This is a genomic window from Streptomyces sp. NPDC023573 (assembly GCF_055559735.1).
Genome location: NZ_JBVHKB010000009.1, coordinates 338536 through 380875 on the forward strand (window position 1 = coordinate 338536; position 42340 = coordinate 380875).

The following is a 42340-nucleotide window of genomic DNA, read 5'->3' on the forward strand; positions in this document are numbered from 1 at the left end:
TCCCGCCCGTATGCCTCCGCGCGACAGCGCCACTAAAATCGTGTTACTTAACGGTAGTTAGCATCCTTGGGGAGTGAACGTCTTGGCGGGTTCGACCGATTTCGACCTGTACCGTCCGGCCGAGGAGCACGAGATGCTCCGTGAGACGATCCGCTCGCTCGCCGAGGCGAAGATCGCCCCGCACGCGGCCGCGGTGGACGAGGAGGCGCGCTTCCCGCACGAGGCGCTGAAGGCTCTGGTCGCCTCGGACCTGCACGCGGTCCACGTGCCGGAGGAGTACGGCGGCGCGGGCGCGGACGCGCTCGCCACGGTCATCGTGATCGAGGAGGTGGCGCGGGTCTGCGCCTCGTCCTCCCTCATCCCGGCCGTGAACAAGCTGGGCTCGCTCCCGGTGATCCTCTCCGGCTCCGAGGCCCTGAAGAAAAAGTACCTGGGCCCGCTCGCCAAGGGCGAGGCGATGTTCTCGTACGCCCTCTCCGAGCCGGACGCCGGCTCGGACGCGGCCGGCATGAAGACCAAGGCCGTGCGCGACGGTGACTTCTGGGTCCTGAACGGTGTGAAGCGCTGGATCACCAACGCGGGCGAGTCCGAGTACTACACGGTCATGGCCGTCACCGACCCGGACAAGCGCTCCAAGGGCATCTCGGCGTTCGTCGTCGAGAAGTCCGACGAGGGCGTCTCCTTCGGCGCCCCGGAGAAGAAGCTCGGTATCAAGGGCTCCCCGACGCGCGAGGTCTACCTCGACAACGTCCGCATCCCCGCCGACCGCATGATCGGCGAGGAGGGCACCGGCTTCGCCACCGCGATGAAGACCCTGGACCACACCCGCATCACGATCGCGGCCCAGGCCCTCGGCATCGCCCAGGGCGCCCTGGACTACGCCAAGGGCTACGTCCAGGAGCGCAAGCAGTTCGGCAAGCCGATCGGCGACTTCCAGGGCATCCAGTTCATGCTCGCCGACATGGCCATGAAGCTGGAGGCCGCCCGCCAGCTCACCTACAGCGCCGCCGCCAAGTCCGAGCGCCTCGACAACGACCTCACCTTCTTCGGCGCCGCGGCCAAGTGCTTCGCCTCCGACGTCGCCATGGAGGTCACCACCGACGCCGTCCAGCTCCTCGGCGGCTACGGCTACACCCGCGACTACCCGGTGGAGCGCATGATGCGCGACGCGAAGATCACCCAGATCTACGAGGGCACGAACCAGGTCCAGCGCATCGTCATGGCGCGCAACCTGCCGTAACGGTCTCCGCCGCAGGACGCGCGGGCCCGGGCAGCACACGCACGCTGCCCGGGCCCGCGCCGTCCGGACCGTCGGCGCCGTGTACGCGGTGACGGGCCCTGTCCGGGGAGCGAGTCGCAAGCGGCTCCCGAAGGCTTCCTGCCCGTACGATTCCGATGCCTGCAGAAAAGGGATCGAAACCGGACAGATGGGAACCCTCGTGCCGAACCAGTTCGCCCTCGACATCTCCAAGATCCGTGAAGAGGCCCGCAGGAACATCACCAAGGGCCCCGTCACCCCGGCGAACACCGCCGATCTGGAACGTCTCATCGACGTCCTCAACCAGGTGGTCGCCACCGAGATGGTCTGTTACCTGCGTTACACGCAGAACGCGATCGTGGCCCAGGGAATCCACCGGCAGCAGGTCGCGGACCTGTTCCGTGAACACGCCGGCGAGGAGCTCGACCACTTCCAGCGCGCGTCGGACCGGATCAACCAGCTGGGCGGCAGCCCCGACATGGACCCGGCCACACTCGTCGCCCGCTCGCACACCGAGTACGAGACGCCCGCGGAGACCGACCTCCAGGAGATGATCCGGGAGAACTTCGTCGCCGAGCGGATCGTCATCGAGACGTACACGGAGATCGTGCGCTGGATCGGTGAGAGCGACCCCACGACGCGACGGCTCATCGAGGACATCCTCAAGGAAGAGGAAGACCACGCCGACGAACTGAACGACCTCTACCAGCCGGCGGCGTCCGGGGGCGCGTGACAATGGCCCCTCACCCCGCGGAGCGCGTGGTGAGGGGCCGTCCGCGTCCGGCGGCGGGGCGTCAGCTGCCCTTGACCGTGACCTTCTCGTCGTTCTTCAGCTGCTCCACGAGCTGCTTGACCTTCTCCTTGTCCCAGACCAGGTTGCCGTTCACGCTCCCGCCCGTGAGCGGGATGTTCATCGACGTACCCTCGCCGCCCGTGACGCCCTTCATCGCGAAGAACATGTTGCCGAGCGACCAGAGCGACATGTCCTTGTCGACGATCAGCGTGTCCAGGCCCGCTCCCATCGTCGGGTAGAGCTTGAACGGGTTGAGGACCGTCGACGGGGTCGCCGTCTGCGAGGCCAGGGCCGCGAGGAACTTCTGCTGGTTCTTCGTGCGGTCCAGGTCGCTGCCCGCGAAGGCGTACCGGGTACGGACGAAGGCGAGGGACTGCTCGCCGTTCAGGGTCTGCTTGCCGGCCTGGAAGTCGGCGCCGGAGTTCTTGTCCTTGAATGCCTTGGGGATGTCCATCTCGACGCCGCCGATGGCGTCCACGATGTTGGCGAAGCCGCCGAAGCCGATCTCGACGTAGTGGTCGATGCGCAGCCCGGTGTTGAACTCGACCGTGCGGACCAGGAGCTCCGGGCCGTCCTCGGCGTAAGCGGCGTTCAGCTTGGTCGTGCGGCCCGTCCCCTCGAACTTCTTGCCGGACTCGGACCCGACGAAGGAGGGGATCTCGACGTTGGAGTCACGAGGCAGGGAGATCAGCGTCGGGCCGTTGGAGCCGTCGTGCAGGATCATCATCGAGTCGGTCCGCTTGCCCTCGGCGGAGCCGGTGTGCAGCTTCTTCTTGTCCTCGGCGGTCATGCCCTCGCGGCTGTCGGAGCCGACGATCAGGTAGTTCGTGCCGTCGCCCTCGCCCGGACGGTCGATGACCTTGGAGAGGTCGACCTCGCGCTTGAGCTTGCCGTCGGCCCAGAAGTACGTGCCGACGGAGACGGCGAGCACCACGACGACGAGGGTCAGGACGCCGACCTTGACCCGCCGGCCCCAGTCCGGCGCCGCACGGGGCTGGACGTAACCGCTGTCACCCCCGCGGCCGCCGTGACCGCCACCGCCGGGGCCGCCACCGCGCCGGCCGCCGCCGCCGTACACCTGCCCCGTGTTGTAGCCGCTGTCGTAACCGGGTCCGTCCTCGTAGCCCTGTCCCTGCTGCGGCGGGATGTGGGGCGGGGACTGCGGCGGCGCGGGGCGCCGCCGGACGTGCGGCATGGCGCGAGCGCTCTCGGGCCGGGGGGCTGCGCTGCCCCGCCCGTAGCGTTCGCCTTGTCCGCCGTTCCGTCCTTCGGGCCAATCGCTCATGCGGACCAGTGTGCCGTCTCGGCCTGGGGCTCTTACAGGGTGTACGGGGGATCGGGGCAGGGCTGTTGCGAAGCTGATGCAATGCAACCGGGTGCAAGCCCCCGCATAAGGTGGACGGCATGACAGATCAGCCGCAGCCACCGGAGGGCGATATTCCGGGCAAGCCGACCTCGGCCTCCCGGACCACCCTCAGCCACATCATGACCGGCAACGACACCAATCTCCTGGGCACGGTGCACGGCGGCGTGATCATGAAGCTGGTCGACGACGCGGCGGGGGCCGTGGCGGGCCGGCATTCAGGCGGTCCGGCCGTGACGGCCTCGATGGACGAGATGGTCTTCCTGGAGCCCGTCCGCGTGGGTGACCTTGTTCACGTCCGCGCCCAGGTGAACTGGACGGGCCGCTCCTCGATGGAGGTCGGCGTCCGTGTCATGGCCGAGCGGTGGAACGAGTCGACCCCGGCCCAGCAGGTCGGCAGCGCCTACCTGGTGTTCGCGGCGGTCGACGAGGACGGCAGGCCGCGCCGCGTACCGCCCGTGTCCCCGGAGACGGAACGCGACAAGCGGCGCTACCAGGAGGCCCAGATCCGCCGCACCCACCGCCTGGCCCGCCGCCGCGCGATCAAGGAACTCCGCGAACGACGAGCCGCCGAGGGCATCGACGACTAGCCCTCCAGCGGAGGGTCAGCGGGGGGTGCGCAGGCGGGTCAGGAGCGCGTCCTCGGCCTGTTGTGCTTCGGGCTCCTCCCAGAACGTCACCGGGACGCCCCGGATGTGGCGGCCCAGCGGGTCCAGCACATGGCCGGCGATCTTCAGCTGCCACAGCGCGACCGCCCGGTCCGCGACGGCGAGCTCGGGGAAGCGATCCGCCAGCCTCGCTTCGAACGCGCCGATGTCCTCGGCGGAGCGCAGCCACACCGTGAGCATCAGATTGTGCGGGCCGGTCAGCGACGCGCAGAGACGGGTCTCCCGCATGCGGATGAGCTGGGCGGCGATGCGCGAGGTCTCGCCCGCCGGGGCGATGCCCCAGAGCGTGACCGATATCGGCCAGCCGGACAGATGGCGGGCCACCTCGCAGCGGTAGATCAGCGCGTCCTGCCGGTGCATGCGGTCCAGCCTGCGGCGCACGGTGGTGGGGCTGACCCCGAGGCGTTCGGCGAGGCGGGCCGCCGGCTGACGGAAGTCCTCGCTGAGCAGCAGGTAGAGCTGGGTGTCCAGGGCATCCGGCGCGGGCAGCCCCCGCCGTGGCAGGGCCGGCATCCGGTCCTTCGCCAGCAGGTCCTGACTGCCCGGGTCCAGCCGGTCCAGCCGCCAGCGGCTGCCCTCGGTATGGACGGCGGTGGCCGTCTGGGACCGGGTGGCCGAGACCCCGGGCAGCCGGCCGAGGCGGAAGCCGACGTAACGGGCCAGCATCGCCAGGTCGGGGAAGGCGGCGGTGAGTATCAGGTCCCGGGCGCCGGTGACGTGCTCGATGGTGATCAGGTGCGGATCGTCCGCGATCTCCGCCGCCACCTCGTGCAGCGCGCCGGCGGCGCAGTCCACCTCGACGAACGCGATGACCGGCACCGTCGGCCCCACCGCCACCGTGTAGCAGCTGAGCCAGGCGTGCCCGGCCTCGGTGAGCCGGTTCCAGCGGCGGGCCGCCGTCGAGGCGTCTATGCCGAGGACCTTCCCGATCTGGGCCCACTCCGCCCTGGGGGAGGTCTGGAGCGCCGTGATGAGGAGATAGTCCAGCTCGTCCAGCGGCTCAGGCTGCTCCGTGCGCAGCAGGCGTTCGGGGAGCCCGGCGGATTCGTGCGTCGATCGGCTCATGGGGAGCGCTTTCCTGCGGACGATCATGGTTGGAGGGTCTCGCTCCGCACGATACGCCCATGTCTCTGCTCCACGAGGCCCGTGACCTCGCCCCCGCCCTGACCGAACTGCGCCACGCCCTGCACCGCGAGCCGGAGCTGGGCCTCTGCCTCCCGCTGACCCAGGCGAAGATACTCGCCGCGCTGGAAGGTCTGGATCTGGAGATCCGGACCGGCAAGGCGCTGAGCTCCGTGACCGCCGTGCTGCGCGGCGGCCGTCCCGGCCCCGCCGTCCTCCTGCGCGGCGACATGGACGCGCTCCCCGTCCAGGAGGACACGGGACTGCCGTACGCCTCCGTCGTCGACGGCCGAATGCACGCGTGCGGACATGATCTGCACGTCACCGGCCTCGTCGGCGCGGCCCGGCTGCTGGCCGCCAGGCGGGAGGAGCTGGCCGGTGACGTCGTGTTCATGTTCCAGCCCGGCGAGGAGGGGCAGGGCGGGGCGCAGGTCATGATCGACGAGGGGGTTCTTGACGCCGCCGGGGAGCGGGTCGTCGCCGCGTACGCCCTGCACGTGATCTCCACCGGCGCGCCCACCGGGTTCGCCGCGACCCGGCCAGGACCCATGCTCGCCGCCTCGGACGCGGTGGAGGTCACCGTGCGCGGGCGGGGCGGGCACGGCTCCGCACCGCACTCGGCCGCCGATCCGGTGCCCGCGCTGTGCGCCATGGTCACCGCGCTCCAGACGGCCGTCACCCGCGAGATCGACGTCTTCGATCCGGCCGTCGTCACCGTGGGGAGGATCGAGGCGGGCACCGCGGCCAACGTCATCCCGGAGACCGCCTCGTTCTCCGCCACCGTACGGACCTTCTCCGACGCCTCCCGCGCACGGGTACGCGCCGCCTTCGAGCGGACCGTGCACGGTGTGGCCGCCGCCCACGGGGTGAGCGCCGAGGTCGACTACGTCGAGCAGTACCCGCCGACCGTCAACGACGCGGACGAGGCGGCGTTCGCCCTGGAGACCGCGCGGCGGGTGCTGGGCGAAGGACACGTCTTCGAGGCGCCCAAGCCGATGGCGGGGGCCGAGGACTTCTCGTTCGTGCTCCGGGAGGTGCCCGGCGCCTTCGTCGGCCTCGGCGCCTGCCCGCCCGGCACCGACCCGGCGACCGCGCCGATGAACCACTCCGCGCAGGCCGTCTACGACGACGACGCGCTGCCGCACGCCGCCGCGCTCCTCGCCGGGCTGGCGCTGCGCCGGCTCGGCACCCCGCTCGTAGCGGAGCCCGACGTCACGTACGCCCGCTTCCCGCAGGAGTAGCACCATGACCGCCACCGCCACCCCGCCGCCGGCCGCCCCCACCGAGCAGCCGCTGCCCGCGTCCGTCACCGCCGTCGTCGGGCTGCTCATCCTCTTCGAGGTGACCAGCGGCTTCCTGCAGGCCGGGCTCGCCCCGCTGCTGCCCGACCTGGCCGATCACCTGGGTGTCGGCTCCGCCGCCCTGAACTGGGTCGTCTCCGTACAGCTGCTGGCCGCCGCCGTCTGTGTCCCCCTGTTCGGACGACTCGGTGATCTCTACGGTCACCGGCGGATGCTCCGTATCGCCCTGGCGGCGATCGCGGTGGGCACGGTCGTCGTCGCGCTGGCCCCGGACTACGCGACGCTTCTCACCGGCCGGGTGCTCCAGGGGCCGGTCGCCGCCCTGCTGCCCCTGGAGATCGCCCTCGTACGCGACCGGCTCCCGGTCGCCGACGCGCGGCGTGCGATCGCCCGCCTGGTGGGTGCGCTGACGCTGGGCGCGATGGCCGGCGGGGTCGTGATGGGGCTCGTCGACTCCGCGTTCGGCAATCTGCGGCTGACCCTGCTGGTGCCCGCCGCTCTCGCCGTGGTCTGTGTGCCCGTCTCCTTCGTCGCGGTCCCGGAGTCGCGGAGCAGGGCCGGCGGCCGGGTGGACTGGGCCGGGGTCCTGCTGCTGGGCGGCGCCATGGTCGCCCTGCTCGGCGGGGTCTCCGGGGCGGAGGGTGGTTCGTGGAGTTCCGTACGGGTCCTGGGGCCGGTGGGACTGGGGGTCGTACTGCTGGCGGTGTGGGTGCTGGTGGAACTGCGCAGCCCCGAGCCCCTGGTCGACGTCCGGGCTCTGGCAGCGCGGACCACCGCCCCGTTCTACTGCGCGGCGTTCCTGTTCGGCGTCTTCTACTTCGGGAGCCAGGCGCCCAACTCGACCTTCTACGCGGCGGACCCGGAGGTCACGGGGTACGGCTTCGGGCTGAGCGCGCTGTCCATCTCGCTGGTCCTGCTGCCCGGGGCCGTCGGCAGCGTCATCGGTTCGCTGGGTACGGCAGCCGTCGCCCGGCGGATCGGCTACCGGCCCACGCTGATGGTGGCCTTCGGGCTGGTCGCCGTGACCTTCCTGCAGTTCGCGTTCCTGCACTCGGAGATCTGGCAGATGGCGGCCGGGTCCGCGTTCACCGGCCTGGGGACAGGGCTGGCCCTCGGCGCCATGCCGACGGTGATCGTCGAGGCTTCCGATCCGTCGGCGACGGGCATCGCGGCCGCGCTCTACAACAACGTGAAGACGCTGGGCGGGGCCGTGGCGGGCGGAGTCTTCGCCACCCTGCTCGGCGCGTTCCTGCCGGACCCCACCGGCGAGCCGGGCGAGGGCGGCTACACGGCTCTCTGGCTGGCCGCCTCCGCCGCCGCGGTCGTCGCCCTCGTGGCGACGGCGTTCTCCCGGCGCCGCGAGGGGTGACCTCGGGGCGCGTTTCCCGGCGCCGCGAGAAGACCTCCGGACGGCGTGATCAGGGGCAGACCACCTGGTCGCCCGTCATCGTGCCGAACTCACCACGCTGCGGGTCCTCGGCCTTCACGCGCTGCACCTTGGTGAAGTCCGAGCCCGCCGTGACCTTCATGGTCCCGCCCTGCCCCTTCACCGCCCTGAGCTCGCAGCCGGGCAGCGCGGTGGCCAGGGACTTCGCGGAACGGTCCCAGCGGGGGTCGTAGGTGACCAGCGTCCGCCGCAGGTCGTGCGGCCCGCCGTTGATCGGGGAGCGGGTGGTGTTGAACCCGGTGGAGCGCAGCGCCGCGTCGACGTCCTGGCCGAGCCCGTCCTTCGGTGTCCCGTTGTAGACCTGGACCCGGATCTGTTCGGGGGCCACCTCGACGGGTGTCGCCTTGGGCTGCTTCGGCAGGTGCGGGGCGAGCGGCTTGTCCTCGCGCAGGGCCTGGAACATCTGCTTCGACTTCTCGGCGTCCCACTTCACGGTGGAGCCGATGCCCTTGACCGGGTAGCCCTTCTCCTCCAGGGGCACGGAGGCGAATTCCGAGGAGGCCGGGGTGAAGCCGCGCATGGCCTTGCCGAGCTCCAGCATCTGCTCCGTGCCGAAGCCCTTGTCGGCCCGGACCGACTCGAGCATCGACGAGGCGACCTGCTGGAACTTCATGGGGTTCATCAGCACACCGCTGCTGGTCGTCTGCTTGATCAGCGCGGCCATGAACTTCTGCTGGCGCTGCATCCGGCCCAGGTCGGCAGCCCCGTCGAGGTGCCGGGAGCGCACGTACTGGAGCGCCTGCCCACCGTCCAGCTCGTGGGTGCCGGCGGCCAGGTCCAGGCCGGTGTAGGGGTCCTTGAGCGGCTTGGCGGTGCAGATCTCCACCCCGCCCAGGGTGTCGACCGTCTTCATGAAGCTGGTGAAGTCGACCTCCAGATAGTGGTCGATCTTGACGCCCGTCATCTGCTCGACGGTCCGCACCGTGAGGTGAGGTCCGCCCTCGGCATAGGCGGCGTTCAGCTTCACCGGATGGGCGGCGTGCTCCTTGCCGGTGGTGGCGTCGGTGTGGGCCGGAAGCTCGGCGTAGCTGTCGCGTGGCAGGCTGATGACGCTGGCCCGCTGCTTGTCGGCCGAGACGTGGACGAGCATGAGGGTGTCGGTGCAGTGGCAGGGGGCGCCGCCCAGCCGGTACTTCTTCTTCTCCGCCGCGCTGATCCTGTCGCGGCCGTCGGTGCCGACGAGCAGGAAGTTCATGCCGTGGCCGCCCTGGGGGCGGTTCTTCATGTCCTTGAACGGGTCGACCCGGTCGATCCCCGTCTCCAGACCGCTCACCACGGCATGGCCGATGCCGCCGGCGCCGAGTACCAGCACGGACAGCCCGGTGACGACCCGCATGCCCCACCGGGGTGGCGGTTTCCGCGCGCCGCGCCGGTTCCGCGTCGCGGCGCCACCGGCTCCGGGTTTCCGTGCGGGCCTGCGTTGCGGGCCGGCTGTGCGGGGGTGCGGGGGACGGGGCGGTCGGGGCGGCGTGGGCACGGGGGACACCTCCGCGGTGCGAGTAGGACTTTCGCACGGTAGGCCCATACGATCTGCGGATCGGGACGAGACCCGGCGGCGCGCGCCGCTGTCCCCCGTTCGCGGTAACGTGGCGGCCGAATCACGCCGCCTCCTGGGGTGCGAAAACCCCCGGAACCCCGGCACCCCCGAGGACCCCCCGAGGACCACATGTCTGCCGCGCAGTACCCCGCCGTCTCCGTGATCATGCCGGTGCTCAACGAGGAACGCCATCTCAGGAACTCGGTCCGGCACATCCTCGAGCAGGAGTACGCCGGCGAGATGGAGGTGGTGATCGCCCTCGGCCCCTCGAACGACCGTACGGACGAGATCGCTGCCGAGCTGGTCCGGGAGGACTCCCGGGTCCACACCGTCCCCAACCCGACCGGCCGCACCCCTGCCGCGCTCAACGCCGCGATCAAGGCGTCACGTCACCCGATCGTGGTACGGGTCGACGGCCACGGCATGCTCTCGCCGAACTACATCGCGACCGCTGTCCGCCTCCTTGAGGAGACCGGCGCGCAGAACGTCGGCGGCATCATGCACGCCGAGGGTGAGAACGCCTGGGAGGACGCCGTCGCCGCCGCGATGACGTCGAAGATCGGCGTCGGCAACGCCGCCTTCCACACCGGCGGGAAGGCGGGCCCGGCCGAGACCGTGTATCTGGGGGTCTTCCGCCGCGAGGCGCTGGAGCGCGCCGACGGCTACAACGTGGAGTTCATCCGCGCGCAGGACTGGGAGCTGAACTTCCGGATCCGCGAGGCGGGCGGCCTGATCTGGTTCTCGCCGGAGCTGAAGGTGCAGTACCGCCCGCGGCCCAGCATCCGCGCCCTCTCCAAGCAGTACAAGGAGTACGGCCGCTGGCGCCACGTCGTGGCCCGCTACCACTCCGGCTCGATCAACCTGCGCTACCTGGCCCCGCCGACCGCCGTCTGCGCGATCGCGGCCGGCATCGTCGTGGGCGCCGCCGTCACCCCGTGGGCGTTCGTCGTTCCGGCCGGGTACGCCGCGGCGATAGTCGCCGGGTCGCTGCCCGCCGGCAAGGGCCTGCCGCTGAAGGCGCGGGCGCAGATCCCGGTGGCGCTGGCCACCATGCACATGTCCTGGGGGTACGGCTTCCTGACCAGCCCCCGCTCGCTGGCGAAGCGGGTCATCGCCAGCCGCCGCCCGGCCGTGCGCGAGCAGACGGCCTGACCGGCGCGTACGGGAGGAGGCCCCTCGGCGGGGCCCCTCCCCGTACGTACGACGTCACCAGGTGAAGCCCGGGTTCACCTTCATGCAGGCTTCCTCGTCCGCGCCGTTGAGCGGGTTCGCCGAGTCCGGCGTCTTCTCCTCGGCGGCCTCGGCGGGGTACGCCTCGTCCTCGCGCCAGTCGGCTCCCACGGCCAGGACGATGCCCGAGACGCCGGTCGACTTCTTCACCTGGGACACCGGGATCCCGAGCGCCTTGGCGACCGCCTGCGCGTCACCCTCCAGATCCGCGCTGGGATAGAGGACGCCGGTCCTGGCCGCGGCCTCGACGTTCTGCGAGTCGACGCTCGCCTTGGCGAAGCCGGCCTCCGTGAGCAGTTCCTGGACCGTGGTCGCACGGCCCTGGGCCGGACCGAGGGTGTCGGTCGAGGTCGCGTTGCGCACGCTGACCGCGATCTCGTCGTCCGGGGCGGCCTGGTCCTTGACCGCGGGCTTCTTACGCTTGGACGCCTTGCCGTCGAGCGGGACGTCCTCACGGATCATCCGGAACACCTGCTCGGCCTCGTCGGGCTTCGGGTAGACCCGGCCGGCGAACTGCCCCGTGCCGTAGACGTTCGGCATGGTCGTCATGGTGATGCGGTCGGTCGGGGCCTTCTTCAGCTCCTCGGCCAGGTCGTACAGCTTCTTGACGGTGTCGAGGCCCTTGTCGACGGTCAGCGCGCTGGTGGCCGCCTCGGCGAGGTTCATCAGCTTGCCGGGGTCGGTGAGCTTGGTGCCCTTGCGCAGCTGTCGGACCATCGAGTTCAGGTACTGGTGCTGGGCCTTCGTCCGGCCGAGGTCGGTGTTGTCCTCGAAGCCGTAGCGCGTACGCAGCCACTGGAGGGCCTGCTTGCCCTTGACGGAGGTGGTGCCCTTCTCCAGCTTCAGCCCGGAGCCCTTGCCGTCGCTGGTGTGTGAGTAGACGTTGGCGTCGACGCAGACGGGGACGCCGCCGATCGCGTCGGCCATGGAGACCACACCGGCGAAGTCGATCATCATGAAGTGGTCGATGGTGATGCCGGTGAGCTCGTACCAGGCGGCCACCGTGCACCCGGGCCCGCCGCGGCCCAGGCTCTCGTTGGTCTGGACGTCGACCGTGCTGGCCGGGTACACCTCGTCGGTGTCGGGGTCGGTGCACTTGGGCATCTTCAGCATGGTGTCGCGCGGCATGCTGATGACCGAGATGTTGCTGCGGTCCGCGGAGAGGTGGAGCAGCATCTGCACGTCGGCGAGCGGCGTGCCTCCGAAGGTCTCCTTCGCGCCGCCCAGCTTCTGGTTGGCCTTGGAGTCCCGGGCGTCGGATCCGATGAGCAGGATGTTCAGAGGCGTCTGCCCGGCGGAGTTGGCCTTGTGGTCGGCCATCTCCTTGTCGCCGAGCGTCAGGTCCTCTTTCCTGATGTTGCCGTTGAGGTGCTTGTAGTAGACGTAACCGGCGCCGCCGGTGCCGAGTATCAGCAGCGCGAGAACGCACGCCACCCAGCGCATGACGCGTCGCTTACCGCCTTTGGGGGCCCGCCGCGCACGGCGGTTCGGCCTCCCCGGACCACCCCCGGCGCGGGGAGGCGCCGTCCGGGCCCGTCGGCCGTGGCCTTTGCCGCCGGCTCCGCCCGGTGCGTCACCGCCGCCTTCACCCGGCGGCCCTTCGTGCCGGCTGCGTGGCCGTGTCCCCTCCCCGCGCGTGCTGCTACGTCCCACCAGGATCCCCCTGCTCCTCAGAATTCCGCTGTGGCGCGACGACCGGTCGTCACTTCGCGCATTCCGCCTTGTCGGCGCTTGCCCTCTGCATGTCTTCCGGCGCCTTTGCCGGACCGGCGACGGGTACGCCCGCGCCCTTGAAGTCGGCTCCCAGGCTCAGCACCATCGCCTGGTCGGTGTCGGCCCCCGCCGCCCCCTGCTCGAGCGCCGTGGCGGGCAGGCCCGTGATGTCCGCGAGCGCACGGGCCTGGTCCGCCCGGCCCGGTGCGTACGCCGGCGTCGTCCTGGCGGTCTTCGCCGGGGCGTTCGCCTTGTTCGTGGAGCCGGTCACGCCCTGCTCGTCCCGCAGCCAGGTGAGGGTCGCGGCCGCCTGCTCCTTCTTCTTCACCTCGGTGAGGGAGGTGTCGGAGCGCATCACCGAGAACAGCTGCTGGGACTTCTGCGGGTCCACGGCCACGGTGACCGGCGTCGGTTCAGCCGGGTTGTCCCTCACCGGCATCGTGGCCGGAAGAGTCCGGTCGCGGCCGTCGCCGGCCGGGCGGCGGCTCCGCCGAGCGGGAACCGCGGCGGATTCCTCCCGGCCGGGCCTCCGATTCGGCGTGGACGAAGGGGCGGGCGACTCTCTTCCGGAGTGGTTCAGTCGCAATTCGTAATTGCCGGTCCGCGGGTTCGGCACCCACTGGTCGGCGGGATCTATTTCGTCCGCCCGCCCACGGCTATGCGCGTCCACGGTTTCCTGAATCCTCCGTCGGTGCCACGCGAGGCGCCTCCCCCGGCCGGGCGCTCGGTTGTCCGCTCCGGCCGTGTGCGGCCTGATGGCCGCGAACACCGGATCGCGTCACACTATCCGGCGTTATCAGCCACAGGGGGCGGGCGTGACACATTCCACGCTCTTTATAACCGGGCATTCTGCCTGTTCCGCTCCGTTTTGCCGTTCATGTCTGTTGATGCCTTGGGCATTGTTTTACGAGCCGCACGGGTCATCTGCGGCATTCGACCCCGAATAGGTGGGCGCCGGAGTGGGGCTCGTGCCCGAATCGCCTGGCTTTTGGCCCGACGGGTCCTTCCCGGAGCTGTGATCTGCCTGTGAATCCCCGGATTTGATTTCCTCGGCGGGGACCACGGTGACGGGATCGTCCTCGCGCAGCTGTGTGAAGAGCCGGTCCGCGTCCGGCTGGACGAGCTCGTCGCGGTTCGGGTCGGCGCGGTACTCCCGCCGGGGCACGGTCAGGAACTGCACCTTCTCGGTGGGGACGTTCCGCATCCCGCGCACCAGGTCGTACAGGTCCCTCAGGGAGTCGAGTCCCTGGTCGGTGGTGAGCGACTTGGTCGCCGCGTCCAGCACCGGATAGAGCCGGGCCGGATTGAGCAGCACGCCGTTGCTCTGCATCTTGTTGACGAGGGCGCCCAGGAACTTCTGCTGACGGTCCATGCGCTCGGTGTCGCTGCCGTCGCCGATCGACTTACGGGCCCGTACGTATCCCAGGGCCTCCTCGCCGTCGAGCTTCTGCCGGCCCGCGGGGAGCTTGAGGCGGGCGTCCACGTCGTCGACCGGCTCCTTGAGGCAGACCTCCACACCGTCCACGGCGTCGACCATGTCCTTGAAGCCGTTGAAGTCGATGACCATGTGGTGGTCGACGCGGATGCCCGTCATCTTCTCGACCGTACGAATCGTGCAGGCCGTGCCGCCGAGCTCGAAGGCCCAGTTGAACTGGGCGAACTGCTTCTTCGTGGCCTTGCCGTCGTCCTTGTGGCAGCTGGGGATCTCGGCCATCAGGTCGCGCGGCACGGACACCGCCGTCGCGCTCTCACGGTCGGCCGCGAGATGCAGCAGGATCGTGGTGTCCGAGCGCTGGCTGCCGCCGTCGTCACGGCCGTACCGGCTGTTGTCGCCGGAGCGGGTGTCGGAGCCGATGAGCAGGATGTTCCGGGCGCCCCTCGCGACCGGCCTCGGACGCTCCTTCTCGTACGCCTTGAGCTCGGCGGCCGCGCTCGTGTCGGTGCTGATGTTGCCGTCGAGCTTCTTGTAGAGCCACCAGCCGGCCCCCGCGGCGACCAGCACGAGGAAGGAGGCGGCGAGAGCGGTCCAGCGGAGCCAGGGCCGCCGGCCGGCCCCGGGGGCGGGCCGGCGGCGCTCGGCCCAGGTGCCGGCCGCGGACCCGCCGTCGCTCCCGTCCGCGGGCCCGCTCCCGGCCGAGTCGTCCGGGCGGTCCGGTTCGGCGGGGGTGCCGGGGCTGTCGCTCACGTCTGCGTCCATCCTTCACGTTCGGCGGCGCGATGGGCCGCCGGTCGCAGAAGTAGACGGCTGAACATCACGCTTGGTTGTGCATGCGGGCGGCGTTCCCGGTGGTGCTTCCTACCGCCCGATCATGTACCGCCGTCGGCGCGCATCCTTGGGGGCTCGGCCCGCTGTGGGCCGGACGAGTGGCGCTCAGGGCGCTTGTCATACCGCGGTGCGGGTGATCCGCTCGCTCTCGACGCGCTTGGCCAGCCCGTCCTCGTCCAGCTGGTCCAGATGGCGGCACAGGACGACGGAGCCCCCCACGGCCAGCGGGGCGAAGAGCCCGGCGGACAGCCCCTCCCAGGTGTCGTACGTACGGCCCGTCAGGAGCCTGGACCCCGCGTCGAGTCCCAGCTCCGCCGCGTCCTCGCGGGCCCGCGCGACCAGCTGGTCCGCCGTCAGGGCCACGCCGCCCACGGTCAGTGCGGGGGCGGCCGGGTCCACAGGGGCGTACGGGGCGAAGCGGTCGCCCTGGCCGGGCACCTCCACCGCATAGTCCGCGAACCCCTCGGGAGGCTGCGGGAACCGGCCGCCCAGCGGGCGCAGGGCCAGCGCGACCCGCTCACCGCTGCACGCGCGGGCCCGGTCGAGCGTGTCGGATCCGCTGACGACCAGATCGGCGGAGGCCGGGTCGCCCTGGACCTCGGCGACGACGCCCACGGACGAGCAGGCGAGCAGCCAGACGGCCGACTGCCAGTGGGCGGGGAGCAGCAGCGCGAGCCGGTCGCCCGGCTCGGCGGCCAGGTCTCCCTGGAGCAGATTGGCGGTCTTGGCCACCCAATTGGCGAAGGTGGCCACCGACAGTTCGACGCGCTCTCCGGTTGCGTCGTCGTAGAAGGTGACGAGGGGACGGCCGGGGTCCGCGGCGAGCGCGGATCGCAGCAGGTCGGCGGGGGTGCGATCACTGGCGTTCATCCGCGCAAGGGTACGCGGCGGGCACCGGCCCGACAGGGCGTCACGAGTGGCCCGTACACCGGTTCGGCAGACGGGGCGTCAACTGCGGGCACGTGTACTCCAGTAGCCGGGAATGCCGGACTCTGTCAAGGATTTCCTGTATGCGTGCACTTCTTGCAACCTCGATCGGCGTCACCTGCGCGACGGCACTCACCCTCCCGCTCGCCGCGCCCGCTCCCGCCGCCCCCACCCAGGCCCCGGTCGCGCAGGCGCCCGCGGCAGCCCCCGGCGAACCCGCGGGGTCGACCCAGTCGATGCCCCTGCGGCCGCTCCCCGACGCGGCCCCGAGGGCCACCGGTACACCCACCGAATCCATGCACCCCGCGGCCGCACAAGGGCTGCTGCGGCGCGACTCGCACCGCTTCTCCCTCGTCGGCGTCGTCTGGGACGACGCCGACGCCGAACTGCACGGCACCGTCCAGGTCCGCACCCGGGCGACCGGCACCACCAAGTGGTCCGGCTGGCAGTCCCTGGAGACCCACAACACCGACCACGCCGCGGACTCGGGCAGCCCCGAACGCCAATCGGGAACGGTCCGCGGCTCCACCGCCCCCCTCTGGGTCGGCGACTCGGACGGAGTGGAGGTACGCGTACGTTCCGAGAGCGCCGGACCGCGGAACGGCGCTCTCGGCACCGCGCCCCTCCCCGCCGGCCTCCAGGTGGAGCTCGTCGATCCGGGCGACGACCCGGAGCAGCCGCGCGCCGAGGCCACGCCGGGCGCCACCACCGCCGTCACGCCGCCGGCGGGCACCGCGACCCCGGCCACCGCCGCTCAGCCGGGCCCGCTCCCCGAGTCCGCGGGCCTCACCATGGCCGCGGCCGAGAGCTCCGCGGTCAACGCGGACCTCGCCCCGCTGGGCGCCACCGAGATCTCCGCCCTGAGCAAGGCCGAGTCGGAGGAGCAGGCGGTCGTCGGCGCCGGCGCCAAGCCGTTCGTGGGACCGCGTCCCGGCATCGTCACCCGCAAGGGCTGGGGCGCCGACGAGAGCCTGCGCGAGCGCACCTTCGCCTACACCTCGACCGTCAAGGCGGCGTTCGTCCACCACAGCGCCACCGGCAACAACTACACCTGCGCCCAGGCGCCCTCCGTCCTGCGCGGTATCTACCGCTACCACGTCAAGAGCAGCGGCTGGCGCGACTTCGGCTACAACTTCGCCGTCGACAAGTGCGGGAACATCTACGAGGGACGCGCCGGGGGCGTGTCGAAGGCGGTTCTCGGCGCCCACACCCTCGGTTTCAACACGAACAGCATGGGCATCGCCGTACTCGGGACGTTCAGCTCGAAGAACCCGCCCGCCGCGGCGGTCACCGCCATCGCCAAGCTCACCGCCTGGAAGCTCGGCCTGTTCGGGCGTAACCCCAAGGGCAAGGTCACGCTCGTCTCCGGCGGCAGCGGCAAGTACAAGAAGGGTGCGAAGGCCAAACTCAACGTCATCTCCGGGCACCGCGACGGCTTCGCAACCGAATGCCCCGGAATCCGTCTTTACAACAAGCTCGGCACAGCCCGGACCAGTTCGGCGAAGCTGCAGGGCCGCTGACCGGGAGGCTCCGAACGGTCTGCATACACTGGCCAGCCGAAACGAGGCCCGGCCCCAGCAGGAAGCAGAGACGGTGCTGTGACAGAGGCAAAAGAAGCGATCCTCCTGGTCGGTGGCAAGGGCACCCGGCTGCGTCCGCTCACGGTGCACACCCCCAAGCCGATGGTTCCGGCGGCCGGGGTGCCGTTCCTCACGCACCAGCTGGCGCGTGCCAGGGCGGCCGGGGTGGAGCACATCGTGCTCGCGACGTCCTACCTGGCGGAGGTATTCGAACCGTACTTCGGTGACGGTTCGTCGCTCGGCCTCTCCATCGAGTACGTCACCGAGGACGAGCCCCTCGGTACCGGCGGGGCCATCAGGAACGTGGCGTCGCGCCTGGCCTCGGGCCCGGACGAACCCGTCATCGTGTTCAACGGGGACATCCTCACCGGCCTCGACATCCGGGCCCTGGTCTCGGCGCACGCCACCTCCGGGGCCGACGTCTCCCTGCACCTCACCAGGGTGGAGGACCCGCGGGCCTTCGGTCTCGTGCCGACGGACGCCACGGGCAGGGTGACGGCCTTCCTGGAGAAGCCGCAGACCCCCGAGGAGATAGTCACCGACCAGATCAACGCGGGGGCGTACGTCTTCCGCCGGTCGGTCATCGACACGATCCCGGCGGGCCGGCCGGTCTCCGTGGAGCGCGAGACCTTCCCCGGCCTGCTGGCCGCCGGAGCCCACCTCCAGGGCATGGTGGACTCCACGTACTGGCTGGACCTGGGCACCCCGCAGGCGTTCGTACGCGGTTCCGCCGACCTGGTCCTCGGCCGCGCACCCTCCCCGGCCGTGCCCGGCCGCTGCGGCGACCGGCTCGTCCTGCCCACCGCCTCCGTGGCGGCCGACGCCAAACTCACCGGCGGTACGGTCATCGGCGAGGGCGCGCTGATCGGCGAGGGCGCGAGGATCTCGGGCTCCACCGTGCTGGACGGCGCCGTCGTCGGACCGGGCGCGGTCGTCACCGACTCGCTGGTCGGGGCCGGGGCCCGGATCGGCAGCCGCTCGGTGCTCACGGGAGCGGTGATCGGGGACGGCGCCCAGGTCGGCGCCGACAACGAACTGCGCGACGGAATCCGTGTCTGGTGCGGCGCGGTCCTCCCGGACGCATCGGTCCGCTTCTCGTCCGACCAGTGACCGGTGTCACGGGCCGGGCGTGCGGACGCCACCGGCCGGTGACCGGCGCCACGGTCCGGTGAGGGGGCACACCGGCCCGTGAGAGGGCCCGTCCGGTCTACCCTCGGCAGGAACCCCCCGACGACCGAGGACCTCACCCGTGGCAGGACGCTTCGTACCCCGCACCACCGCCGTGCCCCGTCAGGAGCCGGGGTCCGGTGCGGGCTCCGCGTCCGCCCCGCCGCGGACCCGGACCTGGACCCCGCCGGACCCGCTCGACCTGCGGCTGGTCCTGAGCCCGCTGCGGCGCGGTCCGGCGGACCCCGCCTACCGCGCCCTGCCCGACGGAACCTTCTGGCGGGCGACCCGCACCCCGGCCGGCCCGGGCACGCTGCGGGTTTCCGCGGCCCCCGACGGCCGCGTCGCGGCGACGGCCTGGGGGCCGGGCGCCGAGTGGCTCCTGGACGGACTCCCCGCACTGCTCGGCGCGGGCGACACCCCGGACGCCTTCCGTCCCCGCCACAGGCTGATCGCCCTGACCCAGCGCCGCCGGCCGGGTCTGCGCCTGCTGCGCACCGGGCTGGTCATGGAGTCCCTGATCCCGTCGATCCTGGAACAGAAGGTCACCACCGACGAGGCCTACCGCGCCTGGCGGCTCCTGCTCCGCACCCACGGCACCCCCGCCCCGGGCCCGGCCGACGCGGCGTTCGCCACGTACGGCCTCTACGTCATGCCGGACGCCAGGACCTGGTCACTGATCCCGTCCTGGGAGTGGCACCGCGCGGGCGTGGACGCCAAGCGCTCCGCCACGATCCTGCGCGCGGTCCGGGTGGCCCGGCGGATGGAGGAGGCGGCCGCCATGGAACTCCCCGAGGCGTCGGCCCGACTCCAGCTGATCCCGGGCATCGGCCCCTGGACCGCGGCGGAGACCCTGCAGCGTTCGAACGGCGCGGCGGACGCGGTGACGGTCGGCGATCTCCATCTGCCGGGCATCGTGGGTCACGTCCTCGCGGGCAACAGGAACGCCGACGACGAGGAGATGCTGGAGCTCCTCGCCCCGTACGAGGGCCAACGCCACCGTGCGACCCGTCTGATCATGCTCTCCGGGCACACCCCGGCGCGCCGGGCCCCCAGGATGACGCCCCGGGACATCGCCCGGCTCTGACCGGCGGTCCCGGGGCCCGCTCCTCAGCGGACCGCGATGAACTCTCCCGCGTCCCGGGCCGCCCGCGCCGGCGGTGTCCCCTTCGGGTGCCCCACGGCCACCGCGCCCAGCGGATCCCAGGAGCCCGGCAGGTCCAGCACCTCGCGCACCACGGGCCGGCAGAACATCGTCGAGGAGACCCACGCCGAGCCGAGCCGCTCACCCGCGAGCGCCACCAGGAAGTTCTGCACGCCCGCGCCGGCGGCGACCACGAACATCTCGCGCTCCGCGGTGTCCCGCCGCTCGTCCCCGTAGGTGTGCGAGCCGTCCATCACGAGGCACGGGACCGCGAGATACGGCGCGTTACGCAGGACGTCGCCCCGTCGCACCCGCTTGGCGACCGACTCCTCGCTCCGGCCGTCCCGGCGCAGGTCCGCGATCCAGGCGTCCCGCATGGCGTCCAGCAGCTCGTGCCGCGACCGCTCCGACTCCAGCAGGACGAAGCGCCATGGGGTCGTGTGGTGGGGCGCCGGAGCCGTCACGGCCGCCGCCACGGCTCGGCGTACGGCGCCGGGGTCGACGGGCTCGTCCGTGAACTCGCGGACCGTGCGCCGGAGATTCAGCGCCTCGCGCACCGCCTCGGACGTGCCCAGCCGGAACATGTCGTCGGCCGCGACCCGCACCATCGCCCGGGCGCCCTGGTCCTCGTCGGCGGAGGCGTCCGCCACCACGTGGGGGAGCCCGCGCACCACCGCGACCGGCAGCCCGGACGCCTTGCCCTTCACCAGGTCACCGGCGGAAGCCAGTTCGTCGGCCGTGGCCACGACGGTGGCGCCCAGCGGATTGCCGTATCCGTCGGTGCCGCCCCGGAGGTCGTCCAGGACCCTGACTCCCGCGGCCCCGATCGCCACGTCCGTCAGGCCGTTCCGCCAGGGGCGGCCGAAGGTGTCCGTGACGACGACCCCGACCTCGACCCCGAGCGCGTCCCGCAGGCCGTCCCGGATCAGCCGGGCCGACGCGTCCGGGTCCTCGGGCAGCAGAAGAACCGTCCCGGCCGGGGTGTTCGAGGCGTCGACCCCGGCCGCGGCCATGACGAGCCCCTGCCGGTTCTCCACGATCCTGAGTGTCCCGCGCCGGGCGACCACCCGGACGGTCTCGGCGTCGATCGCCGCCTCCCGGTCCGTGGCCTCGACGATCCGGCCCTCGGCCTTGGAGACGATCTTCGAGGTGACCAGCAGGACGTCGCCGTCGGCCAGGCCGGGCTCGGTGGCGGCGATCAGCTTCGCGAGGTCGTCGCCCTCCCGCACCTCGGGCATCCCGGGCAGCGCCCACACGCGGTACGCGGGCGCCGCGACGTCCGGTGCGCCGCTCATGCCCGTACCTCCTCGGCCAGCGCCAGGGCCTGGCGGGCCATCTCGGCGGTGGCGTCGACGTCGGTCATCATCAGCGGGACGGCGCGGCAGCGGATCCCCGCCGCCTCGACCTCGTCGACCACTCCGGCGTCCACGCTGTCGACGAGCCAGCCGTCGAGCAGGCCCGAACCGTAGTGCTGGGCGACGGCCGCGGCGGTGGACTCGACGCCCACGGCGGCCAGCACCTTGTCGGCCATGCCTCGCACGGGGGCGTCGCCGACGATGGGGGAGAGCCCGACGACGGGGACTCCGGCCTCGGCGATCGCCTCCCGGATGCCGGGCACGGCGAGGATGGTGCCCACCGACACGACGGGGTTGGACGGCGGGAAGACGATGACGTCCGACCCGGCGATGGCCTCCAGGACGCCCGGGGCGGGCTTGGCCTGCTCCGCGCCCACCGGCACGACGGCCTGCGCGGGTACGGAGGCACGCAGCTTCACCCAGTACTCCTGGAAGTGGACGGCCTTGCTCTCGCCGTCGACGTCCACGGCCACATGCGTCTCGATGCGGTCGTCGGACATCGGGATCAGCCGGACCCCCGGCTTCCAGCGCGCGCAGAGGGCCTCGGTGACCGCGCTCAGGGGGTAACCCGCGCCGAGCATCTGCGTACGGACGATGTGGGTCGCGAAGTCACGGTCGCCGAGGCCGAACCACTCCGGCCCCACGCCGTACGCCGCGAGCTCGTCCTTGACCCGGAAGCTCTCGTCGGTACGCCCCCAGCCCTGCTCCTCGTTGATGCCACCGCCGAGGGTGTACATCACGGTGTCGAGGTCGGGACAGACCTTCAGCCCGAACAGATGGATGTCGTCGCCGGTGTTGCCGATCACCGTGATGTCCGCGTCGGGCGCGGCCTGTTTGAGGCCACGCAGGAAACGAGCACCACCGATACCGCCGGCCAGAACCACAATGCGCATGACCGACAGTCTGTCAGGCGAAGCCTGATCGTTGTGGGGGTGGTGGTGGGCGACGGGTGGGCTGTCAGGCGAAGCCTGATCGTTGTGGGGGTGGTGGTGGGCGGCGGGTGGGGCGTCAGGCCGGTACGGCGCCCTGGGCGGCCGGGGCGCACTGTGCCGCGTGCATCGGCATGTCCGTCAGGCCCGGGAAGTAGATGTGCAGGCTGACGGCGGGCTCCAGGGAGTCGTTGACGACCTCGTGGACGTATCCCGGGGCGAAGACGCGCTGCGCGCCCGCGTCCAGGGACTGCGCCCCGCGTGCCGTGTGCTCCGTCAACTCACCGTCCAGGACCGTGAGCACCCCGGAGGAGAGGCCGTGGTCATGGCGGCCGCTGCCCTGGCCGGGTACCCAGCTCAGCAGCCACACCTCGTAACCCGGCCCTTCCTGCAGCCGGTGGTACCAGCGGGTCGTGGTGTCGTACCGGACGAGTGGCGCCCACCGGGCGCGGTCCCCGGCGATGGAGCGGGCGAGCCCCGCGAACCCGGCCACGGTGGAGGGATGGGGGCCGGCCGGCTGGAGGAGGTGCTGGACCTCAAGAATGTCGCCGGCGATCGAAAGGTCGCTGTCGCTGTTCATGGATGCGGTGGTTCCTCGGCATGTGGATACGCGTACGGGGGGGCGCGGAGACCGGAATGCGGTGAAACGAAGCTGGATCAGAGCTGGAGCGCTAGGGCTTCAACAGCTGTGACAGCTGGAACAGCAACAGCGGGCCTGGACAGCCGTACGGAACCCACGGATGTGGGTCGTGTACGTCACTGCGGTCGCTGGCATGCAGTCAAGGAGACCGGGTGGGTCTGGCCTCTGTCAACCCAATGCCCGATTTGGCGGCAATGTTTCACCCCATCCGGTTGCGGTCGCTGGAGAAAGGTTTTGGCACCCCTCGCAGGGGCAAGGTGGCGCATCAACTGTGTCCGTAAACGCGTTTGACGGGCCGTGACCCTACTGTGATCTTGGTCGCTTCGGTGATCAAACCGAAACATCGGGACCGCCTCGCTCGTCCCACCGAGTGGGAAGTGTGGCCGGGTGGAGCCGATGGCATATGTCAGGTTTTTGGTGATTTGAACACTTACCGCATAGGCTTGGTTCCGCAGAGTGAATACCGAGGCCAATAGCAGATCTTCGCTTGACTGGCCCGAAGCTACACACTTGTAATTTCACTCGTGTCGTTCGGCCGCATCGATAACGGCCGCATCACGGGGACGCAAGAGACAGACGAGGGGCGCACATGACCGAGCTGTTCCAGCAACTGCTGGTCGAGGACGCGGACGAAGAGCTCGGCTGGCAGGAGCGCGCGCTGTGCGCCCAGACCGACCCCGAGTCCTTCTTTCCTGAGAAGGGCGGCTCCACCCGCGAGGCCAAGAAGGTCTGTCTCGCCTGCGAGGTCCGCTCCGAATGCCTCGAGTACGCCCTCAACAACGACGAACGCTTCGGGATCTGGGGCGGTCTCTCCGAGCGGGAGCGGCGACGCCTGAAGAAGGCCGCCATCTGACGTCCGCACCCGGGCACCGGGACGGCGATGGCCTGGGGGCCGCACCCCGCACGCGGGGTGCGGCCCCCAGGCCATCGGCATGTCCGGCCATCTCCGGCATCCGAGGCCGTCTCCGTTCCCGCGGGTCAACCGCTCGGCGCGGGCCGGACATCCGTACCGTTAGTGTGGGGCCCCGTCCGAGAGACGCGTCAACGCCCCGCCGGGGCGCGCGTGTACACCGATGCAGCCCCCGGGGGGAGCCCCCTCCGGACCCGGCCGGAGGGCCCGTACCCCGATGTCCGTGCACAGCCACTCGGCGGCGCCGAACGCGGCCGCCGCCGCCCCAGAATTCCCCCGGCACGTCGTCACCGCCGTGCTCGTCTCGCACGACGGCGCACGATGGCTGCCTCACGTGCTCGGCGGACTGCTCGGGCAGGAGCGCCCCGTACAGAACGTCGTCGCCGCCGACACCGGCAGCGCCGACGACTCCGCCCGGCTGGTGACCGAGGCGCTGGGCGGCGAGCGCGTCCTCCACCTGGCCCGGCGTACGAGCTTCGGCACGGCCGTCGACGAGGCGACCCGCACGGCCGGCGTCCTCACCCCCGACGACCTGCCGTATCTGAAGCGTCCCAGCGGCTGGGACCCCGTCACCCGCAGCTGGCGCGACGACGCGTACGACCAGCCGGAGCTGCCGCACGGCGAACCCGTCCAGTGGCTCTGGCTGCTGCACGACGACAGCGCCCCCGAGCCGGACGCGCTCGCGGAGATGCTCCGCGTCGTCGACCACGACGAGCACGCCGCGATCGTCGGCCCCAAGCTGCGGGGCTGGTACGACCGCAAGCAGCTCCTCGAGGTCGGCGTCTCCATCGCCAACAGCGGACGCCGCTGGACGGGCCTCGACCGCCGCGAACAGGACCAGGGGCAGCACGACCAGGTCCGTACGGTGCTCTCCGTCTCCTCCGCCGGCATGCTGGTGCGCCGTGACGTCTGGGAGGAGCTCGGAGGCTTCGACCGCAGGCTCCCCCTGATGCGTGACGACGTCGACCTCTGCTGGCGCGCGCACATGGCCGGCCACCGGGTGCTCGTCGCCCCCGACGCCGTCCTGCGGCACGCCGAGGCCTCCGCCAGGGAACGCCGCCCCATCGACTGTGCCGGACGCTCCGTCGCCAGCCCGCACCGCGTCGACAAGGCCGGCGCCGTCTACACGATGCTCGTCAACGCCCGCGGCAAGCAGTTGCCGTGGGCCTTGGTCCGCCTCGTCGTCGGCACCCTGCTGCGCACCCTCGCCTACCTCGTCGGCAAGGTGCCGGGGCAGGCGCTCGACGAGGTCGCCGGACTGTTCGGCACCCTGCTGCGCCCCGGCCGGATCCTCGCCGCGCGCCGCGCGCGCAAGGGAGGGACGGTGGACGCGGCCGAGCTGCGGTCCCTCTTCCCGCCGCCCGGCGCCACGGTCCGGGCCACCGTCGAACAGGTCGTGGGCAACTTCGGCAGCCGCACCGACTCCGACTCCGGAGGCTCACGGCACGGAGCGGTCGAGTCAGGGCCCGGCGGTGACGACGCCGACTTCCTGGAGATCGAACAGTTCGCACGGCTCAAGAAGATGGGCCGTAAGCCCGGACCCGTGCTCTTCGCGCTCCTCCTCGTCGTCTCGCTGGTGGCCTGCCGTGGTCTGCTCGGCAGCGGGGCACTCGCGGGCGGCGCGCTGCTGCCCGCCCCGGCCGACGTCTCCGACCTCTGGGGGCGTTACGCGGACGGCTGGCACCCCGTCGGTACCGGCGGAACTCAGTCCGCACCGCCCTACCTCGGCGTGATCGCCGCCCTGTCGGCGCTGTTCCTCGGCTCCACGGGCTTCGCGCTGACCCTCCTGCTCGTCTGCTCGGTCCCGCTCGCCGGGCTCACCGCTTACTTCGCGTCCCGGCCGCTGCTCGAGTCCCGGCTCCTGCGTGCCTGGGCGAGCGTCGCGTACGCCTTCCTGCCCGCCGCCACCGGAGCACTGGCCACCGGGCGTCTCGGCACAGCCGTCCTGGCCGTCCTGCTCCCGCTGATCGCCCGCGCGGCCGTCGCCGCGCACGGGCTGCGGGGCGACGGCTCCACCGCACGCGGCAGCTGGCGCGCCACCTGGGCGTACACCCTGCTGCTCACCCTCACCACGGCCTTCACCCCGATCGTCTGGCCGCTCGCGGTGGTCCTCGGCATCGGGGTGCTCGTGCTGCGCCGGAGCGACATCGCGGCGTACGGGCTGCGCTTCCTGGCCACGGCCGGAACCCCGCTCCTCGTCCTCGCGCCCTGGTCGCTCTCCCTGCTGACCAGCCCCTCGGCCTTCCTGAAGGAGGCCGGGCTCGACATCGGTACGGGCACGGCGTCCGCCCTCGACCTGCTCGGCATGAGCCCCGGTGGCCCCAAGGCCGCGGGCGGGGTCCTGCTGCTGGGCATCGTGCTCGCGGCGCTGGCCGCCCTGCTGCGCGGGGAGCGGCAGTTCGCGATCCGCACCGCGTGGGTCGTCGTGCTCGTCTCCCTGGTCTTCGCCGCGGTCTCCAACGGCTCCACCTGGGCGGGGCCCGCCACGCTCGTCTACGGCATCGCGCTGCTCGCCGCCGCGCTGCTCGGCGCGGACGGTGCCCGGGTCCGGGTCGCCGCGCTGAGCTTCGGCTGGCGGCAGCCGGTCGCCGCGCTGATCGCCCTGGCCGCCGGGCTCGCCCCGGTCCTGGCCGCGGCCGGCTGGATGATCGGCGGCGCGGCCGGTCCGGTGGAGCGCCGGGACCCGGTTCAGGTGCCCGCCTTCGTCGCGGAGGAGAGCAGCACCCGCGACCAGGCGCGCACGCTGGTGCTCGGGGGCACGTCCCCCGCCGCCGTCTCCTACAGCCTGGTCCGTGGTTCGGGCGCCCGTCTGGGCGACGCCGAGCTCACCGAGGCCGGCGGCAGCAACACCCACCTCGACAAGGTCGTCGCCAACCTGGTCGCGGGCTCCGGCGCCGACCAGGGCAGCCAGCTCAGCGGCTTCGCGATCCGCTACGTACTCGTACGCGACGGGGCGCCCCGGCAGATGAGCCGGGTACTGGACTCGACCCCGGGGCTGAGCAGGCTCAGCCAGCTGGACGGCAGCGCCCTGTGGCGGGTCGACCGTCAGGTCTCCCGTGTCGCGGTCGTCCCCTCCGGCGAGGGTGCGGAGCCCGTGCCCGTCGGATCGCTCGCCGTCGACGCGCACAGCGAGATCCCCGAGGGCGGCTCCGGCCGGGTGCTCCGGATCGCCGACGCGGCCGATCCGGGCTGGCAGGCCACGCTGAACGGCAAGGCGCTGACCCCGAAGACCGTGGACGGCTGGGCACAGGGCTTCGAGCTGCCCGCCGAGGGCGGCACGCTGGACCTCACCTTCGACGAACCCGTCACCCACACCGCCTGGGTCTGGACGCAGGTGGCGCTCGGCGTCGTCCTGGTGGTGCTGGCCCTGCCGGGCCGCCGCCGGGAGATCGACGACGACCTGCCGGAGGAGACCGAGGACGTCGCGGCCGAGCCGGTCGCCGGTGAGGGACGCCGGGCCCGCAGGCTGCGCGCGGCTGCCCAGGCGGAAGCCGCGGCGACGGACGAGGCGGCGGGGACGGCCGACGCGCAGGACGGTGCGGCGGCCGGGTACGGCGAGGCGGCTCCGGGCGTCCCGGAGCAGACCCCGGGGGATCCTGGGGATCACATCCCGGCGCAGCAGAGCGCCGATCCGTACGCCGCGGTCCCTGGTGCCCAGGACGGGACGGACCCGTACGCGGCCGGCCAGGACGGGACGGACCCGTACGCGGGAGCCCAGGCGGGTACGGATCCGTACGCGGGAGCCCAGGACGGCACCGCTACCTACGCGGCGGTCCCACAGCAGAACTACGGGGAGTGGGAGGCGCAGCAGCAGTACCAGGGCGCCGACTACGGCCAGTACCAGGGCGGCCAGGACGCCGGCCAGTACTACCAGCCCGACCCGTACCAGCAGGACCCGTACCAGCAGCAGGGCGCCTACGACCCGTACGGCTACGCCCAGCAGCAGCCCTACGCCCCGGGAACCGGCGAAGCCGCCCCGTACGACGGGCATGACGGGCACGACGAGAACGCGACCCCGGGCCAGGGCCCGTGGCCGAACGGCAACGGCAACGCATCGCGAGGCGAGTCCGAGTGAAGTCCACCCCCCTGTCCCTCATCGCGGGCGTCGTCGCCCTCGCCGCCGTCACCGGTTTCGCGGCGCTCACCGTGCCCGGTGACGAGGGCGCCACGGAGGCCGAGGCCGCCGCCCGGCTTCCCGTCGAGCGCTCCAGCCTGCTCTGCCCCGAGCCGAGCATGTCCGACCTGGCGGAGACGACGTACACCTCCTTCACCCCGGCGGGGAAGGGCGGCCAGGAGGCCGGTGCCGCCGAGCTGAAGGCCGCCGAAGCCCTCCCCGCGGACGAGGACGCGGGCAAGGACGGCAAGGACGGCAAGGACGGCAAGGACGAGAAGGACGAGGCGGCGGACAGCAAGCCCGTCCTCTCCCTCAAGGACCGTGGCAAGGCGTCCACCGCCGAGACCTCCAAGTCGGGAGCTCCCGCGCTCGTCGGAACCGCCACCGGCGCGTTCGCCCCGGGCTGGACCGCGCAGCAGACCACCATGGCCGCCGCGGGCGGTGCCCGTGGTCTGCTCGGCGTCAGCTGCACCGCTCCCGACACGGACTTCTGGTTCCCGGGGGCGAGCACCGGGAAGGACCGTCAGGACTATGTCCACCTCACCAACCCCGACGACACCGCCGCCGTCGCGGACATCGAGCTCTACGGTGCCGAAGGCCCCCTGAAGTCCGATGTCGGTGAGGGCATCACCGTCCCGGCGAGGTCGAGTGTCCCGATGCTGATCTCGACCCTGACCGGCGAGGCCGCCGAGAACGTCACCGTCCATGTCACCACCCGCTCGGGACGTGTCGGCGCGGTCGTGAGCGCCGCCGAGGACGAGGTGGGCAGCGACTGGCTGGCAGCCTCGGCGGACCCGGCGGGCACCCAGGTCCTGCCGGGTATCCCGGCCGACGCCACCTCCGTACGCCTGGTGGCGTTCGCGCCCGGGGAGGACGACGCCGATGTGAAGGTCCAGCTCCTGGGCAAGAACGGCGCGTTCTCGCCGGCCGGGAACGACACGCTGCACATCAAGTCGCAGATGACCGCGAGCGTCGACCTCAAGGACGTCACCCGGGGGGAGCCCGGCTCGCTCCGGCTGACCCCCGTGGACGGCAGCGCGACTCCGGTGGTCGCCGCCCTGCGCGTGGTGCGCGGCAAGGGGGCCGAGCAGGAGGTCGCGTTCATCCCGGCCACCGGCCCCGTGGGCGAACGGGCGAGCGTGGCCGACAACCGGGCGAAGGGCTCGGTGCTTTCCCTGACCGCCCCCGGCGAGACGGCCAAGGTCAAGGTCACCGCGTCGGCGGGCAGCGAGGGCGGCGAGGCGACCGTCAAGACGTACACGGTCAAGGGCGGCACGACGCTGGAGGTCGAGCCGGAGGCTCCGGCCGGCCTCAAGGGCGGCTACGCCCTCACGGTGGAGTCCGAGTCGGGAGGCCCGGTGCACGCCGCCCGCACGCTCACGGTCGAGGAGGGTGGCATCGACATGTTCACGGTGCAGACGCTGCCGGACGACGAGGGCATGGTCGAGGTGCCCGAGGCGGAGCAGGACCTGTCGGTCCTGGACGACTGAGGCACGGGCCGCTGGCGGGTCAGTCCTGCCCGTAACGCGGGTCGACCGACTCGGGCGAGAGGCCGAGCAGCTCCGCGACCTGTTCCACCACGACCTCGTGCACCAGCAGAGCGCGTTCGTCGCGGCTCTTGGTGCGGATCTCGACGGGGCGCCGGTAGATCACGATCTGGGCCGGCTGCCCCTTCTCGGCGGACAGCGCGCGCCCCAGCGGGACGGTCTCATCCAGCGAACCCGGCACGTCGAGGACCAGGAAGTCGACGTCCGTCAGCTGGGGCCAGCGCCGCTCCAGCCGCTCGACGGAATCCTGGACGAGATCGCGGAAGCTCTCGGCCCTGCTGACGGACAGCGGCACCTGCGGCGGGGCGACCGGTCCGCGCATGCCGCGGCCATGGCGGTCGCGGCGGCGGGGCCTCGGCTCGGGCGGGTGGGGCGGTACGGGACTGTCCATCACCGACGCAGCGTAACGCTCCTCGGGCCGGGGCGATCACGGCTCCTCCGCCGGCCTGTTCCGTGTCCCGAGATGAACATTCCAGCCAGGATTGAGTGCGGTTCCGGTCCCTGCTCCGATCGCCGGCCCTCCGTCGAATGACCGATCGTGTTCCTCCCGGAGACGTCGGAGCGGCCCGCGCGCAGCGGCTGCCGCGCAGGTCGGCACGGCTGTGCCGGGACCTCGCCGGGCCCCGCGCGGGGGACGACACGACGGGGTGAGCCGGGGGAGAGTCGTCGCAGCCCGCTCAAGAGTGCGGTACCGTCCAACATCGTGAGCCCTGTACGTCGCTGTTCGCGAACCGCGTGCGGCCGTCCCGCCGTCGCGACACTGACGTACGTCTATGCCGACTCGACCGCGGTCCTCGGCCCGCTCGCCACCTATGCCGAGCCCCACTGCTACGACCTCTGCGCCGAGCACGGTGAACGGCTCACCGCCCCGCGCGGCTGGGAAGTCGTCCGGCTCTCCGATCCCTCGGCTCCCACCCGCCCCAGCGGTGACGATCTCGAAGCGCTGGCCAACGCCGTGCGTGAAGCGGCCCGGCCCCAGGACCGTCAGCCGGGCGGCAGGGGTCCCCGGGCGGCGGACCCGGTGGAGGTCGCGCGCCGCGGACATCTCCGGGTGCTGCGCTCCCCGGACTCCTGACACCTCTTCGGCATCACCCGCCCCACCCGTCGCCGCTCCGGCCGGAAGAACTTTTCCGGTACGGAGCATTGACGCTGGCTTGTCGCGGACACGACCATTCCCCCACTCGTGAGAGATCGCTTCCGCATGACGGAATCCGGGGAGGCATGTGTGTTTGTCCAGCAACTCGAACCCGTAGCCGATTCGCTCGCTCTGTCCGCTCTCGTCGCTTCCCTGCCACTGGTGACCGTGCTGGTGCTGCTCGGCGCCGTCCGTATGAAGGCCCACCGCGCCGGACTCATCGGGCTCGCCGTCGCCGTGCTCGTCGGCCGGCTGGCGTTCGGCATGCCCGTGGGGCAGACCCTGTCCGCAGGGGCGCAAGGCGTCCTCTTCGGGATCTTCCCCATCATGTGGATCGTCGTCAACGCCCTCTGGGTGTACCGGATGACCGTCCGCACCCACCACTTCGACATCCTGCGACGGTCCTTCGGCCGGGTCTCCGACGACCCCCGCATCCAGGCCCTGGTCATCGCCTTCTGCTTCGGCGCGCTCCTGGAGGCGCTGGCCGGCTTCGGCGCCCCCGTCGCGATCTGCTCCGTCATGCTCGTCGCGCTCGGCTTCGACCCGGTCAAGGCCGCGGTCGTCTCCCTGGTCGCCAACACCGCGCCCGTCGCCTTCGGCGCCATGGGCACTCCCGTGGTGACCCTCGCCCAGGTCACCGGCCTGCCGCTGGACGACGTCGCCACGGTCGTCGGCCGCCAGACACCGCTGCTCGCGCTCGTGGTCCCGCTGATCCTGGTCTTCCTCGTCGACGGCAGGCGAGGGCTGCGCGAGACCTGGATGCCCGCGCTCGTCTGCGGAGTGGCCTTCGCCGTCGCGCAGTTCGCCGCGTCCAACTTCGTCTCCGCGCAGCTCGCCGACATCGCGGCCGCCCTGGTGGGCGCGGGCGCGCTGATCGCCGTCCCCGGCGCCCGCAGGCCGGCCGACGAACCCGTACGCGCCGCCGTCCTGACGGGCGTGCGCAGCGAGGACCTGGACAAGGACGACCCGCGCCGTGAGGTGCTGCGCGCCTATGCTCCGTACGCACTGATCGTCGCGGTGTTCTCCGTGGCCCAGATCCCGCCCGTCAAGCGGCTGCTGGCCGAGGCGACACAGGTCTTCGACTGGCCGTTCCTCGACGTCGCGGGGCCCGACGGCGAACCGGTCGGCGCCAACGAGTTCTCCCTCCCGCTCATCGGTACCGGCGGCACCCTCGTCCTGATCGCCGGCCTGATCACCGCCGTCGTCATCGGCGTACGGGCGGGGACGGCCGCGCGGGAGTGGGCGGCCACCGTGCACGAACTGCGCTACGCGATCCTCACCGTGACGTCCGTGCTCGCCCTCGCCTACGTCATGAACCTCTCCGGCCAGGCCGCCACCATCGGGCAGTCCGTCGCCGCGGCCGGTGCCGGGCTCGCCTTCCTCTCACCGGTGCTCGGCTGGTTCGGCGTCGCCGTGTCCGGCTCCGACACCTCGGCCAACGCCCTCTTCGGCGCGCTCCAGGTGTCCGCCGCACGGGAGTCCGGTCTCTCGCCGGAGCTCCTCGCCGCCGCCAACAGCTCCGGGGGAGTGCTGGGCAAGATGATCTCCCCGCAGAACCTGACGATTGCCTGCGCGGCCGTGGGTCTCGCCGGACGCGAGGGCGATCTGCTGCGGAAGGTGCTGCCGTGGAGCCTCGGCCTGCTGCTGGTGATGTGCCTGGTCGTGATGGCCCAGAGCACGGCGCTGCTGGGCTGGATGCTCCCCTGACCGGAGGTCCGGGGCCGCCGGGTAGTTTGGGCGGTCCGTAAAGATCCCAGGAGGACCGGCCGTGGTTGCTGATCTGTCGCAGCTCGTGAAGGCGTACGACGTACGCGGAGTCGTGCCCGACCAGTGGGACGAGCCGCTCGCCGAGCTGTTCGGCGCGGCCTTCGTCCAGGTCACCGACGCGGACGCGATCGTGATCGGCCACGACATGCGGCCGTCCTCGCCCGGTCTGGCCGCGGCCTTCGCGCGCGGCGCGACGGCACGGGGCACCGACGTGACGCTCATCGGGCTCTGCTCGACGGACCAGCTGTACTACGCGTCCGGGGCGCTGGACCTGCCCGGAGCGATGTTCACGGCCTCGCACAACCCGGCGCGGTACAACGGCATCAAGCTGTGCCGCGCCGGTGCCGCCCCCGTGGGCCAGGACACCGGTCTCACCGAGATCCGCACCCTGGTCGAGCAGTGGTCGGAGCACGGACTGCCCGCCACGACCGCCACCGCCCCCGGCACGGTCACCGAGCGCGACACCCTCACCGACTACGCCGCGCACCTGCTGGGCCTCGTCGGCCTCTCCGGGATCCGCCCGCTCAAGGTCGTCGTGGACGCCGGCAACGGCATGGGCGGCCACACCGTCCCCACCGTCTTCGCGGGCCTTCCCCTCGACCTCGTACCCATGTACTTCGAGCTCGACGGCACCTTCCCCCACCACGAGGCCAACCCGCTCGACCCGAAGAACATCGTCGACCTCCAGGCCCGCGTCCTCGCCGAAGGGGCCGACCTCGGCCTCGCCTTCGACGGCGACGCCGACCGCTGCTTCGTCGTCGACGAACGCGGCGAAGGCGTGTCACCGTCCGCGATCACTGCCCTGGTGGCCGCCCGCGAGCTGGCCCGTAACGGCGGCAAGGGCACCGTCATCCACAACCTGATCACGTCCTGGTCGGTCCCCGAAGTCGTGCGCGAGAACGGCGGCACCCCCGTCCGTACCCGCGTCGGCCACTCCTTCATCAAGGCCGAGATGGCCGAGCACGGCGCGATCTTCGGCGGTGAGCACTCCGCCCACTACTACTTCCGCGACTTCTGGAACGCCGACACCGGCATGCTCGCCGCCCTCCACGTCCTCGCCGCACTGGGCGGTCAGGAGGGCCCGCTCTCCGGGCTCCTCGACCGGTACGACCGCTATTCCGGCTCCGGCGAGATCAACTCCACCGTGGCGGACCAGGCGGACCGGCTGGCGGCGATCAGGGCGGCCTACGGCCACCGCGACGACGTACGGTTCGACGAGCTGGACGGGCTCACGGTGACCGGCGGCGACTGGTGGTTCAACCTCCGCGCCTCCAACACCGAGCCCCTGCTGCGTCTGAACGTCGAGGCGCGGGACGAGAAGACCATGGCGGCGGTGCGCGACGAGGTCCTCGCGGTCGTCCGCGCGTGACCTGCGCGGGGTCTGTGCGGTAACGGGGGCGCGTGTGTGCGGTGTGACCGAGATGTCCGGCCCGCCCGCGACCGCTCCGCCGCCCGCGCGGTGCACGCCGCCGACGCATGCCCCGTCGGGCGGCGCCTGCCGGGCCGCGACCCACCCGGCCCGGCGGTAGGCTGACCACGCCCCAAGCTCCGCGGACCCGAACCGGGTCCGGACCGGATCCGCACCGCATGCCCGAAGGGACCCACCCCATGCCGCTCGAAGCCGGCCTCCTGGAGATCCTCGCCTGCCCGGCCTGCCACGCCGGCCTCGACGACCGGTCCGCCGCCGAGAGCCCCGAGCTGGTCTGCACCGGTGCGGACTGCGGTCTCGCCTACCCGGTGCGGGACGGCATCCCGGTGCTCCTCGTCGACGAGGCCCGCCGCCCCGCGTAACCCGCACCCTGATCAGCACGGTGATCGGAGGCCCACCACCATGCTCGACGAGTCGCTCCTCGACGCACCGGAAGCACTGGCCCGAGCCGACCGGCGAGGCCTGCTGCGCGGCGCCGCAGAAGCCGGAGCCCGCGTCCGCACCGCCACCCGGCACGCCGCCGAGGCGGGAATCGGCGCCCTGGCCCCCGAAGGACGGCCCCGCGCCGTCCTCGTCGCGGGGCCCGGCACCGCCGCGACCGGCGTCGCCGATCTGATCGGCGCCCTCGCCGGCGCCTCCGCGCCCGTCACCGCGATCCGCCCCACCGGGGTCGCGGCCGCCGCCGGAGCGCTGCGCTGGACACTGCCCGGCTGGGCCGGATCCGTGGACCTGCTGCTCATCGCCACGGCCGACGGTTCGGAACCGGGCCTCGCGCTCCTCGCCGAGCAGGCCTACCGCCGCGGCTGCACGGTCGTCGCGGTCGCGCCCGTCCGGTCCCCGCTGCGCGAAGCCGTCGACGGGGCCCACGGGCTCGTCGTGCCCATGGCGGCCGCGCCGCACGGCGAGTACGACGCCGAGACCTCGGCGGCCGGACCCGGCACGCTCTGGGCCCTCCTCACCCCGCTGCTCGCCCTGCTGGACCGGGTGGGTCTGCTCGAAGCGCCCCCCGAGATCCTCCAGAAGGTCGCCGACCGCCTCGACCGCACCGCCGAGCGCTGCGGGCCGGCCATCGCCACGTACGGCAACCCGGCCAAGACACTCGCCGCGGAACTCGCCGACAGCCTCCCCCTCATCTGGACGGAGGGCGAGGCCGCCGGCCCCGTCGGGCGCCGCTTCGCCGCTGTCCTGGCCGAGCTCGCCGGCCGCCCGGCCCTCGTGGCCGAGCTGCCGGAGGCGCTGCCCTCCCACGGAGGACTGCTCGCCGGAGCGTTCGCCGCAGGGGCCGACCCCGACGACTTCTTCCGGGACCGGGTGGACGAGCCCGAGGCCATGCGGGCCCGTGTCGTCCTGCTCCGGGGCCGGCCCACCGGCGGCCTGACCGCGAGCCCGGCCGCCCGCGAACTGGCCCTGAGCCACGACACGGCCATCAGCGAACTCGAACCCGAGGAGGGCAGCGAGCTCGAAACCCTCGCCGAGCTCCTCGCGGTCACCGACTTCGCCGCCGTCTACGCCTCCCTGGCCTCCGACAACCGGGCTTGACGGCCCGCCACCCCGGGCGCCCACGCCCGCGCATCCCACGAGGACTCATCTCCATGGACCGGCTCTCCAACACCGTGCGCCCCTACGCCTGGGGGTCCACCACGGCCATACCCGAGCTGCTCGGCACGGCCCCGACCGGCGAACCTCAGGCCGAGATGTGGATGGGAGCCCACCCGGGAGCCCCTTCGCGCCTCGACCGGACCGCCGGTACGGACACCACCACGGGCGGCGCGGCTTCCACGACCGTGGAGCAGTCCCTCACGGACGTCATCGCGGCCGGCCCGGAGCGCGAACTCGGCGCCGCGGCCGTCCGCGCCTTCGGCCCCCGCCTCCCCTTCCTGCTCAAGCTGCTCGCGGCCGGCGCCCCGCTGTCCCTCCAGGTCCACCCCGACCTCGCGCAGGCACAGCAGGGCTACGCGGACGAGGAAGCCCGGGGCATCCCGGTGGACGCGCCGCACCGCACCTACAAGGACGCCAACCACAAGCCCGAGCTGATCTGCGCGCTCACGCCCTTCGACGGTCTGTGCGGCTTCCGCAGGCCCGCCGAGGCAGCCGACCTGATAGCCGCCCTCGGCGTGGACTCCCTCAAGCCGTTCGTGGACCTGCTCCGCGCCCACCCCGAGGACGAGGCACTGCGCGAGGTCCTCACGGCGATCCTCACCGCCGACCGCGACGAGATGGCGCACTCGGTCGCCGAGGCGGCCGAGGCCGCCGGGCGGCTCGGCGGCGCCCACGCCCCGTACGCCCAGATCGCCCACCACTACCCCGGCGATCCCGGCGTCATCGCGGCCATGCTGCTGAACTACGTACAACTCCAGCCGGGCGAAGCGATGTTCCTCGGAGCGGGCGTACCCCACGCCTATCTCGGGGGTCTCGGCGTCGAGATCATGGCCAACTCCGACAACGTGCTGCGCTGCGGTCTGACCCCCAAGCACGTCGATGTCCCCGAGCTTCTCCGTATCGTCCGCTTCGAAGCCACCGAGCCCGGCATCCTGCGCCCCGAGGCCGCACCCAGCGGTGAGGAGCTGTACGAGACGCCGGTCGACGAGTTCCGGCTGTCGCGTTACGTCCTCTCCTCCGGCGGGGGCCCCGTCGACCTCACCGCGCCCGCCGCGCAGATCCTGCTCTGCACGGCAGGCGCCCCGCAGGCAGGTGAGATCGCTCTCGCACCCGGCGAATCCGTGTTCGTCCCCGCGGACGAATCGGTAGAAGTGGCCGGTACGGGAACGCTCTTCCGTGCGACCGTGGTGGTCTGACGTACCGTCCGCACCAGCGGCTGCAACAATGTCCGGCCGTAACGCGGCGCCCCGCCGCAGCACCGAGGAAGGGACACCAGGCACCCATGAGCGCGTCAGGCGGAACCAAGGCGATCGTGGCGGCACTCGCCGCCAACCTCGCGATCGCAGTGGCCAAATTCGTGGCGTTCCTCTTCAGTGGCTCTTCATCGATGCTGGCGGAGAGCGTCCACTCACTGGCGGACTCGGGCAACCAGGGGCTCCTGCTGCTGGGCGGCAAGAAGGCCAAGCGGGAGGCGACCCCCCAGCACCCCTTCGGCTACGGGCGTGAGCGCTACATCTACGCCTTCCTCGTCTCCATCGTCCTGTTCTCGGTCGGTGGCATGTTCGCGATCTACGAGGGCTACGAGAAGATCAAGCACCCGCACGAGATCGAGGCCTGGTACTGGCCGGTCGGCGTGCTGGTCTTCGCGATCATCGCCGAGAGCTTCTCCTTCCGTACGGCCATCCAGGAGTCCAACCAGACCCGCGGCAAGCTGTCCTGGACGCAGTTCGTCCGCCGCGCCAAGGCGCCCGAGCTTCCCGTCGTCCTCCTCGAAGACCTCGGCGCACTCGTCGGACTGATCCTGGCCCTCGCCGGCGTCGGCCTGGCCCTGGGCACCGGAAACGGCGTGTGGGACGGCATCGGCACCCTGTGCATCGGCATCCTGCTGATCGTGATCGCGATCGTCCTCGCCGCGGAGACGAAGTCGCTGCTGCTCGGTGAGGCGGCCGGTACCGAGGACGTCGACAGGATCCAGGCCGCGGTGGTCGACGGCGACACCGTCACCCGCGTCATCCACATGCGCACCCTTCACCTCGGTCCGGAAGAGCTGCTGGTGGCGGCCAAGATCGCGGTCCGGGCCGAGGAGTCCGCCGCCGAGGTCGCGGAAGCGATCAACGCCGCCGAGAACCGCATCCGCGAGGCCGTCCCGATCGCCCGGGTCATCTACCTCGAACCCGACATCTACGACGAGCGGGCCGCTGCCGCGGGCACCAACCCGGGCAAGGCACCGGGAGGCCCCGTGTCTCCCGACGGCACACCGAAGGAATCCGGCCACTGACCCGCTGAAGATCAGCCCCGAACGGCCCCGAGACCCACGCCGCCCCCCGGGCGGACTGGGGCTCGCTGGGCCGTTCGGTGTAGATTCGGGGGAGTACCAGACGTCGCTGCTGATGGCGGTCGATCGGTCCGCGCAAGTGGACCGGCCGAGGGAGAGAGGGCCTCCGACGGACTGCACTGCGGATCGCCCGGGCATTCGTGTGCCCGTCGTGGCCGCCGCAGAGCCAGCCAACCACCCTCGACCCACTACGAGGAGCAGCCCGTTATGACGACGGCCGCCAATCGCCAGGACTTCAAGGTCGCCGACCTTTCCCTCGCCGCCTTCGGGCGCAAGGAGATCACCCTCGCCGAGCACGAGATGCCCGGCCTGATGTCGATCCGCAAGGAGTACGCCGCCACGCAGCCGCTGGCCGGCGCGCGGATCACCGGCTCCCTGCACATGACCGTGCAGACCGCGGTGCTCATCGAGACGCTCGTCGCCCTGGGCGCCGAGGTCCGCTGGGCCTCCTGCAACATCTACTCGACCCAGGACCATGCCGCCGCAGCGATCGCGGTCGGTCCGAACGGCACCCCGGACGCCCCCGCAGGTGTCCCGGTCTACGCCTGGAAGGGCGAGACCCTGGAGGAGTACTGGTGGTGCACGGAGCAGGCTCTGACCTGGCCCAACACCCCCACCGGCGGCCCGAACATGATCCTCGACGACGGTGGTGACGCCACCCTCCTCGTGCACAAGGGCGTCGAGTTCGAGAAGGCCGGCGAGGCCCCGGACCCGTCGACGGCGGACAGCGAGGAGTACGCCTACATCCTCACCCTGCTGAACCGCACCCTCGGTGAGGCACCGCAGAAGTGGACCCAGCTGGCGTCCGAGATCCGCGGCGTGACCGAGGAGACCACGACGGGTGTGCACCGGCTGTACGAGATGCACCGCGACGGCACCCTCCTTTTCCCGGCGATCAACGTCAACGACGCGGTCACCAAGTCGAAGTTCGACAACAAGTACGGCTGCCGTCACTCGCTGATCGACGGCATCAACCGCGCCACCGATGTCCTGATCGGCGGAAAGACCGCCGTCGTCTGCGGCTACGGCGACGTGGGCAAGGGCTGCGCGGAGTCCCTCCGCGGCCAGGGTGCCCGGGTGATCATCACGGAGATCGACCCGATCTGCGCACTGCAGGCGGCGATGGACGGTTACCAGGTCGCCACGCTGGACGACGTGGTGGAAACCGCAGACATCTTCGTCACCACGACGGGCAACAAGGACATCATCATGGCCTCGGACATGGCCCGGATGAAGCACCAGGCCATCGTCGGCAACATCGGCCACTTCGACAACGAGATCGACATGGCCGGCCTGGCGAAGATCGACGGCATCGTCAAGGACGAGGTCAAGCCGCAGGTCCACACCTGGAAGTTCCCGGACGGCAAGGTCCTGATCGTGCTGTCCGAGGGCCGTCTGCTGAACCTCGGCAACGCCACCGGTCACCCCTCGTTCGTCATGTCCAACTCGTTCGCGGACCAGACCCTGGCCCAGATCGAGCTGTTCACGAAGCCCGAGGCGTACCCGACCGATGTCTACGTGCTGCCGAAGCACCTGGACGAGAAGGTCGCCCGCCTCCACCTCGACGCGCTGGGCGTGAAGCTCACGACCCTGCGCCAGGAGCAGGCCGACTACATCGGCGTGCCGGTGGAGGGCCCGTACAAGTCCGACCTCTACCGCTACTGAGCCGGCCGTCGGCCGACGGCCGACGCAGCTCTCAGCAGCAGGTCCGAGCGCAGGCCCCCGCACCCCCGTGCCGGGGGCCTGCCCCGTACCGCACCCGCACAGCCCGAGGAACCCGAAGGACCCCATGCCCCGCGGCCGTTATTCGCTCCACGATCTCCACGACCACACCCCCCTCGGCGAAGAACACTTCCACTGCGCGCCCGGCCCCTCCGGCTGGCGCTATGTCTCCCAGACCACGGGCCCCTCGGGCGCCCACCTGGGTTCCGTCGATCTGGCCCTGGACGAGCTCGGCCGCCCCATCCGCCTCGAACTGCACGCCGCGAGCTGGCAGATCCGCGGTGCCGCCCTCGACGGTGTCACCTGGGTACGGACCGATCCCACCGGCACTCATGCCACCGAAGGCAATGTCCGCGCCCACACCTTCTCCGGCACGTCCCCCGCTTTCCTCGTCGCCACTGCCAGGCTCCTGCGCCTCACCCCCGTTTCCCCCGCGACCCGCGTCCGTCTGGTCACCTTCACGGACCCGGTCCTCGCGCCCCGTACCGTCGACCAGTCCTGGTCGCTGCTGAACAGTGAAGCGCACGCCACTGACAGCGGGCCCCTGGTTGTGGACGAATACCAGGTCAACGCACTGGACACCGGCGATCAGCACGCCGTGCACATCGCGGGTGACGTGGTGCTGGCGGCGCCGGGCATCGAGCTCGAGCACCTCGAATCCCCGCCCTCGGCCAAGCCTGGCGCGCCGGACGGGGCTTGAGCCGGAGGCATCGAACCGGACAGGCTCGGGCCGGGGCTCCGGCGCGTACGGGTTCAGGCGGGCGGGGCGAAGCCCGTCGCGGCCTGCGCCTCGGGGCCGGTCCCTGACCCTGTCCCTGTCCCGGCCCTTCCGGGCGGAGCCGCAGTGGGCGTGCCGGCGTCCGACGGCCGGGCTTCCGTCGGACGTGCGCCGGAGGACGCCCCGTTCAAAGGGGTGGGCGCCGGCCCGGCCACAGGCGTCTGGAGCGGGCCGCCGCGGCCCGCGGCCGCGGCCACCCGCCGGGCATCCCGCGCCTGCCGTTCGTTGACCACGGCCGCGAGGTAAGCGGCCGCCGGTACGTCCTGCGGCACCTGAACCCCCGTACACGCGGCGAGGTCCGCGGACAGGCGCTCCGCCATGGACGCGCGCACTGTGGCATCGAGTTGGTTCATCCGCGTCAGGTACTGCCGCACCGCCAGCCAGAGCCCGTCCGGTACGCCCGAGAGATCCAGCTGTGCGAAACGGCCGATCAGCCAGGGCGGGGGAGGGGGCACTGCCAGGGCCCGGCCGGCCGGCACCCGCTCACGTACGACGAGCGTGCCCGCGAAGACATCACCGAGCCGCCGGCCACGGGCTGACACCAGAGAGGCGATACAACCCACGACTCCGAACGTCCCCAGGATCTCGACCAGCCCCATAGCCCCCCGCACGAGTGCGTGCCGGAACCGGATCGGTCCGCCGTCGTCCCGCACCACGCGAAGTCCGCAGGCGAGTTTTCCGAGCGAGCGGCCATGGCTGAGGGTCTCCACCGCGACAGGTCCGCCGACCAGCACCAGAAGGAACGTGGCGACGGCGATGGCGGCGGTGGCCGCTTCGTCGAGCGTCACGGTCGCCACGGCCAGACCGATGGAGAGCAGCACGAACACGGTCAGGAGCACCGCCAGATCGATGGCGACCGCCAACGCCCGGCTCGGCAGCCTCGCCGGCCGCAGCCCCAGTACGACCGCGTCCCCGGTCACGAGCTCATTCATCGCCACCCACCCCTCGCCGCCCTTCTCCGCCCCTCGGGAACCACAGTCTGCCAAGCTGACCCGCAGCGCACCGCCGTAGTACGGACCCGTACGCACCCATGCCTGGAGCAGCAGCCGACCATGGATCTCGACGTCTTCGTGACCACCCACCGCAGCGAGTGGGACCGCCTGGACCATCTTCTGCACCGCGGGCGCAGCCTGACAGGTGACGAGGCGGACGAACTGGTCGCCCTGTACCAGCGCACCGCCACCCATCTGTCCCTGATCACGTCCAGCGCCCCGGACCCGGTGCTGACCGCTCGTCTCACTCAGCTCGTGGCCCGCGCGCGCTCGACCGTGACGGGGACCCGCCGCGCCTCGTGGCGTGACGCCGCACGCTTCTTGACCGCCGGCTTTCCCGCAGCCGTCTACCGCTCGCGGCACTGGTGGATACCCACGGCTGTGCTCTCCACGCTCCTGGCGGCCGTGATCGGCTGGTGGATCGGCGCACACCCGGAGGTGCAGGCGTCGATCGCCGCACCGGAGGAGCTGCGCGCACTGACCCGGCCCGGCGGCGAGTACGAGACGTACTACTCCAGCCATCCGGCCGCCTCGTTCGCCGCCCAGGTCTGGACGAACAACGCTCAGGCGGCGGCCATGTGCCTGGTGCTGGGGGCGTTCCTCTGTGTACCGGTGATCGGGATCCTCTTCGTCAACGTGCTCAACCTCGCCGTCGGCATCGGGCTGATGTCCTCGGCCGGCCGTCTGGACACCTTCCTGGGGCTCGTCCTGCCGCACGGCCTGCTCGAACTCACTGCCGTCTTCGTCGCCGCCGGTACGGGCCTCCGCCTCGGGTGGACGGTCATCGACCCGGGCCCGCGCACCAGACGGTCGGCACTGGCCCAGCAGGGGCGCGCCGCACTGGGCATGGCAATCGGGCTGGCGCTGGTCCTGTTCGTCTCCGGTGTCATCGAAGGGTTCGTCACCCCGTCGGGCCTTCCCACCTGGGGTCGCATCGCCATCGGTGTCACGGCTGAACTGGCTTTTCTCGCGTACGTCTATGTCCTAGGAGGCCGTGCGGCCCGAGCCGGGGACATCGGGGACCTCGACGCCGGGGAGCGCAGCGCCGAGCTGCCGGCTGCGGCCTGAGGACCGATGTGCATACGGGGCCGCTGACCTGCTAGCCTTCAGGTCGCCCACAAAGACTGTTGACACAGCCTGCGTGGAGAGGTAGATTTTAACGGTTCCAACGAGTTGGACTACTTGCTCGGGAACGTCTAAAGTTCATCTCGCTCGTGCGGAGGACGCGATCCTCGCAGAGCCGATCGATTCTTCTCGTTCAGGCAAGAAAGCCGGGTTCGCTTCGGCCGAATTGCTTCTGATAAAGTCGAGTCAGCCGAAAGGCAAAGGCCACTCCACAGGCCACCGGAATCAAATTCGGACCGGAAACGGAACGGAAAAGAGTCTGGTAAAGTGGGAAACGCCGGAAAGGGAAACGCGAAAGCGAAGAACTGGAAAGCGATTGAGCAGGAACCCGCTTCGGCCGGGAATCGGACAAGAAAGAGTCTGATAGAGTCGGAAACGCAAGAACAGAAGGGAAGCGCCCGGAGGGCCCCGGTGAAACGGGACCGAAGGAAGCGTCCGTTCCTTGAG

33 protein-coding genes and 1 pseudogene are annotated in these 42340 nt (G+C 71.6%); 22 read left to right on the plus strand and 12 right to left on the minus strand.

From position 1 onward, the window contains the following. The first annotated feature begins 82 nt into the window (after positions 1–82). Both ACZ32T_RS28025 and ACZ32T_RS28030 read left to right on the plus strand, forming a co-directional pair. A complete protein-coding gene (locus tag ACZ32T_RS28025) occupies positions 83–1240 on the plus strand; it encodes an acyl-CoA dehydrogenase (protein WP_467369692.1) in 1158 nt (385 codons plus the stop codon). Positions 1241–1427: 187 nt separating this feature from the next. Further along, positions 1428–1991, plus strand: a complete 564-nt coding sequence (locus tag ACZ32T_RS28030; RefSeq protein WP_467369647.1) for a ferritin-like fold-containing protein — start codon at positions 1428–1430, stop codon at positions 1989–1991. Positions 1992–2052: 61 nt separating this feature from the next. Here ACZ32T_RS28030 and ACZ32T_RS28035 read toward each other — a convergent pair whose 3' ends face one another. After that, the gene (locus tag ACZ32T_RS28035; RefSeq protein WP_467369648.1) at positions 2053–3336 is read right to left on the minus strand and encodes an LCP family protein; all 1284 of its coding nucleotides are present in this window, start codon (positions 3334–3336) and stop codon (positions 2053–2055) included. Between the two features lie 119 nt (positions 3337–3455). Between ACZ32T_RS28035 and ACZ32T_RS28040 the strand changes: the two genes are divergently transcribed. Beyond that, on the plus strand, positions 3456–4004 hold the full coding sequence (locus ACZ32T_RS28040; protein WP_467273789.1) for an acyl-CoA thioesterase: 549 nt from the start codon (positions 3456–3458) through the stop codon (positions 4002–4004). Between the two features lie 15 nt (positions 4005–4019). Here the strand turns inward: ACZ32T_RS28040 and ACZ32T_RS28045 are convergent, their stop codons facing one another. Next, on the minus strand, positions 4020–5147 hold the full coding sequence (locus ACZ32T_RS28045) for an Lrp/AsnC family transcriptional regulator (RefSeq protein ID WP_467273787.1): 1128 nt from the start codon (positions 5145–5147) through the stop codon (positions 4020–4022). Positions 5148–5206: 59 nt separating this feature from the next. Here ACZ32T_RS28045 and ACZ32T_RS28050 point away from each other — a divergent pair, with 59 nt between their 5' ends. Next, positions 5207–6445 carry a M20 metallopeptidase family protein gene (locus ACZ32T_RS28050; RefSeq protein WP_467369650.1) on the plus strand — a complete coding sequence of 413 codons (1239 nt, stop codon included), beginning with the start codon at positions 5207–5209 and terminating at the stop codon, positions 6443–6445. 4 nt (positions 6446–6449) lie between these two features. After that, entirely contained in the window at positions 6450–7874 is a 1425-nt protein-coding gene (locus tag ACZ32T_RS28055) for an MFS transporter (protein WP_467369652.1), read from the plus strand. 49 nt (positions 7875–7923) lie between these two features. On the opposite strand, the gene ACZ32T_RS28060 is transcribed toward ACZ32T_RS28055, so the two are convergent. Further along, positions 7924–9429: an LCP family protein gene (locus ACZ32T_RS28060; protein ID WP_467273781.1), complete on the minus strand. Its 1506-nt coding sequence runs from the start codon at positions 9427–9429 to the stop codon at positions 7924–7926. A 189-nt stretch (positions 9430–9618) separates the two neighbouring features. Here ACZ32T_RS28060 and ACZ32T_RS28065 point away from each other — a divergent pair, with 189 nt between their 5' ends. After that, positions 9619–10641 (plus strand): glycosyltransferase family 2 protein, encoded by a 1023-nt coding sequence (locus tag ACZ32T_RS28065; protein WP_365933544.1) that lies wholly within the window; start codon positions 9619–9621, stop codon positions 10639–10641. Positions 10642–10695: 54 nt separating this feature from the next. Here the strand turns inward: ACZ32T_RS28065 and ACZ32T_RS28070 are convergent, their stop codons facing one another. The 4 genes and pseudogenes from ACZ32T_RS28070 to ACZ32T_RS28085 all read right to left on the minus strand — a co-directional run bounded on the left by ACZ32T_RS28070 (position 10696) and on the right by ACZ32T_RS28085 (position 15568). Continuing rightward, on the minus strand, positions 10696–12372 hold the full coding sequence (locus ACZ32T_RS28070) for an LCP family protein (RefSeq protein WP_467369654.1): 1677 nt from the start codon (positions 12370–12372) through the stop codon (positions 10696–10698). Between the two features lie 49 nt (positions 12373–12421). Continuing rightward, a pseudogene (locus ACZ32T_RS28075) lies at positions 12422–12874 on the minus strand (LCP family protein); the annotation flags it as partial. A gap of 462 nt (positions 12875–13336) precedes the next feature. Beyond that, positions 13337–14629: an LCP family protein gene (locus ACZ32T_RS28080; protein ID WP_467273777.1), complete on the minus strand. Its 1293-nt coding sequence runs from the start codon at positions 14627–14629 to the stop codon at positions 13337–13339. Between the two features lie 186 nt (positions 14630–14815). Continuing rightward, entirely contained in the window at positions 14816–15568 is a 753-nt protein-coding gene (locus tag ACZ32T_RS28085) for a TIGR03089 family protein (RefSeq protein WP_467369656.1), read from the minus strand. Positions 15569–15708: 140 nt separating this feature from the next. Between ACZ32T_RS28085 and ACZ32T_RS28090 the strand changes: the two genes are divergently transcribed. The 3 genes from ACZ32T_RS28090 to ACZ32T_RS28100 all read left to right on the plus strand — a co-directional run bounded on the left by ACZ32T_RS28090 (position 15709) and on the right by ACZ32T_RS28100 (position 19459). Next, positions 15709–17145: a peptidoglycan recognition protein family protein gene (locus ACZ32T_RS28090; protein WP_467369658.1), complete on the plus strand. Its 1437-nt coding sequence runs from the start codon at positions 15709–15711 to the stop codon at positions 17143–17145. Between the two features lie 78 nt (positions 17146–17223). Beyond that, the gene (gene manB, locus ACZ32T_RS28095; protein WP_467369660.1) at positions 17224–18315 is read left to right on the plus strand and encodes a mannose-1-phosphate guanylyltransferase; all 1092 of its coding nucleotides are present in this window, start codon (positions 17224–17226) and stop codon (positions 18313–18315) included. Positions 18316–18454: 139 nt separating this feature from the next. Beyond that, entirely contained in the window at positions 18455–19459 is a 1005-nt protein-coding gene (locus tag ACZ32T_RS28100; RefSeq protein ID WP_467273770.1) for a DNA-3-methyladenine glycosylase family protein, read from the plus strand. Positions 19460–19482: 23 nt separating this feature from the next. Here ACZ32T_RS28100 and ACZ32T_RS28105 read toward each other — a convergent pair whose 3' ends face one another. From ACZ32T_RS28105 to ACZ32T_RS28115, 3 genes are all read right to left on the minus strand, one after another. Continuing rightward, positions 19483–20811 (minus strand): coenzyme F420-0:L-glutamate ligase, encoded by a 1329-nt coding sequence (locus ACZ32T_RS28105; protein ID WP_467273768.1) that lies wholly within the window; start codon positions 20809–20811, stop codon positions 19483–19485. Beyond that, positions 20808–21764 (minus strand): 2-phospho-L-lactate transferase, encoded by a 957-nt coding sequence (cofD, locus tag ACZ32T_RS28110; RefSeq protein ID WP_467273766.1) that lies wholly within the window; start codon positions 21762–21764, stop codon positions 20808–20810. Before cofD ends, ACZ32T_RS28105 begins: the two co-directional genes overlap by 4 nt. Before the next feature lie 115 nt (positions 21765–21879). After that, positions 21880–22380, minus strand: a complete 501-nt coding sequence (locus ACZ32T_RS28115) for a cysteine dioxygenase (RefSeq protein ID WP_467369662.1) — start codon at positions 22378–22380, stop codon at positions 21880–21882. 649 nt (positions 22381–23029) lie between these two features. On the opposite strand from ACZ32T_RS28115, the gene ACZ32T_RS28120 reads away from it, so the two are divergent. From ACZ32T_RS28120 to ACZ32T_RS28130, 3 genes are all read left to right on the plus strand, one after another. Next, a complete protein-coding gene (locus ACZ32T_RS28120) occupies positions 23030–23293 on the plus strand; it encodes a WhiB family transcriptional regulator (protein WP_031093859.1) in 264 nt (87 codons plus the stop codon). Between the two features lie 274 nt (positions 23294–23567). Continuing rightward, positions 23568–27425, plus strand: coding sequence for a glycosyltransferase family 2 protein (locus tag ACZ32T_RS28125; RefSeq protein ID WP_467369664.1), 3858 nt, complete (start codon positions 23568–23570; stop codon positions 27423–27425). Next, positions 27422–28954, plus strand: coding sequence for a DUF5719 family protein (locus tag ACZ32T_RS28130; RefSeq protein WP_467369667.1), 1533 nt, complete (start codon positions 27422–27424; stop codon positions 28952–28954). The genes ACZ32T_RS28125 and ACZ32T_RS28130 overlap by 4 nt, the downstream gene beginning before the upstream one ends. Positions 28955–28973: 19 nt before the next feature. Here ACZ32T_RS28130 and ACZ32T_RS28135 read toward each other — a convergent pair whose 3' ends face one another. Continuing rightward, positions 28974–29402, minus strand: a complete 429-nt coding sequence (locus tag ACZ32T_RS28135; protein ID WP_467273759.1) for a metallopeptidase family protein — start codon at positions 29400–29402, stop codon at positions 28974–28976. Between the two features lie 312 nt (positions 29403–29714). Here ACZ32T_RS28135 and ACZ32T_RS28140 point away from each other — a divergent pair, with 312 nt between their 5' ends. From ACZ32T_RS28140 to ACZ32T_RS28180, 9 genes are all read left to right on the plus strand, one after another. Continuing rightward, complete coding sequence (locus tag ACZ32T_RS28140; protein WP_356537638.1) at positions 29715–30086, plus strand: DUF3499 domain-containing protein; 372 nt, start codon at positions 29715–29717, stop codon at positions 30084–30086. Positions 30087–30236: 150 nt separating this feature from the next. Continuing rightward, on the plus strand, positions 30237–31853 hold the full coding sequence (locus tag ACZ32T_RS28145) for an L-lactate permease (RefSeq protein ID WP_467369669.1): 1617 nt from the start codon (positions 30237–30239) through the stop codon (positions 31851–31853). Between the two features lie 61 nt (positions 31854–31914). Continuing rightward, positions 31915–33282, plus strand: coding sequence for a phosphomannomutase/phosphoglucomutase (locus tag ACZ32T_RS28150; protein ID WP_467273754.1), 1368 nt, complete (start codon positions 31915–31917; stop codon positions 33280–33282). Positions 33283–33521: 239 nt separating this feature from the next. Continuing rightward, complete coding sequence (locus tag ACZ32T_RS28155; RefSeq protein WP_073752985.1) at positions 33522–33704, plus strand: Trm112 family protein; 183 nt, start codon at positions 33522–33524, stop codon at positions 33702–33704. A 40-nt stretch (positions 33705–33744) separates the two neighbouring features. Next, positions 33745–34881, plus strand: coding sequence for an SIS domain-containing protein (locus tag ACZ32T_RS28160; protein ID WP_467369671.1), 1137 nt, complete (start codon positions 33745–33747; stop codon positions 34879–34881). Positions 34882–34934: 53 nt separating this feature from the next. Continuing rightward, complete coding sequence (manA, locus tag ACZ32T_RS28165; RefSeq protein ID WP_467369673.1) at positions 34935–36137, plus strand: mannose-6-phosphate isomerase, class I; 1203 nt, start codon at positions 34935–34937, stop codon at positions 36135–36137. 86 nt (positions 36138–36223) lie between these two features. Beyond that, on the plus strand, positions 36224–37219 hold the full coding sequence (locus ACZ32T_RS28170) for a cation diffusion facilitator family transporter (protein WP_467273747.1): 996 nt from the start codon (positions 36224–36226) through the stop codon (positions 37217–37219). A 264-nt stretch (positions 37220–37483) separates the two neighbouring features. Continuing rightward, positions 37484–38941 (plus strand): adenosylhomocysteinase, encoded by a 1458-nt coding sequence (gene ahcY / locus ACZ32T_RS28175; RefSeq protein WP_467273745.1) that lies wholly within the window; start codon positions 37484–37486, stop codon positions 38939–38941. Between the two features lie 124 nt (positions 38942–39065). Further along, complete coding sequence (locus ACZ32T_RS28180) at positions 39066–39698, plus strand: hypothetical protein (protein WP_467369675.1); 633 nt, start codon at positions 39066–39068, stop codon at positions 39696–39698. 53 nt (positions 39699–39751) lie between these two features. On the opposite strand, the gene ACZ32T_RS28185 is transcribed toward ACZ32T_RS28180, so the two are convergent. Next, positions 39752–40708, minus strand: coding sequence for an RDD family protein (locus ACZ32T_RS28185; protein ID WP_467273794.1), 957 nt, complete (start codon positions 40706–40708; stop codon positions 39752–39754). 120 nt (positions 40709–40828) lie between these two features. Between ACZ32T_RS28185 and ACZ32T_RS28190 the strand changes: the two genes are divergently transcribed. After that, complete coding sequence (locus ACZ32T_RS28190; RefSeq protein WP_467369677.1) at positions 40829–41836, plus strand: stage II sporulation protein M; 1008 nt, start codon at positions 40829–40831, stop codon at positions 41834–41836. Positions 41837–42340 lie beyond the last annotated feature (504 nt).

What these genes read in the sequence shown, in the direction of transcription:
- ACZ32T_RS28040 (WP_467273789.1), top strand. Translation starts at nt 3,456, where the DNA reads ATGACAGATCAGCCGCAGCCACCGGAGGGCGATATTCCGGGCAAGCCG.
- ACZ32T_RS28125 (WP_467369664.1), top strand. Translation starts at nt 23,568, where the DNA reads ATGTCCGTGCACAGCCACTCGGCGGCGCCGAACGCGGCCGCCGCCGCC.
- ACZ32T_RS28185 (WP_467273794.1), bottom strand. Translation starts at nt 40,708, where the DNA reads ATGAATGAGCTCGTGACCGGGGACGCGGTCGTACTGGGGCTGCGGCCG.
- ACZ32T_RS28190 (WP_467369677.1), top strand. Translation starts at nt 40,829, where the DNA reads ATGGATCTCGACGTCTTCGTGACCACCCACCGCAGCGAGTGGGACCGC.
- ACZ32T_RS28030 (WP_467369647.1), top strand. Translation starts at nt 1,428, where the DNA reads ATGGGAACCCTCGTGCCGAACCAGTTCGCCCTCGACATCTCCAAGATC.
- ACZ32T_RS28115 (WP_467369662.1), bottom strand. Translation starts at nt 22,380, where the DNA reads ATGAACAGCGACAGCGACCTTTCGATCGCCGGCGACATTCTTGAGGTC.
- ACZ32T_RS28120 (WP_031093859.1), top strand. Translation starts at nt 23,030, where the DNA reads ATGACCGAGCTGTTCCAGCAACTGCTGGTCGAGGACGCGGACGAAGAG.
- ACZ32T_RS28170 (WP_467273747.1), top strand. Translation starts at nt 36,224, where the DNA reads ATGAGCGCGTCAGGCGGAACCAAGGCGATCGTGGCGGCACTCGCCGCC.
- ACZ32T_RS28050 (WP_467369650.1), top strand. Translation starts at nt 5,207, where the DNA reads ATGTCTCTGCTCCACGAGGCCCGTGACCTCGCCCCCGCCCTGACCGAA.
- ACZ32T_RS28155 (WP_073752985.1), top strand. Translation starts at nt 33,522, where the DNA reads ATGCCGCTCGAAGCCGGCCTCCTGGAGATCCTCGCCTGCCCGGCCTGC.
- ACZ32T_RS28065 (WP_365933544.1), top strand. Translation starts at nt 9,619, where the DNA reads ATGTCTGCCGCGCAGTACCCCGCCGTCTCCGTGATCATGCCGGTGCTC.
- ACZ32T_RS28105 (WP_467273768.1), bottom strand. Translation starts at nt 20,811, where the DNA reads ATGAGCGGCGCACCGGACGTCGCGGCGCCCGCGTACCGCGTGTGGGCG.
- manA (WP_467369673.1), top strand. Translation starts at nt 34,935, where the DNA reads ATGGACCGGCTCTCCAACACCGTGCGCCCCTACGCCTGGGGGTCCACC.
- cofD (WP_467273766.1), bottom strand. Translation starts at nt 21,764, where the DNA reads ATGCGCATTGTGGTTCTGGCCGGCGGTATCGGTGGTGCTCGTTTCCTG.
- ACZ32T_RS28160 (WP_467369671.1), top strand. Translation starts at nt 33,745, where the DNA reads ATGCTCGACGAGTCGCTCCTCGACGCACCGGAAGCACTGGCCCGAGCC.
- ACZ32T_RS28080 (WP_467273777.1), bottom strand. Translation starts at nt 14,629, where the DNA reads ATGGACGCAGACGTGAGCGACAGCCCCGGCACCCCCGCCGAACCGGAC.
- ahcY (WP_467273745.1), top strand. Translation starts at nt 37,484, where the DNA reads ATGACGACGGCCGCCAATCGCCAGGACTTCAAGGTCGCCGACCTTTCC.
- ACZ32T_RS28180 (WP_467369675.1), top strand. Translation starts at nt 39,066, where the DNA reads ATGCCCCGCGGCCGTTATTCGCTCCACGATCTCCACGACCACACCCCC.
- ACZ32T_RS28085 (WP_467369656.1), bottom strand. Translation starts at nt 15,568, where the DNA reads ATGAACGCCAGTGATCGCACCCCCGCCGACCTGCTGCGATCCGCGCTC.
- ACZ32T_RS28135 (WP_467273759.1), bottom strand. Translation starts at nt 29,402, where the DNA reads ATGGACAGTCCCGTACCGCCCCACCCGCCCGAGCCGAGGCCCCGCCGC.
- ACZ32T_RS28045 (WP_467273787.1), bottom strand. Translation starts at nt 5,147, where the DNA reads ATGAGCCGATCGACGCACGAATCCGCCGGGCTCCCCGAACGCCTGCTG.
- ACZ32T_RS28090 (WP_467369658.1), top strand. Translation starts at nt 15,709, where the DNA reads ATGCGTGCACTTCTTGCAACCTCGATCGGCGTCACCTGCGCGACGGCA.
- ACZ32T_RS28055 (WP_467369652.1), top strand. Translation starts at nt 6,450, where the DNA reads ATGACCGCCACCGCCACCCCGCCGCCGGCCGCCCCCACCGAGCAGCCG.
- ACZ32T_RS28035 (WP_467369648.1), bottom strand. Translation starts at nt 3,336, where the DNA reads ATGAGCGATTGGCCCGAAGGACGGAACGGCGGACAAGGCGAACGCTAC.